Source organism: Streptomyces sp. NPDC049597, assembly GCF_040675505.1.
In the GTDB taxonomy this organism is placed as follows: Bacteria; Actinomycetota; Actinomycetes; order Streptomycetales; family Streptomycetaceae; genus Streptomyces.
Genome location: NZ_JBFAOY010000001.1, coordinates 474,965 through 532,635 on the forward strand (window position 1 = coordinate 474,965; position 57,671 = coordinate 532,635).

Below are 57,671 nucleotides of genomic sequence, written 5' to 3' on the forward strand. Positions count from 1 at the left end.
CGGATCGGGCGGAAGCCGGTCGAGCACCAGCCCGAAATGCTCCTCGTACGCGGCCAGCACCGCGGCGTCGCCGGACAGCTGCCGCTCGTGCCGCTCACCGTGGGCGGTGACCACCAGCTTGCGCCCGCTCAGGGTGACGCGGCCTTCGGGAGTCAGCCGCGAACAGACGAGGGAGCGGGTGAAGTGCGAGGCCGGCGAGGTGCGGTGGTACCAGGCCCCGGCCTCGAAGTCGGTGAGGTCACGCGGCCTGGTGTCGATCCGGAACTGCGGCTTGCCGTCCCGCAACAGGTCGAGGTCCCCGTACTGCGCCCCGGCCACGATCCGGAACACACCGGCCGGGTCCTGCTGGTCCTCCCTGTCGTCCAGCGCGAGCGGATGGTGGCTGTGGTCACCGAAGCCGACGTCCGCCAGCCACGGCCCGGTGCCGTCCACCGTCTCCACGCGCAGGGTGAGGTGGTCGTACGGAATGCCCAGCCTCCCGCCGTCCCCGAAGACACGGGCCTGGTAGAGCGTCACGGTGAAGCCGAGAGCGCGCAGCAACGCCGCGAACGCGCCGTTGAGTTCGTAGCAGAAACCGCCCCGCCTGGCCTCCACCACCTTGGCGACGAGCAGCTCGTCGCCAAGGACGATGTCCTCGCCCCGGTGGATCGACAGATTCTCGAACGGCACCGTGCGCAGATGACGCAGCTGGAGCTCGCGCAGGGCCGCCGCGTCGGCCCGCTCCGGTCGGTCGGCGCCGATCCGGCGCAGGTACGCGTCCACGGTCTGCGACGAGAGCGCGGGCGGCGGCTGCCGCTCCTGTCCTGGAGTTCCCATGTCGGGCAGTCTCGTCGTTCGCGCGCCGCCGCGCCATGCGCCGCGGGTGGCGGCCCGCGCGACGTACGCCCCCAGGCCGCCCGGCGGAACCCTTGGGGCTCCGGGCCCCGGGGCTTCCCGTACCCGCGAGGCCGGTGCGTGTGGCCTTCGCTGCCTGCGGGGCGCCGGTGGCGGCCCCCGCGCCCGGAGCGGCTGCCGCGCCCGCCCGGATGGGACCCCGGCCTAGCGCCCACCGGGCCCGGCACGTGTCGTGACCCGCAGGCGTGGGCCCGCTCCCGCCACCGCGATCGCCCCGTCCCGGTCCGTACGCAGCACCATCGCCCCCTGGGTCCGCAGCAGCCCGAGCGTCCGCGGCGCCGGGTGGCCGTACGGGTTGTCGCGGCCACAGCTGATGAGCGCCAGCCTCGGCCGGATCCCGGCAAGCAGCGCGGGGTGCTGGTACGCCGAGCCGTGATGGGCCACCTTGAGCACGTCCACCCGCGGTATCACCGGATGCGCCCGCAGCAGCGCCTGCTGGGCGGGCGGTTCGAGGTCGCCGAGGAGCAGCAGCGACAGACCGCCCGCCGCGCGGACCAGCAGGGCGACGCTGGCGTCGTTCGGGCCCTGCGGCCTCAGGCCCGCCCTGGCGTCCGGCCACAGCACCTGCCAGTCGATGCCGCCCGTGCGACGGCGCTCGCCCGGTGCGGCGCGCGCGACGGGGACTCCGGCCGTCGCGGCGACGCGCCGGACGAACTTCGCCTGCCCCACCGGCTCCTGAAGGGTCGTCGTCTGGATGACCCCGACGCTCCTTCCTCTGAGCGCGCCCGGCAGCCCGGCGACATGGTCGGCGTGGAAATGCGTGATCAGGAGCAACGGGATCCTTGTCACGCCGAGCTCCCGCAGGCAGCGGTCCGCCAGCTCCGGGTCGGGACCCGCGTCCACGACCACGGCCGTACCGCTCCCGGCCGCGAGGACGGTGGCGTCGCCCTGCCCCACGTCGCACATCACGTAGTCCCACTCCCGTGGCGGCCAGCCGCTGATGACCCCGGTGATCGGCGGCGGGCGCAGCACCACCAGGAGCAGCAGCAGTGCGCACAGCGCGCCTGCCAGCGGATGGCGTGGCAGCCGCCGGACCAGCAGCAGCACCACGGCCGTGACGGCCGCCAGCAGCAACCCGCCGGTCCAGCCGCGCGGCCAGCCGGCGTCCGCGCCGGGCAGTGCCGCGCCGGTCCGCGCCACGGAGGCGATCCAGCCGGTCGGCCACCCCGCGCAGCGAGCCAGCACCTGAGCGACCGGTGTCGCCACCGGTGCCGCCGCCAGCGCGGCGAAGCCGAGGACCGTGGCCGGCGCGACGGCGACTTCGGCGACGAGGTTGCAGGGGATCGCGACCAGGCTGACCCGGGCGGCGAAGACCGCCACCACCGGTCCGCAGACGGCCTGTGCCGCGGCCGCCGCGGCCAGGGCCTCGGCGAGCCGTGGCGGAACGCGCCGCCGCTGGAGAGCGGCGCTCCACCCGGGTGCGACGGTGAGCAGCGCCCCCGTCGCGAGCACGGACAGCAGAAAGCCGTAACTCCGGGCCAGCCACGGGTCGCACAGCACGAGCAGCAGCACGGCGGCGGCCAGCGCGGGGACGAGCGATCTGCGGCGGCCGGTCCCGATGGCGAGCAGGGTGACGAGCCCGCACGCAGCCGCCCGCAGCACGCTCGGCTCCGGTCTGCACACGACGACGAAGGCGAAGGTGAGCGCTCCGCCGAGCAGGGCCGTGCCGCGCAGGGTGATGCCCAACCGGGGTGCGAGGCCGCCTCGTTCCGCGAGCAGTGCCCTGCCGGGTGGACCGATCAGCAGGATGAGGACGATGGTGAGATTGCTGCCGGACACGGCCAGCAGATGCGTCAGGTCCGTCGCCTCGAACGCCTCGTGGAGGTCCTCGGGCACACGGGACGTGTCGCCCACGACCAGGCCGGGCAGCAGCGCCCGGGCGTCCGGCGCCAGGTCGTCGGTGGCCGCGCGCAGCCCGGCGCGCAGGTCCCCTGCCACGCGCTGCAGGACGGTCGGTGGTCCGGTGATCCGCGGTGGCCCGGAGCCTCGGGCGCGCAGCACGGCGGCGATGGGGTCGTCCGGCCGGAGGGGCGTTACGAGCCGGCCGGCGAGCCTCAGCCGGGTCGAGGGCAGGAGCCGCCGCCACTCCGCGACCGCTCCGCCCGCGGGCACCATCACCAGGACCGGCGTCCGTGTGCCGGTGGTGACGCCGCCCGGTCCCGTCACCCGCGTCGCCTCGGCGTTCAATACGGTCGCTCCCGGTGCCATCCGGTCGCCGACGACCCTGGGCCGCACGGGTCTCGGGTCCGACGTGACGGTCAACTCCAGTGTCACGTGAGCATGCTGTCTGGCCAGCTCGGGCAGCGGTCCCCGGCGCACGTCGGCGCTGTGCAGCCCGGCGGAGGCCGCCGCGGCGGCGGCGCACAGCAGCACACCGACGACGGCGGTGGCGTTGAGCCGCAGACGTGTGCCGTCCCCGTCGAGCGGCCCGCGCAAGACTTCCCGGTCACGCCTGGGGCGCGAGCCGTCTCCGTCAGGCCGCCCGCGCGAGCCGTCTCCGTCAGGCCGCCCGCGCGAGCCGTCCCGGTGGAGCCTCGGGCGCGCGCCCTCTCCCTCAAGCCGCCCGCGCGAAACCTCCCCGTCGAGCCGCCCGCCCGAGCCGTCCCGGTCACGCCTCGGGCGCGAGCCGTCCGCAGCCAACTGCCGCGGCGGCCCCTGCGCGTCGAGCAGCCGACGCGTGCCGTCCCGCCCTGAGCCGTAAAACGACGGTGCTCGGGCCCTCCACCGCCGGAGTGCGACCAGCACGAGCGGGATCGCGCCCGCCGTCACGACACATACGGCGACACCCGTCGCCGTCCACCGGCCAGGAGCTGTGACGGCGAGCGCCGCCGCTGCCCAGGCCGCCAGGGCGGGAGGGACGAGACGCAGATCGGCAGGTCCCTCCTGACGCGGTGCCGTCCCGCCCGGCCGGTCCTGCGACACGGCGTGAACGGCCGCCCGTGTCATGGCCGCACCCGGTTCTGCAGATCCGCGAACCGCCGGTCCCCGATCCCGTTGACCTCGCGCAGCTCGTCGACCGAGCGGAAGCCTCCGCTTCTGGTGCGGTGGTCGATGATGTGCTGGGCCAGGACGGGGCCCACGCCCGGCAGCGTCTCCAACTGCTCGGCGGTTGCCGTATTGAGGCTGAGCGGTCCGGTCGCCGCCCCGGCCGGCCCGGTCCCCGTCGGGCCGGGCGGCCGCGATCCGGCAACGGACGGCGGCGCGCCGACCACCACCTGTTCCCCGTCCGTCAGCACCCGCGCCCGGTTGAGGCCGGTCACGTCCGTCCCCGTCGTCACTCCCCCGGCCGCCTCCAGCGCGTCGGCCACCCGGGACCCGGCGGGCAGGCGCAGCACACCCGGCCTGCGAACCTTGCCGCTCACGTCCACCACGATCCGTGCGGAACGCCGGGCCTCTGCGGGCGCGGGGGCACCGGGCGACGGCGCGGGTTCCGCCAGGGGGTCCGGCGGCGGCTGCGCGGCACCCTGCTGGACAACGTCCGGAGCCCGTACGGCCTGCGGCCGTCCCGCCCAGAAGTGCTGGACCGCGAAGACGGCGGCGACCACGAGAACGACGGCCAGGGCGGCGAGCGTCCGTGGTTCGAGCCCACACCTGAGCTGCACCCATAAGGGCAGCCGCTCGCGCAGCGCGAACCACCGCGCCGCGCTGCGCGGTCCGGTGGCCGCGCGGCCGGCGTCGGTCCGGTCCCCCGCCCCCGTCGCCTGCACGTCCGCGCCAGGGCCGCGCCCTCCGCCGCCGTGGGACAGATCGCGCAGCTCCGCCGCGGCGGCTCGCGCCGCGCCGGGAAGCGGCCGGTACGCCGGAGCGTCGGGGCCGGGGGACGGGACACGCCTCGCCGCGGCGCCTGGACTGGCCGGGGGATCGGAAGCCGACGGGATGGTGCGCGTCCCGTGGATCCGGCCCATGCCGGGCCGGACTCCCGCGAACAGTGCGTCGGCCCTCCGGCGGACGGCGTCGGCGCCGGCGGTAGACGCCCGGCCGCCCCTCAGCCGCCCGGGCCGCAGGACACGGCGGTCCGCGTCGGCGGCGGTCGGCTCACCGGCCCTCGACGCGGCCCCGCCCACGGTGCCCAACCACCTGGTCGGCCCGGGATCCGGGCCGGAAGCGGGACGCACCAGCCCGCCCGGCGTGTCACCACCACCCGCGATCGCTCCCAACAGCGGACGCCTCGTCACCTGACGCGCTCCACCAGGCAGCCCCGCACCCGCCGCGGTCACCACACCCACCGCACCGCCGGGCGGCCTCACAGCAACTCCCGTGCTCACCCAGGGCAGCGGACCGGTCCCCGACGCCGGACGCCCCGTCACCCGACGCGCCCCGGCAGGCTGCTCCGCCCCCGCACTCGCACTCGCGCCCGCATCCGCGCCCGCGTCCGGAAACCGGGGCGCCGGCGGTCCGGCCCTGCTGGCCGGGTCGGCTCCAAAGGTGCGTGCGTCAGCGCGCCCCGCGGCGCGGTGACGGCCCCTTTGGCCGGGGCGCAGGCGGCCGTGGTGCCCGTGGCGCGTGCGCCCGTCGGAGGCCGGGGCACGGCCGGGTCCACTCGTTGCGGAACGTGCTCGAAGACTCATGCCACAGGACGGTAGGCACATGTGCCCGAATCCGCTGAACAGGCCCAATTCCTGTGGAGAGACCACCGGTTGTGGACATCTCGGCCACTCCCCCGAGTGACCACCGCTGCCGGCGGCGCGGCGACCACCACCGGCAACCGGCCCACGGCACCGCCCCGTCAGCCCCTACGGCGCCGCTCCCTCAACGAGCCGAGACCACAACTCCCAGCAGGCCCGGCCCGGTGTGGGCGCCGATCACCGCACCCACTTCGCTCACATGCAGGTCGGCCAGTCCCGGCACCCGGTCGCGCAGCCGCTCCGCGAGCGCCGTGGCCCGCTCGGGTGCCGCGAGATGATGGACCGCGATGTCCACCGGAGCCGTACCGGCCCGCTCGGCGACGATCTCCTCGAGCCGGGCGATGGCGCGCGAGGCGGTCCGCACCCGCTCCAGCGGTTCGATCCGGCCCCCTTCGAGCTGCAGGAGCGGCTTCACGGCGAGGGCGGAGCCCAGGAGGGCCTGCGCGGCGCCGATCCGGCCGCCGCGGCGGAGATAGTCGAGGGTGTCGACGTAGAAGTAGGCGGACGTGCCCTCGGCGCGCTTCTCGGCGGCCGCGACGGCCTCGTCCAGGGAACCGCCCGCCTCCGCCGCCTCTCCCGCGGCGAGTGCGCAGAAGCCGAGGGCCATGGCCACCATGCCCGTGTCGACGACCCGCACCGGCACGGGAGCGTCCTTCGCGGCCAGCACCGCGGCGTCGTGGGTCCCGGAGAGCTCGGACGACAGATGCAGCGACACGATCCCGGTCGCGCCGTTCTCGGCGATGGCCCGGTACGTCCGCGCAAACGTTTCTGGGCTGGGCCGGGACGTGGTCACCGGCCGGCGCTTCTGCAGCGCGAGGGCCAGCGAGCGCGCCGAGATCTCCGTGCCCTCCTCCAGCGCCTGATCGCCGAGCACGACGGTGAGGGGCACCGTGGTGATGCTGTGCCGCTCCATCATCGGTGGCGGCAGGTAGGCCGTTGAATCGGTGACGATAGCGACATGGCGGGACATGAGCGGGAGGTTACCCGCAGCAGGTGCCGGGCGGCAGCCCGGCCCTGCCCGGCTTTCCTCCGAGGCGCGCCGGAGAACGGCCCGAAGGGCGGCTCGGCCGGCCGGCCCAGATCAGTTGGAGGTCTCGGGGCGGGCGGACTTCTGCCACGGATAGGCGGTCTCCCGGCGAGGATCCCGCGCCGTGATGGCCTGCTGCTGTCCCGGAGCAGACTGCTCGGGTGCCTGGTCCGGCTCCGCCCAGAACTGCTCGGCCGGCGCACCGGCGGTCCGCTGTGCCGAGCCGGCGGCGTCCGCGACCGTGCCCGCCTCGTGGTCCGGACCGGCCCCCGGGGCATCGGCCGACCAGTGCCGCAGCGCACCGGCCTCCATGTCGATCTGCGCGCTGAGGATGTCCAGATCGTCCTCGGCGAACTTGTTGGCACGGTCCCTCGCCGCCCAGCGCAGCGATTCCGCGGAATGCGTGATCCGCTCCGTGCGGTCGCGCAGCCCCGGCAGGAGCGAGGCGACCGTCGCCCGGTCGGGCTCGCGCTCCAGCCGCTTGAGCTCGTCGTCGAGCTCCCGTCCGTGGGCGCTCAGCCGCCGGAAAAGCGCCAGCGACTCGGAGAGCGACGCGTCCTCGGCCGCGCCCGCCTGCAGCGCTTCCTGCGTCGCCCGCATCGATGTGCGCAGGGCGAGCCGGAGCTGCGCCAGCTCGCCGCCCACGCCGCCCTGCCCGTAGCTCTTCGCCCGCAGGGTGGTGTCCTCGACGGTGCGCCGTGCCTGGGTGACCGTGCGCTCGACGCCGCGCTTGGCCGCGCCCACCACCTTGGCGGTGACATACACCCCCAGTGCCACGAAGGCGAAGAAAAGCAGCGCCAGGATCGTGATTACGGCTCCGGCATCCATGAACGCCCTCCGGCATCGGTTCTGGTTCTTCCCACGGTAAACGGAAAGGGCAGGCCGAGGGTTCCGCCGGAACCCTCGGCCTGCCCCTAGGGGGAAACCCCGGTCCCGCTACGCGGGAACGATGTTGACCAGCTTCGGCGCCCGCACGATGACCTTGCGGATGCCCGCGCCGCCCAGCGCCGCGACCACCGCCTCGTCGCTCAGCGCCAGCGCCTCCAGGTCCGCGTCCGTGATCGAAGGGGAGACCTCCAGGCGCGCCTTGACCTTGCCCTTGATCTGCACGACGCAGGTCACGGCCTCGTCCACGACGTACGCGGGGTCGGCGACCGGGAAGCTCGCGTGCACGACGGAGCCGGTGTGACCCAGCTTGTGCCACAGCTCCTCGGCGATGTGCGGGGCCAGCGGCGCGACCAGCAGCACCAGGCGCTCGGCGACCGAGCGCGGCAGCGGGCCGGCGCTCTTGGTCAGGTGGTTGTTCAGCTCGGTGATCTTGGCGATCGCCGTGTTGAACCGCATGGCCGCCAGGTCCTGGCCGGCGCCGTCGATCGCCTTGTGCAGGGCACGCAGCGTGTCCACGTCGATGTCGGCGTCCTGGGTGTCGACGACGGTGACCTCACCGGTCGCCTCGTCGACGATGTTGCGCCACAGCCGCTGCAGCAGGCGGTACTGACCGACGACCGCGCGGGTGTCCCAGGGACGCGACACGTCCAGGGGACCCATCGCCATCTCGTACAGCCGCAGCGTGTCCGCACCGTACTCGGCGCAGATCTCGTCCGGAGTCACCGCGTTCTTCAGGGACTTGCCCATCTTGCCCAGCTCGCGCTTGACGGGCTCGCCCTCGAAGAAGAACTTCCCGTCCCGCTCCTCGACCTCGGCGGCCGTGACCGGGAAGCCGCGGCTGTCGCGGTAGACGTACGCCTGGATCATGCCCTGGTTGTACAGCTTGTGGAACGGCTCGGCCGACGAGACGTGTCCCAGGTCGAACAGCACCTTGGACCAGAACCGGGCGTACAGCAGGTGCAGTACGGCGTGCTCGGCGCCGCCCACGTACAGGTCGACACCGCCGTGCGGCTGCCCCTCGCGCGGGCCCATCCAGTACTGCTCGATGGCCGGGTCGACCAGCTTCTCGCCGTTGTGCGGGTCCAGGTAGCGCAGCTCGTACCAGCACGAACCCGCCCAGTTGGGCATGGTGTTGGTCTCGCGGCGGTACTTCTTCGGGCCGTCGCCCAGGTCCAGCGTCACATTGACCCAGTCGCCGTTGCGCGACAGCGGCGTCTCGGGCTCGGTGTCGGCGTCGTCCGGGTCGAAGGTGCGCGGCGAGTAGTCGTCGACCTCCGGCAGCTCCAGCGGCAGCATCGACTCCGGCAGGGCGTGCGCCACGCCGTCCTCGTCGTACACGATCGGGAACGGCTCGCCCCAGTAACGCTGGCGGCTGAACAGCCAGTCGCGCAGGCGGAAGTTGACGGTGCCCTCGCCGATGCCCTTGGCGACCAGCCACTCGATGATCCGGCTCTTGGCCTCGGCGACCGGCAGACCGTTCAGCGAGATCTCGTCGTTGGCGGAGTTGATCGCCGGCCCCTGGCCGGTGAACGCCTCGCCCTCCCAGCCCTCCGGCGGCTGGACGGTGCGGATGATCGGCAGCCCGAAGGCCTCGGCGAACTCCCAGTCGCGCTCGTCCTGGCCGGGCACGGCCATGATGGCGCCGGTGCCGTAGCCCATCAGCACGTAGTCGGCGACGAACACGGGGATGCGGTTGCCGGTGACGGGGTTCAGCGCGTAGGCGCCGGTGAAGACACCGGTCTTGTCCTTGTGCTCGGTCTGCCGCTCGACGTCGCTCTTCGTCTGGGCCTGCTTGCGGTACGCGGCGACGGCGTCGGCCGGAGTGGCCGCACCGCCGGTCCACGACTCCTTGACGCCCTCGGGCCACTCGGCGGGCAGGATCGAGTCGATCAGGCCGTGCTCGGGGGCCAGCACCATGTAGGTCGCGCCGAACAGGGTGTCCGGACGGGTGGTGAAGACGGTGATCTTCGCATCCGCGTGGCCGTCCACGGAGAAACCGACGCGGGCGCCCTCGGAGCGTCCGATCCAGTTGCGCTGCTGCAGCTTGATGGCCTCGGGCCAGTCCAGCGCGTCCAGGTCGTCCAGCAGCCGGTCGGCGTAGGCGGTGATGCGCATGTTCCACTGGCGCAGCTTGGCCTTGAAGACGGGGAAGTTGCCCCGCTCGGAGCGGCCGTCGGCCGTCACCTCCTCGTTGGCCAGCACCGTGCCCAGGCCGGGGCACCAGTTGACGGGCGCGTCGGAGGCGTACGCCAGGCGGTACTCACCCAGGACGTCGGCGCGCTCCTTGGCGCTCAGCTCGCTCCACGCGCGCGTGCCGGGCACGGACCGCTCACCGCTCTCGAACAGGGCGACCAGTTCGTCGATCGGACGGGCCTTCTTCGCCTCCTCGTCGTACCAGGAGTTGAAGATCTGCAGGAAGATCCACTGGGTCCACTTGTAGTAGTCCGGGTCGATCGTGGCGAACGAACGGCGCTTGTCGTGGCCCAGGCCCAGCCGGCGCAGCTGCGCCTTCATGTTGACGATGTTCGCCTCGGTCGACACGCGCGGGTGCGTGCCGGTCTGCACGGCGTACTGCTCCGCCGGCAGTCCGAAGGCGTCGAAGCCCAGGGTGTGCAGGACGTTGTGCCCGGTCATGCGCTGGTGGCGGGCGAAGACATCGGTGGCGATGTAGCCCAGGGGGTGACCGACGTGCAGGCCCGCACCCGAGGGGTACGGGAACATGTCCATGATGAACTTCTTGGGGCGGGCGGCCACGGCCGGGTCGCCGGCCAGGTCACCACTCGGGTTCGGCGCCTCGTAGGTCCCCTCGGCGTCCCAGAAGTCCTGCCAGCGTGCCTCGATGTCGGCCGCCATGGCAGCCGTATAACGATGCGGGGCTGCTGCCTCGGCAGCAGAAGTCATCTCGCTCATGATCCTTAAAAGCTCCATCGATCGTCTCTGCCAGCTGCCGCTGATTCATCCGGTGACGAAATGAAAAATCCCCTCGCACAGGAGGGGACGCCGCGCCGATTCCGACGGGTCTTTCATCCGTCGGGACTGATCAGCGCGGCTCGCTAAGCAGAAGGCGTACGGCACGCATGGCGTCAGGGTACCGCAGCGGCGGAAGTGGCCGCATGCGCCGTCCATGGCGCTCCGTGACCGGGCGTGACGGAAGCGGCAAGCGATCATGATTCCGCGTTACTCCGCGTATCGACCCTATCCAGGGCAACCCCCAGGTCAGTTGCCGCTGCTTCCCCGCGAATAACAGTGAAACCTCGTACCGGGCGGTATGGGTCGACCTAGAGTGCGTCAACGGGACAGCTTTCCCGCACCATTCGGAGTCGCCCCATGAACCGTCGTATCAAACAGCGTTTGTCGCCGGGCTCCGGGCCCGGACTCGGCCGCCCGGTGCAAGGCGGCCTCTACGCGGCCGCGTTGATCCTCATACCCGTGATCGCCGTCGGGGGCAGCGACAGCTTTCGCGCCGCGCTCGACTTCACCACCGGGGTTCTGTCCCTGGTGTCGCTGACCGCATCCGTCGCGTGGGGTCTGATCGCCACCGACCGAATCCTCCTCTCCCCGCGCCACCGTCTGCTCGCCCAGGGCATCCACCGGACCACCGCGGTCGCCTCGCTCGGCTTCCTGCTGCTGCACGCCACCGTGAAGGTCTCGCTCGGGCACGTGGCGGTGATCGGCGCGCTCATCCCGTTCGGCCTCGGGGTCACGGGCACCTCCGCCCTCATCGGCTTCGGCTCGCTGGCCGGCTTCCTCATGGTGGTCGCCGCCACGACCGGAGCGCTGCGCAGCGCGCTGGCGGGCAACGTCCGGGTCGCCGGCCGCTGGCGGCCGCTGCACATGCTGGCCTACCCCGCCTGGTGCTTCGCCCTCGTCCACGGGCTCTACGCGGGTCGCCCCGCGGCCACCTGGGTCGTCACCATGTACTGCCTGGCGCTGCTCGGAGTCGCGGCCGCGGTGTCGGTCCGGCTGCTGCCCCGGCCGGTGCAGCGGCGGGTCGCCGCCCGGATCATGTCCCTGACCGGCGTCGGCGACGGCGGACCGCCCGCCACCGACGAGCAGGCACTGCGTGATCCGGTCATGTCGCCGCTGCCCGGCGCGGGCGGGCTGAACGGGACGGGCCGCTCGCCCGTATCCGCCGACATGGACCGCATGGACAGGGCGAACGGCATCCCGTCGCAGCGCCCGTACGAGCAGGACTTCCAGCCGCCGCTCGGACAGGCGCGTGCGCAGCCGCCCCGGCTGGCCGCACCCTCGCCGCAGCTCTACGAGGCCCCTCCGCCGCCGGACCCCGAACCGACGGTGGTCCCCAGCGGTTCCGGCGCCGGCCGCGGCCCCGGCATGGCCGCGGCCTACCGGGCCGTGTCCCTGGCGGCCGACGCCGCCGCACCGCTCGCCGAGCGCGTGCCGATGACCGAGGAGATACCCGAGGTGTCCGAGACGGGTCCCCGTCCGGGCACCTGGCCCACCCCCTCACCGCCTCCCCCGGCCCAGGCCGTGCCGGAGCAGGCGCCCCCGCTGTACGACACCCCTCCCCCACCCCTGTTCGACTCGGCCCCCTCCTACGACACCCCGACCGCGTACGGCGCCACCGCGCCCTCCTACGGCTCCACAGCGGCCTACGACATCACCGGGGGCTACACCTCCCCGGCCGCCTCCTACGGCGCCGCGGGTGCGGACGAGGCCCCGCCGCCCTCCCCGTACGACGACCGCTCCGCGTACGGGACCGGTGGCCCCGCCGCGTACGACGACACAGCGCCGATGCCAGGGCCCCTCTTCCAGCCGCCGGCCGGAGAGCCCTGGAACGCACCTGCAGGAGAACGACCGTGAACACCCCGCTCCCCGACGTCCCCGAGGTCCGCGTCGTCGGGCTCCCCCAGCTGACGCAGGGTTTCGATCTGGTCGAACGCCTCGACCTGCAGATGCACCTGAAGGTCCACGGGCCGCTGGAGCCCGTCAGCGGCGAGCGGCTGGCCCAGCTCGCCGAGGAGATATCGCTGACCGGGCGCGGCGGCGCGGGGTTCCCGTTCGGCAAGAAGCTGCGCGCCGTCGCCAAGTCGGCGATCCGGCGCGGTGTGCGGCCCGTCGTGGTCGTCAACGGCAGCGAGGGGGAACCGGCCTGCCGCAAGGACACGGTGCTGCTCAACCGCGCGCCGCACCTCATCCTCGACGGTGCGCTGCTGGCCGCCGAGGCGCTCGGCGCACGCACCCTGGTCGTCGCGGTCACCCGCAACTCCACGGAGGTCTCGATGCGCGCCGCGCTCGCCGAACGCGGTCTGAGCGACCGGCGCGGCCAGCAGTTGCGCGCCAGAGTCGTCCGCACGCCGGAGCGGATGGTCTCCGGCGAGGCGTCCTCCGTCATCCGCGCGGTCAACGGCGGCCCCGCGCTGCCGCCCGGCCGCCGCGTGCGTGCCGCGGACTCCGGCGTCGGCGGCGCGCCGACGCTCCTGTCGAACGCGGAGACGTTCGCGCAGCTCGCCGTCGCTGCGCGCATCGGCTCGCGCCGCTACGCCCACACGGGCCTGGACTCGGAGCCCGGCACGGTCATGCTGACGATCTCCGGCGCGGTCTCGCGCCCCATGGTCGTCGAGGTGCCCACGGGCGTCCCCCTGCGGTACGTGCTCCAGCTGGCCGGTGCGCCGCCGCTGCCGCAGGGCGTGCTCACGGGCGGCTACCACGGCAACTGGATCGACTCGGTCGCCGTGCACGAGGCGGTCGTCTCCAAGGCGTCCCTGGCGTCCGTGGGGGGCGCCCTGGGCGCGGGGGCGATCCTGCCGATCGGCCCGGAGACCTGTCCCCTGGGCGAGTCGCTGCGGGTGGCCAACTGGCTCGCCGCGGAGACCGCAGGCCAGTGCGGGCCGTGCAAGCTCGGTTTGCCGGCCGCGGCCGGCGGGCTCGCCGACGTGATCAACGGCGGCGGTCCGGCGGCGCTGGAGGCGCTGCGCGAGGTGACCGGGGCGGTGAAGGGCCGCGGTGCGTGCAAGCACCCCGACGGTTCGGCCCGGTTCTTCGCCTCGACGCTGTCCGCGTTCACCGACGACCTCGCGGCCCATGTGCTGGACGGCGGCTGCGGCCGGCCGGTGACCGGTGTGCTGCCCCTTCCGCTGCCCGGCTACGAGGAGGCGGAGGAGTCCATTCCCAGCGGCGAGAAGGTCTTCATCGACTGGACGCTCTGCCAGGGGCACGGTCTGTGCGCCGACATCATCCCTGAACTGATCCGGCTCAACCCGGACGGCTACCCGTCGGTCGCCGACGCGGTCGTCCCGATGCACATGCGAGGGCGCGCGCAGCGGGCCGTGCGCCGCTGCCCTGCGCTCGCGATGCGGATCGAGCAGGTGGCCGCCCCCGCGCCGGAGCCGTCGCGGCCCGCACTGCCCAGCAGCAACCGCAAGGCCCTCGGCAGCGGCCGGAGTTGACCGGACACACCGGCACGAAGAAGCGGGCCACCCGATCCGGGTGGCCCGCTTCTTCTTCTGTGGAGCTAAGGAGAATTGAACTCCTGACCTCCTGCATGCCATGCAGGCGCTCTACCAACTGAGCTATAGCCCCTTGCTGTGTGCCGCCCCGTCCGGGTTTCCCCCGCGGCGACGTAGAGAACATTAACGCCCTCGTCGGCGCATCTCCAAATCGTTTACCTCAGGGACCGACACGTCCTGGATTGTCCACTTCGGGGCGGGTGGCGCGGGAGTGGTCAGGCGGTCGCGAACGAGTAGAAACGCTTGAGGGTGCAGTGCTCGTCCAGCAGCCGGCCGTAGATCGGCTCCCCCTCGAGCTCCCGGTACGTCTCGATGGGGTCGCCTTTTATGATCAGCGCCCGCGCGCACTCCTCGCACCAGTACTGGTACTCCGGATTGACCGGATCCATGTCCCTGACGATCGGCGTACCGCTGCCGCACCAGTCGCATTTCCGCCTGTGGGCACCCATCATTCAGCTCCAGCTGTGGCCGCAGGCCGTGCACACGTAGGAAACCCCTCCGTTGTCCCCGAGGACCTGGGCGACATGGGCGGAACCGCAGGAAGGACAGCTGAGGCGAGCACGTGCCTCCGCCGTGGCAAGCAGGTCATCGGCAGCCTCCCCGGCTTCCTCGCCGCTGGCGGACATCGCGCGCTCCCTCCCGTACCGCCGGTGTCCCCTCCGGCCGTCCGATTCTGCCATGGCCACGCAAGGAGGTCAGCGGCGTTTGCGAACGAGACCGGCCACGGCCCCACCCCCTAGGCGGAAGGCGGTCAACTGCCCGGTGCCGGCGGCGAGTCCGAAGGTGAGCGGGAAGGCGGTGAAGGAGCTGCCAGACCGCTGAGAACACACGGCGGTGGCCGAGCATCGCGCCGAGGCGTGCGCCGGTGACCAGCAGGGACGGCGCAGACGATGGTGCAACCGGCGACGACGAGCCGCAGGTCGGCGCCGCGGGGGGCTGCCGCGCCCGCCGCCGGCACCCTGCGAGAACCCCCGGCACCGACGCGAAGATCCCGCCCCCTGCCGGGGACGGGATCCTGATTGTGGAGCTAAGGAGAATTGAACTCCTGACCTCCTGCATGCCATGCAGGCGCTCTACCAACTGAGCTATAGCCCCGCGTGTTCTTCGCGCTCCGCGCTGCGAACAAGAAGAACTCTAGCCTGCGACCTGCCGGAAAGTGAAATCCGGGTCCGGGGCCGCCCCGGCGGTGACTGCCGGGGCGTGGCCGGTGCCGGGACCGGCGGCCTACGCGCGACGGCGCGGGACCTGCCGGGAGGGCGGTGCGGTCTCAGGTGTCGTCGCCGAGCACCGGCTCCGGCAGCGTCCCGGCATTGTGCTCCAGCAGCCGCCAGCCGCGTGCACCCTCGCCCAGCACCGACCAGCAGCAGTTCGACAGGCCGCCGAGGCTCTCCCAGTGGCGGGCCTCCAGGCCCAGGAGCCGGCCGATCGTCGTGCGGATGGTGCCGCCGTGGCTGACGACGACGAGCGTGCCGTCGTCGGGCAGCTTGTCCGCGTGGTGCAGGACCACGGGCGCGGCACGGTCCGCGACCTCGGTCTCCAGTTCGCCGCCGCCCCGGCGCACGGGCTCGCCGCGCTTCCAGGCGGCGTACTGGTCGCCGTACTGCGCGACGATCTCGTCGTGGGTCAGGCCCTGCCAGACGCCCGCGTACGTCTCGCGCAGCGCGGCGTCGTAGGAGATGTCGACGCCGGTGACGGCGGCCAGCTCACCCGCGGTCGCCGCGGCCCGCTTGAGGTCGGAGGCCACGATCGCGTCGGGCTTCAGCGACGCGAGCAGCCTGGCGGCGCGGCGCGCCTGGGCGACACCGTTCTCGGTCAGCTCGATGTCCGTGGAGCCCTGGAAGCGTCGCTCCAGATTCCAAGCGGTCTGGCCGTGGCGCCACAGGACCACACGGCGGCCCCGCTTCCTGCTCGTGCGGCCGTCGTCGGCCGCACCCCCGCCGTTGATGCCGTTCAGCTCAGCTCACCTTCCGCTTCCTTGCCGGCCAGGCGGGCGTGCTCCTCGGCCTTGCCGCGGGTCTTCATGGCGTCCTCGGGCAGCGGGAGCTCCGGGCAGTCCTTCCACAGGCGCTCCAGGGCGTAGAAGACGCGCTCCTCGCTGTGCTGGACGTGGACGACGATGTCGACGTAGTCCAGCAGGATCCAGCGGGCGTCGCGGTCGCCCTCGCGGCGCACCGGCTTGGCGCCGAGCTGCTTGTTCAGCCGCTCCTCGATCTCGTCGACGATCGACTTGACCTGGCGGTCGCTGGGGGCTGAGGCGAGCAGGAAGGCGTCCGTGATGGACAGCACGTCGCTGACGTCGTACGCGATGATGTCGTGCGCGAGCCGGTCGGCGGCCGCCTGGGCGGCGGTGCTGACGAGCTCGAGGGAACGGTCCGTAGCGGTCACAAGCAGGCTTTCGTCGGCGGTCAGGAACCCTTCAAGGGTCTCACGGACCGCCGACAGACCTCGCCGTGATGGCGGGGAGGCGTCAGCGCGGGCCCGGCGCGGTCGCCGGGCCCGCCGCTCAGTCCGCGGTGTCGCCCTCGAAGTCGGACCCCAGGACCACGGACACATCGGCGTTCGCGGCGGCCTTGCCCTTCTTCACCGCGTCCGCGGGCAGGCCGAGCGTCTTCGCGACCTCCTGGGCCTTCGCCTTCTGCGCCTCGTCGCCGTAGGTGACCTGCGAGGCGGCGGTCGGGTCGGCCCTGCCGCCGTCGATGACGGTGTAGCCGCCGTTGACGAGCGAGATCCGGGCCGTCTCCGTGGCCTTGTCGTCGCCGGAGCCGTTCTTGACCCCGACCCGCACGGCCGCACCCTGCTCCGGTGCGCTGACCGAACCGCCGAGCACGTCCTTGACCACGCTGTTCGCCGCCTGCTCGGTGAGCGTGCCGTCCTGCTGCACGGACAGCAGAGCGGTCTTGTAGTCGCCGCCCTTGGCGTGCTCGGCGAGCTTGGCGAGCGAGCTGCCGAGGTCCCTCTCGTTCAGGGAGGGGTCGAGGATCTGGGCGAGGGTCTCGACGACGACGGTCGCCGACTCGGCGTCGTCCGGGAGCTTCTTCAGCACGCCCTGCATGACCTGACCGAAGCGCTGCAGCTGCTTCTCCACGGCCTCGCCGGGACCGGTGTACGTCGCGTAGGCGACGGCGGCGCGTCCGTCGAGCGTCTGGTTCTCGCCCTTCTTCACCAGCGGCTCGTCACCCTTCTTCGCGCCGGGCACCTCGGTGTCGGTGGTCAGGTCGATCGTGCCGACCAGTTCGACGAGGTTCTCCAGGTACGGGGTGTCCAGACGCCAGGTGCCGGAGATCTTCGCGCCGAGCAGGGTCCCGATCGCCTCACGGGTCCCGGTGGACCCGTCGTCCTCGACCGACTTGGCGAGCGTGGTGGCGGTGCCGTCGTCGTTGGCGACGGAGAGGGTGTTCGGGAGCAGGACGGTCGTGCCCTGCTTCGTGGTCACGTTGTCGACGAGCAGCGCCGTCGAGGTCCGCTCGTTCTTCGTGTTGTGCAGGTGCACGACGATGACGTCGCGCTTCTGCGGGCCGGCCGCGGTGCCGCCGGCGCTCTCGGTGCCGGAAAGGCCCGGCAGCTTGCCCGCGTACCAGAGGTAGCCGACTCCGCCGACGAGGACGAGCGCGAGCGTGACGACGAGCGCGACGACGCGGTTGCGGCCGCGGCGTTTGGCCTCCTCACGGCGCTCGGAGCGGCTCTCGGTGAACTTGAGCCAGTCGATGACGTCCTCGGAGTCCTCGTCCGGCTCCTCGATGAAGGAGAACTGCTCGGTGCGGTAGTCCCGGTCGGCGCCGTCCGCGCCGCGCCGCTGTTCCGGCACTTCCGCCGGGGCGGGCCGGGCCTGGGCCCGGGGGTCGTGGCCGCGCTGCTCCGCGGGGGCCGGCTGCTGCTGCGGGATGTTCCACTGCTGCGTGGTGTCGACGGCCGCGGGCTGCGTGCCCGTGTCGTAGCCGTACCCGCCGTAGCCGTAGCCCTGCTGCTGTGCCGGCGGCGCGGCGTACTGCTGGGCGCCGTACGGGTCGTACTGCCCGTACTGGTCCGGCCCGCCCGCCGTCTGCGGGCCCTGCTGGGGGCGCGGGTCGTAGCCGTAGCCCTGACCGTCCGTCTGCGGGCCCTGGGACTGAGGGTGCCGGGGCTGCTGCTGTGCGTAAGGGTCGTACGGCTGGGGCTGCTGGTAGACCGGCTGTCCGTACGCGTCGTAGCCGACGATCTGCGGCTGCTGGTAGTACGGGTCGTAAGGATTCTGCTGGTCGTTCACCGGTGCCCCTCTCCGTGGCTCACTCGCCGCGGTACAGCTGGCGCTTGTCGATGTAGCGGACCACACCGTCCGGCACGAGGTACCAGACCGGGTCGCCCTGGGCGACCCTCTCACGGCAGTCGGTGGACGAGATGGCGAGCGCGGGGACCTCCACCAGGGAGACGCCGCCCTCGGGCAGCCCGTCGTCGGTCAGGTCGTGGCCCGGGCGGGTCACACCGATGAAATGGGCGAGCGAGAACAGTTCCTCGGCGTTCCGCCAGCTGAGGATCTGCGAGAGCGCGTCGGCGCCCGTGATGAAGAAGAGATCCGCGTCGTCGTTGAGGGAACGCAGCTCACGCAGCGTGTCTATCGTGTACGTCGGCCCGGCCCGGTCGATGTCGATGCGGCTCACCGAGAACTGGGGGTTGGAGGCCGTGGCGATGACCGTCATCAGATAGCGGTCCTCGGCCGGTGACACGTTCTTGTGGGTCTTCTGCCACGGCTGCCCCGTCGGCACGAACACCACCTCGTCGAGGTGGAACAGGGCGGCCACCTCGCTGGCGGCCACCAGGTGTCCGTGGTGGATCGGGTCGAATGTCCCGCCCATCACACCGAGCCGGCGCTTGCCGGTACCGGAACCCGTGGCCACGTTCTGCTCTCCCATGCGTGCAGAGCCTACTGGCACGGGCGGCCGGCCCGGACTCAGCGGTCGCGGTTGAAGCGGGTGGTGACCCACAGCAGCAGCATCAGGACGATGAAGGCGCCGCCGCCGGTGATGTACGGGTTGAGGCTTGCGTGGTTGCCACCGTGCTCGGCGCCCTCGGCGAGAGTGACCAGGTTGGCGGCGGCAGCGCTGGTGAGGCTCATCTTCAGCAGGACCTATCGATCGGAGTCGGAGCGGAGGGACTTCGCGCACATCGTATGCGGGCGGTTCGGGCACGCTCACGCCGACTCGGTCGTTGTGCTGTCCACAGCTCGGCACTGTGGTTGTCCACAGCCCCCGCCGCGTCGCAACCCCAGCACCTAGTCTGGGGGTCCTGAAGGGGGACGAGCACGGCACGCAACAAGACCAGGGGGCACCATGACCGAAAGCCAGGGGAACGCGCCGAGCAGGCGGCGCGAGCGGTTCCCGGAGATCTCCTCACGGGCCTACGAGCATCCCGCGGACCGCTCGGCGCTGGTGACGCTGCGCAAGCTCTCCGGGTTCGACACCGTGTTCAAGGCGCTCAGCGGCCTGCTGCCCGAACGCAGTCTGCGGCTGCTCTTCCTGTCCGACTCGGTGCGGGTGAGCGACGCCCAGTTCGCGCATCTGCACAGCATGCTCAGGGACGCCTGCTACATCCTGGACCTGGAGAAGGTCCCCGCGATGTACGTGACGCAGGACCCGCGTCCCAACGCGATGTGCATCGGCCTTGACGAGCCGATCATCGTCGTCACCACGGGGCTGGTGGAGCTGCTCGACGAGGAGGAGATGCGCGCGGTCGTCGGCCACGAGGTGGGCCACGCCCTCTCCGGCCATTCGGTGTACCGCACGATCCTGCTCTTCCTCACCAGCCTGGCCCTCAAGGTCGCCTGGATCCCCCTGGGCAACATGGCGATCATGGCGATCGTGACGGCGCTGCGGGAGTGGTTCCGCAAGTCGGAGCTCTCGGCGGACCGCGCGGGCCTGCTGGTCGGCCAGGACCTTCAGGCGTCGATGCGCGGTCTGATGAAGATCGCCGGCGGCAACCACCTGCACGAGATGAACGTGGACGCGTTCCTGGCGCAGGCCGAGGAGTACGAGGCCGGGGGCGACCTCCGCGACTCGGTGCTGAAGATCCTCAATGTGCTGCCGCGCTCTCACCCGTTCACCACCGTCCGGGCGGCAGAGCTGAAGAAGTGGGCGGAGAGCCGCGACTACCAGCGGATCATGGACGGCCACTACCCGCGCCGCACGGAGGACAAGGACACCTCGGTGAGCGACTCGTTCCGCGAGTCGGCGTCGCACTACGCGGAGTCGGTGCGGACGAGCAAGGACCCGCTGATGAAGCTGGTCGGCGATCTGGCCGGCGGCGCGGGCGACCTGGGCAGCAAGCTGCGCGAGAAGTTCACGGGCGGCGCGGGCACCGGCGGCGGGACGGGCGAGGGGTCACCCGGCGCCTGACCGGCGGCGGTCCCCGTGACGCCCCGCGGCGTCACGGGGACGGCTGGGCCGAGGGCGAAAGGGCGCCGCACAGGGCGGCGACCATGGGGCCGGGTGCGTACGGATCGGTGACCGCCGGACCGTCCGTGCCGGCCCGCCGGCCGGCGAGAAGGGGTTGCAGCGTGCCCGTCGCGTCGGACGCGCAGTCCTGCGGCCCGGCCTGGACGGTGCTGGACTGCACCTCCAGCCGGTGGTGGCGCAGATCGTCGCGGTCGACGCGGAAGCGCATCTCCCGCCGCACGGTGAACAGCGACGCCTTCTCGTTCGCCGGCTCCGCCGCGGCGGCGGACCGCAGCGCGTAGACGAAGGTGTGGTCGGACGTGACCTCCAGCGCGTCGGCCCCCGCCTCCGTGACGAGCAGCGTGCCCTCCACCCGCACGGTGAGATCGGCCAGCGCCACCTGCGTCGGGTCGAAGCGCACCAACCAGCCCGCGGCGACGTGCCGGCCGTCGGCCGCCGGCGCGGCCATGCTCCGGTCGAACTGGGCCAGTTGGCCGGGGTGGAGCAGCGCGCGCACCGGCCGCACCCCGCCTCCGGTGAGCACCTCGGGGTCGAGCGACGACTCCACCAGGTAGTCCTTGGCCGTGGCCAGTGCGATCAGCACCTGGCCTTCGGTGAAGTGGGCGGTGCGGCGGACCGCGGGCATGGTGATTCCCGCGGCCCCGCTGCGGTACTGGGCGGCAGGGCTCTGCGCGAAGAGCTCGGCGGGCGTGCCGCCGGGCACCGGGCCCCGCGGGGCGAGGGGGACGAGCGTGATGCGGACCTGTTCCGCCGGTCTGGCCGCCGCAGGCTGGTGGGGCTGGCGGATACCGAGGTAGACGGCGGTGCCGAAGGCCACGGCGACGACGAGGACGAGCAGCAGGATCTGATGCGAGGGGCGGCGCCCGCCGCCGGGGACGCTGCGCACGGCGGGTGCGTGCTCGCCCATGCGCTCTTCGGCGGAGAACTCCTGGACCCGGGCAGCCCGCACGAACGATTCGTCGAACACGACGGATCGGTACTCGTCCTCACCGCCTGGGAGCCCCTCGGGTGTCCCCTCAGGCGGGTCTCCGCGTCGAGCCATACTTCCAGGGTAGGTCTGACGCGGGCACGATAAACGCGCTGGTACACGACAAGTTCTGACGAGTCCTCACGCGCTCGGCCACATGGCCGAGCGCCACTGTCCGGCAGGTCCCGGGCAACGCGTCCGGGAGGGGCGCAGGCGTCGTCCAGGGGCGTGGGGGGCGTGGGGGGCGGGAGTTCTGACACTGCAGGGGCCGGAGTTCAGACGCTTCGGGGGCCGGAGTTCAGGCGGTGCGGAGCAGGCGTCCGGGGCATGCGCAGTGCGGCGTCGAGGCGGGTACGGGGCCGTGGCCAGGCCGGTCTGGGGGCAGGCCGGTCGTGGGGCAGGCCGGTCGTGGGGCAGGCCAGTCTGGGGGCAGGCCGGCGTTCCAGCGGAAGCGGCGCAGGAGGGGGCCTACGGCGTCCGCGGCTGCGCGGGGACCCGGGACGCCGGGCGGTCGGCGGCGGCCGTGGGGCCGCCTCCGCGGCCGCTGACCGTCGCGCCCGTCGGCGGTGCGTCCACCCCCGTCCGGGCGGGCTGCGGCACCTGGTCCTCACGGTTGCCGGAGGCTCCCCGGTAGACGGCGGTGAAGGCCAGGGCGATCATGCCGATGCCCATCACCACGGCCAGGATCCAGGCCACCGGCCGGTGCCAGCGAGCCGTGCCGCGGTAGGGCCGCAGGGCGCCGCCGTGGCGGCCGTACGGGCTCGCGGCGTCGAGGTCCTCGTCATCGTCCCCGTACTCCCGCCCGGTGCCGTAGCCGTCGGGACCGTGGAGCTCGTCGTAGAGGTCGTCCTCGGAGGGCACGGCGCGCGGTCCGGAGCGGGCGGCCTCGGCCTCCGCGCGTGCCTCGGCGGCGGCGAGCAGACGCTCGACCGCGCTCGGTTCATGGACCTCGGCGGCCCGGACGAAGTCCTCGTCGAACACCACGGAGGCGAAGTCCTCGTCCGCGCCCCCGCGGTCGACAGAGTCCTCGGGGTCCCCGCCGTCCTGGAACGGCGTGCCCCCCACGTCGTCCGGCACGTTCTCAGAGTAGACCGGGCCGGGATGTTTGGGCAGGGAGAGGGCGAACTCTCCCCGCCCGGGTGACGCCCCGGGGGACGCCGCTGACGGTCACCGGATGTGACCGTCGCCCGTGACGATGTACTTCGTGGAGGTCAGCTCCGGCAGGCCCATCGGCCCGCGCGCGTGCAGCTTCTGCGTGGAGATCCCGATCTCCGCGCCGAAACCGAACTGACCACCGTCGGTGAAACGGGTGGACGCGTTCACGGCGACCGTCGTCGAATCGACCAACTGGGTGAACTTGCGGGCCGCGGCCTGCGAGGTGGTGACGATCGCCTCGGTGTGGCCGGAGGACCAGAGCCGGATGTGGGCGACGGCCGCCTCCAGCGACTCCACGACGGCCGCGGCGATGTCGTAGGAGAGGTACTCGGTCTCCCAGTCCTCGGCGGTCGCCGGCACGATCGTGGCCTTCGTGGCGTCCGCGTACTCCACGACGCGCTCGTCGCCGTGCACCGTGACGCCCGCGTCGGCGAGCGCGTCCAGGGCACGGGGCAGGAAGGCGGCGGCGACGTCCTTGTGGACGAGGAGGGTCTCGGCGGCGTTGCAGACGCTGGGACGCTGCGCCTTGGAGTTGATCAGGATCTCGACCGCCGTGTCGATGTCGGTCTCGGCGTCGACGTAGACGTGGCAGTTGCCCGTGCCGGTCTCGATGACCGGGACCGTGGACTCCTCGACGACCGTGCGGATCAGGGAGGCGCCGCCGCGCGGGATGAGGACGTCGACCATGCCGCGGGCGCGCATCAGCTCCCGTACGGAGTCGCGGCTCTCGCCGGGCACCAGCTGCACCGCGTCGGCCGGCAGTCCCGAGCCGCCGACCGCGTCGCGGATGACCCGCACCAGGGCGGTGTTGGAGGAGTACGCGGAGGAGGAGCCCCGCAGCAGCACCGCGTTGCCGGACTTCAGGCAGAGCGCGGCGGCGTCCACGGTCACATTGGGCCGGGCCTCGTAGATGATGCCGACGACGCCGAGCGGGACACGCACCTGGCGCAGGTCGATCCCGTTGGGCAGGGTCGAGCCGCGCACCACCTCGCCCACCGGGTCGGGCAGCGCCGCCACGTCCCGCACGTCCGCGGCGATGGCGCGGACCCGCTCGGGGTTGAGCGTGAGCCGGTCGATGATCGCCTCGCTGGTGCCCGCCTCGCGTGCCCGCGCGATGTCCTCGGCATTGGCCTCGACGATCTCACTGGTGCGGACCTCCAGCGCGTCGGCGATCGCCAGCAGCGCGTCGTCCTTCGCCGACCGCGGCAGCGGCGCGAGGTCGGCGGCGGCGGCCCGGGCCCGGTAGGCGACCTGGGCGACCGGGGACATGTTGTCGTACGGCGAGACCGAAGAGAGCGACGTCATACCCGCAGGGTAGTGCGCCCGCCGCGGCGGTCCGGCACGTATCCCGCACTGCGAGACAGATGCCTCAGAAGGGGTGGACACCCACCGGGGAGGCGGGCGGGGGGCCGTAGCCCTCGGCGATCCGCTGGTGGTACGTCTGGCGGTCGATGACCTCCAGGCCGACGATCTCCCACGGCGGCAGTTTGGCGGTCGAGCGGTGCTCGCCCCACAGCCGCAGGGCCACGGCCGCCGCGTCGTGCAGGTCGCGGGCCTCCTCCCAGTAGCGGATCTCCGCGTGGTCGTTGGCGTAGCGGCTGGTCAGCAGGAACGGGTGGTCGTGAGCGAGCTGCTCCAGGCCGCGGCGGACCTCCTTCAGCGGGGCCTCCGGACCGGAGACGCTGAGGGTGATGTGCCAGAGCTTGGACAGCGTCTGCTCGTCCGGCCGGCCCGGCGCCTCGGCGACGCCTCGCACACGGGGTGCCGCACCGGCCGCCGGCCGCGCCGTGGCTCCGGATCCCGGGGGACCGTCGGTCCCGCCGAGTCCGTCACCGAATGCGTCGTCGAGATCCGCGGCCCCGCCGACACTGGTGAGGGCTCGTTCCTCGCCCACTGACCGGCGGGCAGGAGAGGTCGTCCTCTCCTTGCCTCGGGGCATGTCCCCAGGGCGCGCTCGATTCACCGGCGGCCTCCTGTTGCTGCGTCGTTGCCTTCCCCGCCAACCCCCGCAACAAAGTGGACCAGCCCGCGGCGGGGTGTGGGGCCGTTTTGATGAAGGTCTCTGCCAGATGCCGGGACTTTCCGCCCTTTCAGGGCCCGGTCACGGCTCCAGGACGACGAGATCGTCCCTGTGTACGACTTCCCGTTCGTACGCCGGGCCCAGCTCCCGCGCCAGCTCGCGTGTGGAGCGGCCGAGCAGCTGCGGGATCTCCTTGGCGTCGAAGTTGACGAGCCCGCGGGCGACGGCGCGGCCGCCGGTGTCACGCAGTTCGACGGGGTCACCGGCGCTGAACTCGCCGTCCACCGCGGCGATACCGGCGGGCAGCAGCGACTTGCGGCCCTTGACCACGGCGCGCACCGCGCCCTCGTCGAGGGTGAGCGAGCCCTGCGGGGTGGAGGCGTGCGCGAGCCACAGCAGGCGGTCGGCCGAGCGGCGTCCGGTGGCGTGGAAGAAGGTGCCGGTGGCGCGGCCCGCCAGGGCGTCGGCCGCGCGGGTGGCGGAGGTGAGCACGACGGGCACGCCGGCGGCGGCCGCGATCCGGGCGGCCTCGACCTTGGTGACCATGCCTCCGGTCCCGACCCCCGCCTTGCCGGCACTGCCGATCTGCACGTGCGCGATGTCCTCGGGACCCCGCACCTCGTCGATGCGCGAGGTGCCCGGCCGCGAGGGGTCCCCGTCGTAGAGACCGTCGACGTCGGAGAGCAGGACCAGCAGGTCGGCACGTACGAGGTGGGCGACGAGGGCGGCGAGCCGGTCGTTGTCGCCGAAGCGGATCTCGTCGGTGGCGACCGTGTCGTTCTCGTTGACGACCGGGACGGCGCCCATGGCGAGCAGCTGGTCGAGGGTGCGGTAGGCGTTGCGGTAGTGGGCGCGGCGGCTTGTGTCGTCGCTGGTCAACAGCACCTGGCCGACGCGGACGCCGTACCGGGCGAAAGAGGCGGTGTAGCGGGCGACGAGCAGTCCCTGGCCGACGCTCGCGGCGGCCTGCTGGCGGGCCAGGTCCTTGGGGCGCCGGGTCAGGCCGAGCGGGGCGAGTCCTGCGGCGATGGCTCCGGAGGAGACGAGGACTATCTCCTTCTCGCCGCCGCTGCGGATCTTGGCGAGGACGTCGACGAGGGCGTCCACCCGGTCGGCGTCGAGGCCGCCCGCGGCGGTCGTCAACGACGACGAACCGACCTTGACGACGATCCTTCTGGCCTGGGTCACCTGCTGTCTTGCCACTGTCACACGCCCGAATCTATGCCAGGGCGCCTGCCGGGTGCGCGCGCATTCCGTCCGCTGGACAGCCGGGCCCGGCTCCACGGGCCGTTTCCGGCCGCCCGGGCCGGAAACGGCCGGGCCGCCTGCCACGTCATGGCGCGCCGTAAGCGCTTTCCCATAACACGAGCCGGTCCAGTTGCTGATACAGAATCCGGACAACCGCTAGGGTGCTGCTGGGCGGTGGCGCGCGCCCGCACCGCCCCGCCTCCGGCCCCCACCTTCGACTCGGGTTCCCACAAGAGACGGGGCACATAGTGTCGGTCAAAGTGAGTGTCGTCATCCCGGTGTACAACCCCGGCAAGTACATCGATCCGTGTATCGAATCGCTGCTCGGGCAGACCCTGCCCGCCGAGGAGTTCGAGGTCCTGTTCGTCGACGACGGGTCGACCGACGACACTCCCGCGCGCCTGGACGACCTGGCGGCCGAGCACCCCCATTTCCGGGTGATCCACATCCCGAACTCCGGCTGGCCCGGCAAGCCGCGCAACATCGGCGTCGCGGAGGCGAAGGGCGAGTACGTCCAGTTCCTCGACCAGGACGACCACCTCGGCACCGACGCCCTGCGCCGGCTGTACGACATGGGACACCGCAACGGCTCGGACATCGTCATCGGCAAGGTCGCCAGCAACTTCCGGGGCGTCCCGCAGGGCGTGTTCCGCAACAACCGCGAGAAGTGCACCCTGCGCAACGCACCGCTGTACGACAGCCTCACGCCGCACAAGATGTTCCGTACGCAGTTCCTGCGCGAGCACGGCATCGCCTACCCGGAGGGCAAGCGCCGCCTCGAGGACCAGCTGTACATGATGAAGGCGTACATCCCCGCCAAGGTCGTCTCGATCCTCGGCACGTACACCTGCTACCACTACTCGAAGCGCGACGACGGCAAGAACGCCGGGTCGGCGAAGCTCGTGCCGGCCGGCTACTACGGCAATCTGCGCGAGGTACTCGACGTGGTCGTGGCGGGCACCGAGCCGGGCCCGCTGCGGGACCGGGTGCTGCGCCGCTTCTACCGGGTCGAGATGCTGGGCAGGCTCAGCGAGCCCGCCGTCCTGAAGTACGACGAGACGTACCTGCGCGAGATGACCGAGGCGGTGCGCCCCCTCGCTCTCGACTTCATGACCGACTCCGTGCACGACGGCCTCGGCCCGCTGCTGCGCCTGCGCTCGACCCTGCTGCGCGACGACGACGCGGAGGGGCTTGTCCGGCTGGCCCGGTTCGCGTCCACCGTCAAGGGCACGGTGCGCCTGGAGGACCTCGCCTGGGAGGACGACGGCCGCATCGCGGTCGGCATCGCCGCGCGCCTGGTGCACGGCGACGACCGGGAGCCCCTGAGACTGCTGCGCCGTGACGGCCGGCTGTATCTGCACCCGGACGTCACCGGCCGCTTCCTGCCCGCCGACGAGCTCGTCGACGTCACCGGCGACCTGGGCGGCTTCAGCGCCGAGCTCGCGCTGCGCGACCGCGAGACGGCCGTCGAATGGCTGTGCCCCGGCACGTTCACGGCACAGGTCGAGGACCGCGAGGACGGAAGCTGCGAGGTCGTGCTGCGCGGCACGGGCCGGCTGGCGCCCGAGGGCGGCAGGAAAGGCCGGGGCGGTCTCCCGCGCGGCTTCTGGGACGCCTGGGTGACCGTGCGCGGTCTGGGGCTGGTCCGCAAGGCGCGTCTGGGCGCCGACCGGGACCCGAAGGTCGACGACCGCTGTCTGCCCGCGCTGCTGTCGTCCCCGCCCCGTTCGGTGATCCCGTACTTCACCGACCCGCACAGCAACCTCACGCTCGATGTGGCCCGGCGCGGCAAGAAGGTGGCCCCCTACCTCGCGGGCCGCACGGTGCTGCGCATGCCGGGGGCCGGGATCCAGCTGCGGCTGGACCTGTTCACGACGGACGGCACGGGCCCGGGAACGGGCGTGGGCACGGGTGCGCCGGAGCTCGTGCTCACCAAGCCCACGGAGTCCGACGAGACGCCCGACCCCGTGCACAGCTTCTCGGGGTCGCTGCGGCCCGAGCTGGGGCGGGCCCACCTGGATGTTCCCCGGCGCGTCCCCGGTGCCCCGGAGGGTGACTGGCAGCTCTGGGTACGGCTGGACGGGGAGAAGGGGCCGTTGCTGCCGCTGTGCGGGGTGGGCGTGGACGGCACCGGACGGCTGCGGCCTGACGACGGCCTCCCGGTGGCCGACCCCGTGCTGCTGCGGAAGCTGGCCGTCCACCGCAGGCGGGCGGCGCTGCGGCGGGCGGCCCGGGCCGTGGCCGGTCCGGTGGTACGCCGGCTGCCGCCGGAGGTCCGCAAGAAGGTGCGCCGGCTGGCGGCCCGGGCGCTGGGCTGACGGACGGCCCGGCGGGCACACGGCTCAGGAAGCGATCACGACAGCGAGGAGTGGAACAGATGCGTCAGCTCTCGATCGGCGGGGCCTGGGTGCACGAGCCGAAGGTCTTCCCCGACACCCGCGGGAGCTTCCACGAGTGGTTCAGGGCACCGGACCTCGCCGAGGCGGCAGGGCACCGGCTCCGCCTGGAGCAGGCCAACTGCTCGGTCTCGGCCCGGGGCACCCTGCGCGGCATCCACTTCGCCGACGTGCCCCCGAGCCAGGCCAAGTACGTGACGTGCGTGCGCGGCGCGGTCCTCGACGTGATCGTGGACATCCGCGTCGGCTCGCCGACGTACCGCCGCTGGGAGGCCGTGCGCCTCGACGACGCCGACCACCACGCCGTCTACCTCGCCGAGGGCCTCGGCCACGCCTTCATGGCCCTCACCGACGACGCGACCGTGGTCTACCTGTGCTCGGAGGGGTACGCCCCGGAGCGCGAGCACGGCATCCACCCGCTCGACCCGGACCTCGGCATCGAGTGGCCCGAAGGTGTCACTCCGCTGCTGTCCGAGAAGGACGCCGCCGCGCCGACGCTGGCCCAGGCGGAGCGGCAGGGGCTGCTGCCGTCGTACGAGGAGTGCGAGGCGTACTACCTGCGGCTGAGGGCCGCGGAGGCGCCCGTCGGCTGAGCGCACGGACGAAAGGCCCCGGGCGGGGACCCGGGGCCTTTTCGCGTCGGCTGGGGCAGCCTCAGCCGGTGATCTTCTCGATGCTGCGGCGCACCGGCGCGAACGAGGCGCGCGACCTGCGCAGCGTCCGGGCCCGGATCAGCCCCGGCCAGAAGTCGGCGCCGAGCAGCGCCTCGGGCTGCACGGCGTTCTTCCGTACCAGCACCTCCTCCGGGACGTCCTGGGGGTCGGGCACGACGTACTGCTCGATGATCTTGTCGTACGCGTCCTTGAGGACCGTGCTCCCCGGATCGGCGCCGAAGACGGCGACGACACCCGTGGGCGCGGTGTCCACCTCCACGACGACCAGGTCCGGGCGGTACGTGCGCAGCACCTGGACGACCTTGTACACGTCGCCCGCCCAGAACTTGGTGTGCCGGTCGCGGGCGGCCTCGTCCACGCTCCTCGGGAGCATGTCGTCGAGAACGATCACGCTGGACCAGCGCGAATGCCGTTCCACGTTCATGAAATCGCGCAGCGCGTACTCGAACAGGTGCATTCCGTCGATGAACGACAACTCGAGCCGGGGTTCGCCGCCGAGGACGTTCATCGGGTCCTTGCGGGCGAGCGCGCGAAACGGATTGCGCCCGGTGCGCAGATGGACCAAGGGGTCCTTTCGGGCGAAGAAATCGTCACTCGTGGCTCTGACCAGGTGTACATCGCAGCTGATGCTCGTCACGACGCGGAATGCCGGGTCGACCGCGACGGAGGGAACCCGGGAAAGCGCCAGGCTGCGCCCGTCGTTGACCCCGATCTCGAGATAGTTCCGAGGTTTGTAGATACGGTGCAGCTGGCGCAGGAAGCCATGGCGGTCCACTGATGGAGCCCTTCACTGGGAATCAAATGGATTGATTCCCAGCGAAGTTAGCGTGTACGCGGCCTTGAGGTAAACGTCTACCCGCCGGTAGCACCCATTCCGCGCTCTGCCGCGACAATGTCGGGGAACGCTTCTGCGAGCGCCTCCCGCCAGTCGCGAATCGGTTCGACACCGCTGCGCCGCAGCCCCTGATGCCCCAGCACGCTGTACGCGGGGCGGGGCGCCGGCCGCACGAAGGCGGCGCTGGTCGTCGGGCGTACGCGCTGCGGGTCGGCGCCCAGCAGCCGGAAGATCTCGCGGGTGAATCCGTACCAGCTCGTCTCCCCCGCGCTCGTGCCGTGGTGGATCCCGGCGGGCACGGTGCCGGCCAGGGCGCCGCGTCCGAGCCGCACCAGCAGGTCGGCGAGGTCGGCGCTCCAGGTGGGCTGGCCGCGCTGGTCGTCGACGACGTCCACGGTGTCCCGGGCCGCCTCCAGCCGGATCATGGTGCGCACGAAGTTCGGACCGCCCGCGCCGTAGAGCCAGGCCGTGCGCACGACGTGGCCGGTCTCCGGCAGCAGGTCCAGCACGGCGCGCTCCCCGGCCAGCTTGGTGCGCCCGTAGGCGCTGCGCGGGCCGGTGGGGGCGTCCTCGGCGTACGGCTCGTGGGCGTCACCGGCGAAGACGTAGTCGGTGGAGACGTGCAGCAGGACGGCGCCGCTCTCCTTGCACGCCTCGGCGAGCACCCTGGGGCCGGCGCCGTTGACGGCGAGTGCGGCCTCCTCGTGCTCCTCGGCGCCGTCGACGTCCGTCCAGGCGGCGCAGTTGACCACCACGTCCGGCCGGTGCGTCTCCAGGGCGGCGCGCACCGTGTCGGGGCCGGTGATGTCCAGGTCGCCGCGGGCCGCCCCCACGGCGGGGACGCCGGCCGTCGCGAGCCGGCCGAGGACGTCGCGGCCCAGCATGCCGCCTGCGCCGGTGACGAGCCAGGTGCTCACAGGGCCGCACGCTCCTTCAGCGGCTCCCACCAGGCGCGGTTGTCGCGGTACCACCGCACGGTCTCGGCCAGGCCGGTGGCGAAGTCCTTGCGCGGCGCGTAGCCGAGCTCCTCGCGGATCTTGGTGCAGTCGACCGAGTAGCGGCGGTCGTGGCCCTTGCGGTCGGTGACGTACTCGACGCTGGTGTCCCAGTCGGCGCCGCAGGCGTCGAGCAGCAGGCGGGTCAGCTCCTTGTTGGACAGCTCGGTGCCGCCGCCGATGTTGTAGACCTCGCCGGGGCGGCCCTTCGTGCGGACCAGTTCGATGCCCTGGACGTGGTCGTCGATGTGGAGCCAGTCGCGGACGTTGCCCCCGTCGCCGTAGAGCGGGACCTTCCGGCCGTCCAGCAGGTTCGTGATGAACAGAGGGATGACCTTCTCGGGGAAGTGGTGGTGCCCGTAGTTGTTGGAGCAGCGGGTCACCCGCACGTCCAGGCCGTGGGTGCGGTGGTAGGACAGGGCGATCAGGTCGCTGGACGCCTTGGCCGACGAGTAGGGCGAGTTGGGCTCCAGCGGGTGCGTCTCGGGCCAGGAGCCCTCGGCGATGGAACCGTAGACCTCATCGGTGGAGATGTGCACGAACGTCCCGACACCGGCCCGGTGTGCGGCGTCCACGAGCGTGTGCGTGCCGACGACGTTCGTACGGACGAACTCGGCGCCGCCGTCGATGGAACGGTCCACGTGCGACTCGGCGGCGAAGTGCACGACCTGGTCGTGTTCGGCCATCAGCTTGGCGACGAGTCCGGCGTCACAGATGTCGCCGTGCACGAAGTCGAAGCCGGGACTGTCGCGCACCTCGTCGAGGTTCGCGGGGTTGCCCGCGTAGGTGAGTTTGTCGAGGACGGTGACGGCGACGCCGCCGGGCCCGCCGGGGCCGAGCAGCGTGCGCACGTAGTGGGAGCCGATGAAGCCGGCGCCGCCGGTCACCAGGATCTTGGTGGTCATGAGGAGATCTGCACCTTGCTGTGGTCGCCGAGCACGAGTCGGTGGGAGGAGGGGGTACGGGGCGCGGGGGTGACCTCGACGTCGCGGCCGATCAGTGACGCCTCCACGCGCCGCACACCGGTGATGGAGGCGCCGCGCAGGACGATGGAGTACTCGATCTCGCTGTCCTCGATCCGGCAGCGCTCGGCGACCGAGGTGAACGGGCCGACGTACGAGCCGCTGATCACCGTGTCGGCGCCGATCACCGCGGGGCCGACGATGCGGCTGTCGGTGATCCGGGCGCCCTCCTCGACGCGGACCCGGCCGATGATCTCGCTGTCGCCGTCCACCACGCCCTCCACCAGGGGCTCCACGGTCTCCAGCACCGAGCGGTTGACCTCCAGCATGTCGGTGACGTTCCCGGTGTCCTTCCAGTAACCGGCGATCGTCGTCGACCGCACGTCCCGGCGCTGGTCGATCAGCCACTGGATGGCGTGCGTGATCTCCAACTCGCCGCGCCAGGACGGCTCGATGGCGCGCACGGCCTCGTGCACGGCGGGGGTGAAGAGGTAGACGCCGACGAGCGCGAGATCGCTCTTGGGCTGCTCAGGCTTCTCCTCCAGGCCCACGACACGGCCCTGCCCGTCGAGTTCGGCGACGCCGAAGGAGGTCGGGTCCTGGACCCTGGTGAGCAGGATCTGCGCGTCCGGGCGCTCGGCGCGGAATTCGTCGACGAGTCCGCTGATGCCGCCGACGATGAAGTTGTCACCGAGATACATGACAAAATCGTCTTCTCCCAGAAACTCCCGGGAAATGACCACCGCATGCGCGAGTCCGAGCGGCCGCTCCTGTGGAATGTAGGTCACCTTGACGCCGAACCGGGATCCGTCGCCGACCGCTTCCTCGATCTCCGGCGCCGTTTCCCCGACGATGACGCCGACCTCGGTGATCCCGGCTTCCGCAATCGCCTCCAGGCCGTAGAAGAGCACCGGTTTGTTGGCGACCGGCACCAATTGTTTGGCGGATGTGTGGGTAATGGGCCGGAGTCGTGTCCCGGCTCCTCCGGCGAGTACGAGTGCCTTCACTATCCCTGCCCTAAGACGTCGAAAGAGCGTTCCCCCAGGGGATGCCGCTCCGGCACTTCGATGTTACCTATGTCTCACCCTTTGCTTTCCCGCCTCGCAGAACGCGTGCACGGCGGGCGCGCACCGCACTCCTGCGAATCCTGCCGAGAACTCTGCGCGGAAGGCTGTGCACCGTGGACGGAAGGACACGCCGGCTGCCCGACCAGTCGGGCACGGTCACCTCGTAGAGAGACCGTGGCAGGCCGCTGCGACGGTCGCCGAAGTGGGGGTACGCGAGGTAGGTCCGGCCCGCGCGGCCCCGGCGGACGACCTCCGGCGCCTTCTTGGCCGCCGTGAACTCCAGTACGTCCTTGAGCAGATCGAGCCGCCCCCGGGCCACGCACTCCAGCACCAGCCGCTCACCCACCTTGACCTGACGGGCGACGCCCCTCGTCCAGTACGGATCCGTCATCGCCGCCGCCAGCCGCAGCCGGTCCCACTGCTCGGACTCGGGCGCGCGCAGCAGGGCCGGCCCGAACTGCTGCAGCAGCCCGACGGTGAAAGGCCGGACCATCAGCAGGTCCCGCCCGTGGCCGGGCGGCTCGAGCCGGGCGATCAGGCGGGCCAGGGCGGTCAGCGCCTCGAAGCGGGGCTGGTAACCGCCGCGCCTCGTCGCGTGTTTGCCGTCCTCCCGCCCGACCAGGTAGTAGCAGTCGTAGTCCGCGACGACGGACACGCCGTTGCCGCTGAGATACGCCTCCATGGTGAACAGCGAGTCCTCCCCGGTCAGGAGGGTCTCGTCGAACCGGAGGCCGAGCCGGCACAGCAGCTCGCGGCGGAACAGCTTCTGCGCGCTGAGCGCGTAGATGACGCGCGAGGTGTAGACGTCGGCGTGCTCCAGCGTCCTCACGAACATCGACCGCGGCACGCCCCGTCCGCACCCCGCCATCCGTCCGAGCACGACGTCCGTGCCCGCCCGGTCGGCCATGGCGACCATCCGCTCCAGCGCCTCGTCCCCGAAGAAGTCGTCGGCGTCGAGGAAGAAGACGTAGCGGCCACGGGCGTGGGAGAGACCGACGTTCCTCGGGCCGCTCGGGCCGCCGGAGTTGGGCTGCCTGATCACCGTGGTGCGGACCTTGGAACGGGCGGCGAACTCCTCCAGGTACTCCCCCGTGCCGTCGGTCGACCCGTCGTCCACCGCGACGAGCTCGATGCGGTCGGCGCCCAGCGTCTGGGACTCCACCGACTCCAGGCAGCGGACGAGGTAGGGCATGGCTTCGTAGGCACCGACGACAACCGTGACGTCGGGCACGAGATCGTCATTCATGCACACAAGACAACCGGAAACACCCATGGGTTGCCCTTCATGACCCACCGGGCAAAAAGGTGCACCTCGACGCCACGGCGCGGGAACGGGAACGGCCCGGTGGCGCCCCCTCGCGGGGATGCCACCGGGCCGCTCGCGCGGGCGGGTCAGCCGACGGGCGTGTCGTCCAGGCCGGGCGACTGCTCCGGCTCCGACAGACGCTGCAGCACACCGGCGTTGCGCGCCTCGGCCTTGGCCGCCAGGGCCTGCACCGCCGCGTCGAACTGCTCGATGGAGGTCGGCTCGTCCGGGCCGAGCAGGTACTCCTTGAGCTCCTGCCGCGCCGCGGCACGCGGGTCGGCGTCCCGGTCGGTGACGGCGGTGAGCAGCTCGTCGAGCTCGACCGCGCTGTTGGAGAGGATCACCGCGGCGCGCACCGCGGTGTTCTGCCGCTTGAACTCGGCCTCGCCCAGCCCGGCGGAGTCCGTGACCGCGTACGGCTTGCCGCTCGCGATGAAGTCCGAGACCACGCTGGAGATGTCCGAGACCATGCCGTCCGACTGGTTGAAGCAGTCGTACAGGCGCGGCTGGGGACCGGTGACGACCTTGTGCTCCCACCAGCCGAAGGAGCGCCAGTACGCGACGTTCCACTCCTCGCACAGCTTCGCGGTCTCCGCCTCGCGCACCGGGTCCGCCAGGGAGTCGCGCGACTCCTCGGCCTCGTCCCGGCCGACGCGGTTCAGGCCCGACAGCTCGGCGAGCCGTGCCTCGACGCGCTGGAGTTCGGCACGGGCGGCGGCCTGGTCCGCGGCGTGCGCCGCGGCCTCCTCGACCCACCGCGGCTCGCTCGCGCGGGCCTCGGCGGCCTGCTCGACCATGGCGGTGATCCGCAGGTGCACGGCCTTGGCCCTGGGGTCGCGGGTGCCGGTGAACGGGTGCGGCTTGTAGATCAGCCGGACCGGCTTCTCGGACGCCAGCAGCCGCTTGACGATGTTCTCGCCGGCCAGCAGCAGGGAGGTGTTGCCGGGGTTGTCCTCCCAGCCCTCCCAGGTGGGGGCGTAGAGGACGGTGGGGATCGGGTGGAGCGGCTTGCCCGTCCAGGGCTCGATGGGGGCGAGCTGCGGACGGCCCACCTCGACGATGTCCTCGCTGAGCACGCCGACGTCGGCCAGCACGTACCGGTCGCGGCCCGCGCGGCCCGCGGTCCACACCTCGTCGTAGGCCTTGCTGAACGGGTTGACGCTGGCGAGCTTGTCGCTGTCGCCGTGACCGATGAAGACGTGCTTCATGGTCGGCACCCGGAGCATGTGGATGTTCTTGCCGACATTGGCCGCGTACAGCGCGACGCGCACGGACGACAGGTCCAGGTTCATCAGGTGCACGCCGCCCGGCACGCAGAGCACCGGGACCGAGGTGTTGCCGAGCTGCGGCACGATGTTGCGCTCGCGCAGGAGGATCAGCGGCCGGCCGCCGAGCTGCGCCATCGTCTCCAGCCACATGTTGACCTGGTACGCCGAGTCCTTGGAGCCGGAGAAGTACAGCATCACGGTCGGTCTGTACTCGCGCAGCCAGGCGTCGATGCCCTCGAGCACCTGGTCCGGCGAGGCCGGCAGCCGGGCGGCCCGGAGATTGGGCAGCAGCACGGCGAGATAACCGACGGCGAGCAGCACCGTCAGCCCCAGACCCGCGTACGCGAAGGCATTGGTGCCGGTCTCGATCGCGACGATCACGCCGACGAAGGAGAAGACGTCGAGGTGCAGCATCTTCTCGGCGGAACGGTTGATCAGGCCGCGCCTCGGGGCGTCCGGGATGCGCACGTGCCTCAGGTCGATGTTGCGGGTGACCACCGGCAGCTTCCGGCGCAGCCGGATCAGCGTGACGATCGCGCCGTGCGGCGCCTGGAGACCGTAGAAGCCCAGAAGGCAGGCGACCGTCACGTAGAAGAGGGCCTCCTCCGCGTACCCCATGCGGGCCAGCAGCAGCACGAGCAGCAGCTGGCGCACGAGGAAGCGGATCGACAGGCCCGCACGGACCTTGGCCAGCCGGTTGACCAGATAGCTGGACCGCTGGTGCAGGTACTGGTCGGCGAGGTAGGTCACGGCGACGGCAGCCACGAAGAACCAGAGACTGGCAATTATCGCCGCGAGCATGATGCACGGGAATCCGAGCACCAGGAGAATCGCGGCGGCCAGCTCCGATCCGCTGCCCACGCGAGCCATGCGAATGGCTTTCGAAATCACGAAGAACCTGCTCCAGAGGGTGCCGACTGTTTGCGTTCTGAAACCGTAGCGCGAAGGAAATGTGAAGGCCCGGCTTCACGGACACGGACCCCCGCAGCGCGCGTCGCGGCGGCTGCCGAGGCCTTGCCGTCCGTCATCACGCGTCTCCGTGACGGTCGAGGAGAGCCGCGAGCGCCTGCTCGAAACCCGACGCCTCGCAGGCGCCATGGGTCGGGTCCTGCTGCCGTACGTCGATCACATGACCGGTCAGCGCGGACAGCAGCACGTCGAGCGAGGTACGGGCCACGGCTTCGGACGACAGCAGCGACCCGGCCGGCTCGGTGCCGAACGCCTTGGTGCGCATCGGGGTGGCGGTGCGCTCCGGGTTCACGCAGTTGACGCGGATGCCGTCGGCGGCCCACTCGTCGGCCAGGGCCTGGGTGAGATTCACCATGGCGGCCTTGGTGGAGGAGTAGAGGCTGTACTCGGCGCGGCCGCGGGTGTAGCTGCTGGAGGTGTACAGCAGCAACTGGCCCTTGGTCTCCGCGAGGTACTTGTGCGAGGCGCGGGCGATCTGCACCGGAGCCAGGTAGTTGACGTTCAGCGCTTCCTGGATGGTCGTGTGGTCCGTCTCGGCCAGCTTGCCGATGCGCAGCACGCCCGCGGTGTTGATGACGTAGTCGATGCGACCGGTTTCGGCGTAGGCCGTGGAGAGCGCGTCGTCGACGTGCTCCGGGTTCTCGACGTGGGTGCCGGTGGTCGAGCGGCCGAGCGCGTAGACCTTGGCGCCGTAGGACTCCGCCAGCCTGGCGATGTCCGCGCCGATGCCGTAGGAGCCGCCGAAGACGACCAGCGTCCTGCCCGCCAACTGCTCGCGGTAGGCGGCCTCGTGCGTCTGTGCCGGAGCGGCGGTGGAGGCCAGCTGGAACAGCTTGTCGGCGATGAAGACGTCGACCGGCTGGGTGACCTTCATGTTGTACTCGTCGCCCGCGACGACGTGGATCGGTACGTCCGGCAGGTACTTCAGCACGACCGAACAGTCGTCGGTCGCCTGGAAGTTCGGGTCACCGGCCGCGATCTCGTACGCCCTGCGGATGGTCGACAGCTTGAAGGCCTGCGGGGTCTGGCCGCGGCGCAGCCGGGAGCGGTCCGGGACGTCGGTGATGAACTCGCCGTCCTCGCCGTGCGTGCGGGTCACGATGATCGTGTCCGCGGAAGGGATGGCGACGTCGACGGCCTGGTAGCGGCCCAGGGCGTCGACGCAGTCCTTGATGACGCGCTCGGAGAGCAGGGGGCGGACGGCGTCGTGGAACAGGACGTTGCGGTCCTCGCCCTCGGCCAGGCCCTCGCTGAGGGCCGCGATGGCGCGCTCGGTGGTCTCATTGCGCGTGGCGCCGCCCTCGATGACCTTGACGACCTTGGTCAGCCCGGCCTTTGCAATGATTTTTTCGACATCCGGAACATAGCCGGGGGCCATCAGCACGATGACGTCGTCGACGACGTCCACCTGTTCGAAGATCGCAAGTGTGTGCTCGATGACGGGCTTGCCGGCAATCTTCAGCAGTTGCTTGGGAATCGACAGACCCACGCGCTGGCCGGTCCCGCCGGCGAGCAGGACAGCAGTGGTTCGGGCTTTGACCATGGGCTGCACAGGAAAAGAGAACCAATCGTGCGAGGGCAGGGGGATAAACCGATGCTTGCATTCTCATTTACCTTCTCGCAAGACAGGTGACGCCGCGCACACAACTGGGTAAACCCCCGGCGCACGGGCGATCGAAGCCCTCAACCCCCCTGCGGGGCAACACGATCGAGTGACCGACGCCACACACGTGAGCGGAATGAACCACCCCAGATGGGTACAAACGAGCGGTCACAGATCCACCACATTGAGCGCGAGGTCGTTGGAGAGCGTGTAGAAGACGCGCACGCGGATCTTTTTACGCGGTCTGCCCAGTACTCGCTTGGCAATGACGTGGGCAACACTTCCCTCACGTTTCTTGCCCATCACGGTGCGGGGAAAGACAAAGATCCCCTGTTTCGTCACCACATCGTCGAGAATCCGCCCGATCCTGACCGGCACGGCGTTCGGCGCGCAGCGGATGAAGGCGTCCCACACGTCGTGGGAGGTGATCTGCGAGGCGGCGGGCACCGTGGAGGGGAAGGAGAAGCGAAAGCCGTCCTCGCCGACGCGCTTGCCGGGGAACAGGAGTTCGTCCGTGGGCCTGCCGCGGCGGCGCAGCACCAGCGCCGGATCGCCGGCCACCTTCGCCGTGCCGAGCATGCTGCCTTCCAGAGTCACGCGGGAGCCGTCGACCCGGACGTCCGCGGCCTCGGCGTGGACCGGCCGGTGCCAGGCGCGCAGCATCAGCGCACCGCCCCTGGCCTTGTCCTCGTACGGGACGAGGTTGCGCACCGGGCCGCCCGGGGTCAGCCGCTCGGCCGCGTGCAGGGCGCCGCGCTGGTCGACCACGCGGGCCATGACCCGGCCCCGGGCGCCGGCCCCCGGCAGCTCCACGAACACGTTCCACACACCCTCGGGGAACACCTCGCCGGCCGGGACGGTCGCGCAGCCGCGCTCGTCGAAGTCGTAGGTCCGCACCTCGGTACGGGCTCCGGTGCGGGTGCACACCAGCCGGGCGCCGTTCTCGACGCCCTCCGGCAGCGGCGGGACCAGGCTCACGTCCACCGAGCCGTCGACGGCGACCGCACAGTCCGCGACCGGCGTCGTCCCGGGGACGTGCGAGCGCTGCGCCGCCTCGGCGGCGAGCTCCTCGAAGAGGGCCTCGTACTGCTTGGCGACCACACCGGGGTCGAAGCGGCGCGCGTTGCGCACGGCGGCGGCCGCCATGCGGCGGCGCAGGTCCTCGTCGTCGATCAGCCGCAGGAGCGCCCGGGCGACGGCGTGCGCGTCGCCCACGGGGACAAGCAGGCCGTCGACACCGTCCTCGATGATCTCGCGCGGCCCGTAGTCGCAGTCGGTGCTCACCATCGGCACGCCGCAGCGCATCGCCTCCACGAGGGTCATGCCGAACGACTCGTGACGGGACGTCGACGCGGCGATGGCCCCCTTGGCCCACTCGGGCTCGATGGGCGAGTGAGGGCCCATGAGGTGGATCGCGTTGTACAGGCCGAGTTCGTCGATGCGGGCGCGCAGCCTGTCGCGCTGGTCGCCGGAGCCGTAGATGCGCAGGGACCAGTCGGGCCGCTGCCCGACCACCTCGGCGAAGGCGTCGACGAGGACGTGGTACTGCTTCTCGGCGGCGAGCCGCCCGGCCGCGACGACGGTCCTGCCGGTGCCGTCGGAGGGCGGGACGGACGGCTCGGGGACGCTGTTGGGGATCGACAGGACGCGGGTCGTGGGGAGCGGCATCTTCTCGCGCCACACCTGGGCGTCCCCCTCGGAGACGGTGACGAACGCGTCGAGGGTGCAGAGGTGTTCGTACATCTCCTCGCGCAGCGCGGCCCTGTGGTGGTCGTGCGTCATGTGCTCCTGGCCGATGCGTACGGCGGTGGCCGGGGCGAACTGGGCGACGTAGGCGACGAGGCCGGGGCGGGTACCGATGACGACGTCGGCGTCGGACGCGGTGCAGTGGGCGCGCACACGCTCGTCGACGAGGCGGTTGTACTCCTTGTAGCGGGCCTCGGCACGCGGGAAGGCGACGGCGGGCTCGGCGAACAGCGGCTCCTGCCGGTCGGCGCTGCCCTGACGGGTGTCGACGAGGGGCACGACGGTGATGCGCGGATCCAGGGCGAACGCGGAGTCGTCGCGGTGCCGGAAGACCGAGACGATCTCGACCTCATGGCGATCGGCCAGTTCCTCCGCCAGATTCAGCGTCGTGCGGATGGTTCCGCCGATGCCGTAAATGGTGTGGATGAGAAAGGAGATCTTCATCGGCACTCCGTTCGCTTCCGCTCACGGTATGCCCGATATCCACCTGTCAGCCATGATTCGACCCGTTCCGGGTGAATGTCTGTCAGTCATCCGGAACGGGCCGTTGCCCTCGTGAGGGCTGCCGGCCTGCCCGTCTCAGCGGTGCTGAGCGGGATGCCGCAGGCGCCAGCCCTCCCATGCGGAGACGATCATCTCCCGGGCGTCGTAGCGGGCGCTCCAGTTCAGCTCCTTGTGGATCAGATCGGCCGCGGCCACCACCCTGGCCGGATCCCCGGCACGGCGGGGCGCGATCTCGGCCTCGACGTCCGGGTAACCGCTGACCTCGCAGATGAGACTCACCATTTCGGCGACGGACACGCCCTCACCCCGGCCGATGTTCAGGACGAGTTCGGCGGAGGGGTCCTCGACCAGCCGGCGCGCGGCCGCCACATGCGCGGACGCGATGTCCTCGACGTGGATGTAGTCCCGTACGCAGGTGCCGTCCGGCGTCGCGTAGTCGTTCCCGAAGATCCGAGGCGGCAGGCCCTGGTCGAGACGCTCGAACACCATGGGCACCAGGTTGAAGATGCCTGGGTCGCCGAGCTCGGCGGACGCGGCACCGGCCACGTTGAAGTACCGGAGCGAGGCGGTGGCCATGCCGTGCGCGCGGCCGGCCGCGCGCACCAGCCACTCACCCGCGAGCTTGGTCTCCCCGTACGGACTCATCGGCGCGCACTCGGTCTGCTCCGTGACCAGGTCGACGTCGGGCATCCCGTAGACCGCGGCCGAGGAGGAGAACAGGAAACGGCGGACACCGGCCTCAGCGGCGGCCTCCAGCAGGGTCTGGAGTCCCGTGACGTTCTCGCGGTAGTAGTGGAGCGGACGCTCGACGGATTCGCCGACCTGCTTCTTCGCCGCCACGTGGACGATGCCCTCGACCGCGTGGTCGCGCAGCACACGGTCGACCAGGTCCCGGTCCAGTACCGAACCGCGCTCCAGTGGTACGCCGGCCGGCAGCCTGGCCGGGTCGCCGGTGCTGAGGTCGTCGAGGACGACCACCCGCTCACCGCCCTCGGTGAGGGCCTTCACCACATGAGACCCGATGTAGCCGGCACCGCCTGTGATCATCCACGTCATCCGGTCATTCTAGAAGCCTCCTGGGCCGCGCTTCACCGAGGCCTCTCAGGCCCGGCCCGGAACGTCCCGCAGCTGTGTGACCACGGGCCTGCCGTCCATCCCGAGGGTGACCACCGCCGCCGAGCCGCCGCCCGCGGCACCGATGACTGCCGGGTTTCCCACCGAGAAGGTGAGCACCTGGGCTCCCGCCCTGGTCACCATGCCCTCGCGACCGTCGTGCACCAGGCCCTCGGCAGTGCCGGTGGAGACGGCCATGCGGAGGTCGTCCGCCCCCGGCTGCCGGCCGCCGACGAGACTGACGCGCCCGTAACCGGGCACCGGCACGTCCGCCACGGTCGACCAGCGGCGCGTCCGCCCCGCGGCCAGTCGCTCGACCATCACGCGTTCGCTGGCGACCCGCCGGTAGCCGACGAGCACGGAACCGTCCGAGGCGGTGACGGCGTCGGGGACATCCCCCGGCTGCGCCACGAAACTCCGTGCCCCCTTGCGCAGTCGGGCCGACGGCGTGCGCTGGGTCCAGTGCTCCACCCATCCCGAGGAGGCGGCGAACAGATGGATGCGCCCCTCGCCGTCCACCGCGGCGGCAAGGCCGTCCTGTATGTACCCGCCGGGCAGCCGCCGCCAGGGCGACCAGGTGCCCTGCCGGTCGAGCACGCGGGTGCTCACCCCCTTGTCCCCGTTGCGCACAAAGACATGGACACGGCCGTCGGCCCCGGTCACAGCGGTCGGCGGACCGGTCAGCCGGCTGCGCCGGGGCTCGGCCTCCGGGTTGCCGAGACTGCGCCAACCGGGCTCGAAATCGCCTCCCGGCGTCCGCTGCCGGAGCATGACGATCTCGCGGACGTTGTGCAAGGCGCTCGCGTCCAGCCGCGAGAAGCGCAGGGCGAAGATCAGCAGGCGTCCGTCCGCATCCGCTGTCACGGCTATCGCCGGCGCCAGCGGTCCGCCGCCGAGATCCTCCAGCGCGCCAAAGCCCCCCGCAGGCGTACCGGTCCAGCGCGCAAGCCGGGTCCCGAGCACCGCGTACACCGACAGGGCTCCGTCTGCACCGGTCACGGCCTTGGGGCCGGCGGTCGGATACCGCCGGTGCGTGCTGCGGACCCAGCCACGTTTCGAGACCAGGACCCGGTCGCCGCCGATCGAGTAGTCGCCGCAGCCGGATGCGTTGCCGCACTCCCAGGACGGGTCACCGCCGTAGGCGTTGAGGTGACGGGTCTTGAGGGCGACCGTCTCCGGGGACAGATTGTGCGGCCAGCGCTGGTTGTAGTAGCCACGGTACGACTCGGTCTGGAACGCGGGGGCCTTGGCGTTGCCTCCGTCTCCCTCGGCCCACTTGGCCATTGCGCGCCAGGCGAAGAGCGCCGCGGCGGTGTGGTCGGGGTGATCCGAGTAGCCGGGCTGATCGCTGCCGCGCGGATGCCGCTGATCGTGCACCTGGGCGTCCGGGTCCGGGTCGAGCGTCCGTATCAGGGTGGGCCGGTGACGCCGGAGCAGGAAGACGAGGGTGTCGACCAGGTCCTCACGGCTGTAGGAGAACGTCCCCCGGACCGGGGACTCGGGAGCGGCCTGTGTCGGGAGGCGGACACCCGGCCTGCTCCACAGGTGCGTCATGTTGACGGCCCTGCCTCGGTCCTTCGCATGCATCCGGAGGTTGAGGAAGATCAGCTCCACACGCCTTCCGTGGTGCTCGAGCCGGTTGAGTTCGGCCTCGCGCCCTCCCGGCAGCCGGACAGCCGTGCGCTCCCATGCCGTGAACAGCGGTGCACCGGCCATCTGCGCGTACGCCTGCCGCAGTCCCTGCTGGCGCGCGGAGACGTACGCCGGAACGTCCGCCGCCGGCTTCGGTCGGCCCGGGACCGCGTTCACCCCGAAGGAGCCGCCGTCCGTGACATAGACGGAGATCACCGGCACTCCGCCGGCCAGCGTGTGGGCAACGTCGGGATTCATGAAGAACAGGTCGTCGTCCGGATGGGCCACGATCTGCATGACCCGCGCCTCACCGGGTTCCGTGAATCCGTTCCGGGGCTCCGCGCCCAGTTGTCGCACCGGCACACCGGAACCGCCCACGCCGGCCGCTGCGTCGGAACCGGCAGAGGGGCGGCTCAGGACGCGGCTGCCTGCCAGGCTCACCGCGGCGGCCCCGGCCAGGGAGGTCAGTACGGCACGCCGGGGCGGCGCAGGATAATGAGCTTCGGACCGGCGACCCATGTCTCCCCCTTGACATCTGCGGCGACCGAGCAAGATCGCCACACGTAAAGAGGGAACCCGTGAGAGCAGGTTTCACGAGATCAAGTGATCGTCATCACATAAGGGTCGATTTGTGAGTCAACTTGCCGATGCATCTCATTCTTGGCACCATGCGACGCTGACCATCAGCCTTGAGTGGAAGCCGGGATCGCCGTGAGTGACTCACTGCTGCCCTATGCGGTGGGCGCTGCGAAGCGTGCTCGCCGGGCCGCTGTACGAATGCGCCGTCGCGTCGAGCAGTTGCACACGGTACCGACGATCGGTGGCGGAATCCGGCCGCGCGCACAGCTCCGGCCCGTCCACTACTCGGTGTCGGGCGGCCGGACCCTCAACTTCGCGGTCGCCGTTCCGGGCCGGGAAGTCGCCTCCGCCGTTCTGATGCTCTCCCACGGCACGACCCGCGAGCGTGTGCCCCTGGAGCTGGAACCACAGGCCGACGGAACCCTGCTGCTCACCGCGACCGTGCCCCTGCGCCACCGGGACCTGCCGGAGCCCGCCGGGCGCGGGCCGGCCCTGAGCAGCGGCATCTGGAGGCTCGCCGTGCTGATCACGGACCTCGGCGGGCGGACGCACCGTACGAAGGTCAGCGCTGCCGCCGCCCGGGAGTTCTCGGACGGGCCGACCCTGCCGTCCTCGCCGTCGCCGACAAGCGGCGCGATCTTCCGTCCCGTCCGCTCTGTCGACGGGTTCGCGCTGCTGAAGGTCCGGGCCCCTCGCCCCCACGCCGAACTCACCGCGTTCGACCTGCGCTGGGACCGGATCACTGTCCACGGCCGGCTCATCGGCTGCGCCCCCACCGAGGCGTCCGGAACGGCCGAGGCCGTGGTGCGCCGCGGCAATCACAAGGCCGTCGCGGCGAGGCCCGAGTGGCAGGGCGACCGCTTCAGCTTCGACGTGCCGCTCGACAAGATGGGCGGCGATCGCGGAACGGCCCGCACCTGGGACCTGTACCTGCGGCTCGGCGGCACCCGGCTCAAGATCGCCCGACAGCTGACCGACGTGCGTCACCCCCGGCAGGTCTACCGCACTCCCTTCCGTATCGTCGCCCTCGACAACGGCTCCCTCATGCGGGTGCACGCCCATGTCACCGCGGCCGGAGCGCTTGCCGTCAACTGCGCGGAAGTCATAGCCCCGCCCCAGAGCACAGAGGAAATCGCATGAAGATCACGTTTCTGCTCACCTGGGGCGATGAGATGGGCGGCACGGAGATGGCCGCCTACACGCAGGCCATTCATCTGGCACCCCGCCACGACGTCGAAGTCCTCAGTGTCTTCAGGACGCGGCAGGAGCCGTTCTTCGCCGCCGCCCGAAAGGTCAAGCGGCGGTACCTGATCGACCGGACCGGCGCATACGAGCGGCCCGTCAGGGACTCCTCCTTGAACGCCGAGGCGTGCCGCACGCTGGCCTCCCTGCCCAGCGAGATCGTCAAGCCGGCCTGGGAGAGCACCTTCAACCGGCTCTCCGACATCGAGATGACCAGGGCACTGGGCTCCCTGGACACCGATGTCCTCGTCACCACGACGCCGGCACTCATGGCCGCCGTCGCGGAGCTCGCCCCGGCCCGGGTCATCACCGTGCACCAGGAGCACCGCGCCTCTCAGCTGCGCGGCGTCTCCGGTGAGCCCCTCCTCGTGTACGCACCCCGGATCGACGCCCTCGTCTCGCTCACCGAGCGCACGAACGACTGGTTCAAGGACTCGCTCCAGGACGCCGCACCCGAGCTGGTGGCCATCCCGAACGCAGTCCCCGACGGCTACCGCCCGCGGGCCGATCTGGAGAGCAGGACCATAGTCCTGGCCGCCCGGATGACCCCGGAAAAGCAGCTGGACCACGCCATCCACGCCTTCCACCGGGTCTCCGCCGACTTCCCCGACTGGACGCTGCGCATCTTCGGCGACGGCCCGCAGCAGGTGCGCCTGCGTCACCTGGTCGAGGGACTCGGCCTGCACTCGCAGGTCGAACTCATGGGCCGCTCCGACCAGATGGAGCAGGAGTGGGCCAAGGCTTCCCTGTGCCTCCTGCCGTCACGCAACGAGGCGTTCCCTCTGGTGCTGCTCGAGGTGTTCGCAGCCGGTGTACCGGTGATCGCGTACGACATCGTCACCGGGCCCGCCGAGATCATCCGGCACGACGTGGACGGACTGCTGGTCCCGCCGCGCGACATCGACTCCCTCGCCGACGCCATGTCCCGTCTGATGAAGGACGACGACACGCGGCACGCCTTCGGCAAGGCGGCGAGATCCGGCGTCAACGAGCGCTTCTCCGGCGAGAAGATCACCGCACAGTGGGAGGAGCTGTTCGAGCGCCTCGTCGCCCGTCGTGACACTCCCGAGCGCCTCGCCGCCCGCGCCGACCGCACCGCCATGCGCATCGCACAGGGCGGCACCAAGAGTTTCAGCGTCGCCGCGCCCGTGTCCCTCCTGGCCAACTCCTCCGACGAGCAGAAGGCGCGCGAGGTTCTCATCCAGGCACAGAACCGGTCCCTCATCCGCTCCGCCGGCCGCCTCGCCGAGGAGCGGGACGACGTCGACGGCCCGACGATGGCCAACCTCAACCTGGAGATCACCACCAAGGCGTTCGAGGACTCCGGCGTTCCCTTCGTGCTCGTACGCAACGACGGAATCGCGCACCTCCTGGCCGTACCGGTCGAGCAGCGCGCCCGCGCCCTCCAGGCGCTGGCGACCGAGTTGCAGGGCAAGCCCGTGTACGGCGAGCTGATCACTCCCCGGGGCGCCGCTCCCGGCGCCGTACTGGCCGAGCGGCTCGACGGGGTCGGCGAGGTCGCCGGCGTGCGGGTCTTCAAGCCGGTGACGAGCGCGAGCCGGACGCTGCGCTACGGGCCGGCGTACGGATGCACCGTCGAGTTCTGGGAGGAGGACGAGGACGGTTGGCGCAACAGCCCGCGATCGACCACACTCCTCGGCCGCCGTCTGCCCTCGCTGGAGCCCACCGCCAAGCTCCAGGTCGGCGGACACGCCTATCCGACGCTGAGCCAGTTCACCAAGCAGCTGATGTGGGACGTCGACTTCCCCATCGACGTCGTCTACACCTGGGTCGACGACACCGACCCGGCATGGCGCAAGCGGCGTGACGACGTCCGCCGAAGCCTGGACATGCCGGTCGACGACGCCGACAGCGGCGACGTCCGGTTCCGCAACCGGGACGAACTGCGGTACTCGCTGCGGTCCCTGGCGATGTTCGCGCCCTGGGTGCGCAACATCTACCTGGTGACGGACGACCAGACGCCGGAGTGGCTGGACACCGACCAGCCGGGCATCGAGGTGGTCGCCCACCGGGACATCTTCCCGGACCAGTCCTGGCTGCCCACGTTCAACTCGCACGCGATCGAGAGCCAGCTGCACCGTATCGAGGGGCTGTCCGAGCACTTCCTCTACTTCAACGACGACGTGTTCATCGGCCGCCCGCTCTCCCCGGGCTCGTTCTTCCTGAGCAACGGCGTCGCCAAGCTCTTCCGTTCGCCGACGTCCGTCCCGCCGAGCGAGCCGTCGCCGGACGACGAAGGCTACTTCGCGGCGGCCAAGAACAACCGGGCCCTTCTGGAAGGGGCGTTCGGCCGGGTCGCCACACACGGCTTCCTGCACGCCCCGCATCCGCTGCGCCGCAGCGTGCTCAACGAGATCGCCGAGCGGTTCCCGGAGGAGGTCTCGGCAACGGCCCGCAATCCGTTCCGGGCGAACTCGGACCTGTCGATCACCTCCTCGCTGCACCACCACTACGGCTACCTCACCGGCCGTTCGGTGCCGTCCGCCATCTCCTGCAGCTACATCAACGTCGGCAACTACGAGCACCACTCGGTGCTCAGCAGGCTTCTGGCCTCGCGCAACCACGACGTCTTCTGCATCGGGGAGTCCGCTGACGCCGAGGTCCCGGTCGACGAGCAGGACCGCGTGCTGCGGGCCTTCCTGAACGCCTACTTCCCGGTCCGTTCGCGCTTCGAGCGCGACTGACGGCAGGCGGCGCATGAAGAGAGGCCTTCCTCGTCCGGCCGGACGAGGAAGGCCTCTCTTCATTGCCTCCGTGTACTACTGCTTCTTCTCGAACGGGCTCGGCACCGGGAAGTACGCCTCGAGGAACGGCGTGATCAGGTCCTTCTGCTCCGTCACGTCCTGCTCCGTCGAGACCGTGTCGTTGACGCAGAAGACCGTCTTGTCGCGGTTGGCGAGCAGCCGTCCGAGCCTGGTCTCCGTCCACGGGTGCGTCAGGTCGAGGTAGGCGTAGGGCAGTTGGGACGGCACCGCGCGCTGCGTGTGGAACGCATAGTAGTGGTGCAGAGACGACGCGATGGATATGTCGTCGATGCTGCGGAACCTGCTCGCCTCGGTGTGCCGGTAGTCGGCGTCGAACTCGGACTCGATCTCCGTCAGCACACTGCGGCGCAGCGGATGCGGCATGTGCTTCATCTTCTGCACGAGCACGGCGCCGTAACGCTCCTCGATCAGGCGCCGATTGTTCTTGCCGGCCGCCGCGACCGGCGGGTCGTCGACGGTCCGCTCACCGAGCGGCACCAGGGCGGAGGACGGGAAGAACTTGGTGAGGCCGCTGGAGAAGAAGAAGTCCTGCGGTGTCACCTCGCTGCCGAGCATCACGTCGTCGTTGAAGTAGAGGAAGTGCTCGGACAGCCCCTCGATGTGGTGCAGCTGGCTCTCGATGGCGTGCGAATTGAAGGTGGGCAGCAGGTGCGGGGACCGGAAGATGTCCTTGTGGCTCACCACCTTCAGGCCCGGAACCTCGGTGTCCAGCCAGTCGGGCGTCTGGTCGTCGGTCACGAGGTAGACGGTGCGCACCCACGGCGCGTACATGTGCAGGGAGCGCAGCGAGTAGCGCAGCTCGTCGCGGCTGAGGTAGCGGGCGGCGTTGGCCGCCTCGGCGTGGTACCCCTCGCCGGAGAATTCGGCGCGGCGCCGCAGCCAGGCGGGGTCGGCGCCGTCCACCCAGGTGTAGACGACATCGATGGGGAAGGTGACCTCGTCGGTGTGGACGACGGCCATCTCCGGGCGGGTGGGCACCTGTGCGGCGTCGGCCGACTCCCGCGGCGCGAGACTCGTGAAGTACGACTCCGGCGCGGTGACGCTCTTGCCCCGGACCGGCAGAGCTGCGGCGATCTTGCCGGGCCTCGGCGGGACCAGCTCGCCCTTCTCCTCCTGCCAGAACTCGATGTCGCAGCCGTACGGGTTCCCGAGGGTCAGCAGGCGCGTGGGGTCGGTGCGGTACCAGGTGACGCGCACGATGCCGGCGTCACGCAGCCGCTGCCAGGTGGACGTCTCGAAACCGGGATGAGAGATCGCCGAGGCGGGACCGTTCCCCTTGACGAGCGTGACGTAGCCGGGCAGCCGGTGGCAGGCCTCGGCGAGCGCAGCGAGGACGGCGGCGCGATCCTGCTCGTGCACGGCCACGGCGGCGGCGGTGTCCGACTTGCCCCGTACGCAGAAGTGGTCGATCTGCGCCTCGGCCAGTGCGCTCAGGACGGCGTCCAGGTTCGCGCGCCGGGCCTCGAGCGGGGTCACCCCCGGAGTGACCAGGGCGACCTTCGCCTCGCGGCCGACGCTGACCACGGCACGGTCCGGACCGGAGGCGAGCGCCTCGTAGCGCTTGGCGATCCGGCCGCTGCGGAGCCGCTCGGCGATGGCCGTGCCATGGGCGATACGCATCTTCAGCCGGCGGCGCACATCGGCGTCGACCTGCGAAACGATGGCCCGCCGCACACGCTCGGGGACGGCTCGGCGGTAGACCCCAAGCAACCGGGGTGCCTCGGGATTTCGCACTTCGGTCGACTCCTTGAACCTGATCCGTACGAATGGTGAACGTATCCAGTATGACGTGTGACCGGGGCACCTCCTGCCGGGATCCGGCCACTGCCGAGGCGGGTACGGGCGGGGTGGCCGCTGCGCTCGCGGCGGCGGAGAGACGACGCGTGCGGGAGCCGGGTACCGGGGTGCGTGTCGCCGGCTCCAGGAGGGGGCCACGCACTCGATCCGGGCGTCGGACGCGCCGTGCGCGCCCGCCCGCGGCACGACGTGGACGCCGCCCCTTCTCGCGGTGCGCCTCGGCCGGCTCCTCACCGGGGACGCCGATGGCGAGCAGCGCATTGCAGCCGGAACGAGTGCTGCTCGGCGCGGTGTTGACGCCCGCGAGGCGCTGACCGAAGACGTCGCCCGCCTCCTCGGCGCCGTTCGGACACCACACGCAAAGGTGACGATGCCGACGGCGACGTGCGGGGGGGGGTGGCCGCGAGCACGTCGCCCCGCCAAGATCCTTGGCGGGGCGACGTGTGTGGACGTGCTGGGTCCGGGTCCGATGCCGGCCGGCCGGCGCACGCCGGTACGGGTGGGCGACGCGGCGTCCTACGTGGACGCTCCCCGGCCGGCGCGCACGGACCGTGCGAGGCTGCACCGGCGCGGGCCCAGGGGGCGGCGTGGCGCCCTTTAGAACGGGTCGAAGCCCTCGAACTCCTGCAGCGCCTCGTCGCGCTCCGCCTCGCGGTCGCGGCGGCGCTGCGCCGCCGGGCGCGGGGCCTCGAAGCGGTGGTCCTCACCGCGGCGGCCGAGCATCTCGGCGCCCGCCATCACCGTCGGCTCCCAGTCGAAGACGACCGCGTCGTCCTCGGGGCCGATCGCCACACCGTCCCCCGCGCGGGCGCCGGCCTTCATCAGCTCTTCCTCGACACCCAGGCGGTTGAGGCGGTCGGCCAAGTAGCCCACGGCCTCGTCGTTGTTGAAGTCGGTCTGGCGCACCCAGCGCTCCGGCTTCTCGCCGCGCACGCGGAACAGGCCGTCCTCCTCCTGCGTGACCGTGAAGCCCGCGTCGTCGACCGCCTTGGGGCGGATGACGATCCGGGTCGCCTCCTCCACCGGCTTGGCGGCCCGCGCCGCGGCCACGATCTCGGCCAGCGCGTACGACAGCTCCTTGAGGCCCTTGTGCGCGACCGCCGACACCTCGAAGACGCGATAGCCGCGCTCCTCCAGGTCCGGGCGGATCATGTCGGCCAGGTCCTGGCCGTCGGGGATGTCGACCTTGTTGAGGACGACGACGCGCGGCCGGTCGTCCAGGCCGCCGTACTGCGCCAGCTCCTCCTCGATGACGTCGAGATCGGAGACCGGGTCGCGGTCGGACTCCAGCGTCGCGGTGTCCAGCACGTGCACCAGCACCGAGCAGCGCTCGACGTGGCGCAGGAACTCCAGGCCCAGGCCGCGGCCCTGGCTCGCGCCCGGGATCAGGCCGGGAACGTCCGCGATCGTGTACACGGTCGAGCCGGCGGTCACGACGCCCAGGTTCGGGACGAGCGTGGTGAAGGGATAGTCCGCGATCTTCGGTTTGGCGGCGCTGAGCACCGAGATCAGCGAGGACTTGCCCGCGCTCGGGTACCCGACGAGCGCGACGTCGGCGACGGTCTTCAGCTCCAGGACGACATCACCCGAGCGGCCGGGCTCGCCGAGCAGTGCGAAGCCGGGGGCCTTGCGGCGCGCGGAGGCCAGTGCCGCGTTGCCGAGACCGCCCCGGCCGCCCTCGGCGGCGACGTACGTGGTGCCCTGGCCGACCAGGTCGGCGAGCACGTTGCCCTTCTTGTCGAGGACGACGGTGCCGTCGGGCACGGGCAGGACCAGGTCCTGGCCGTCCTTGCCGGAGCGGTTGCCGCCCTCGCCGGGCTTGCCGTTGGTGGCCTTGCGGTGCGGGCTGTGGTGGTAGTCGAGCAGCGTGGTCACCGACTGGTCGACGACCAGGATGACGTCGCCGCCGCGGCCGCCGTTGCCGCCGTCGGGTCCGCCGAGCGGCTTGAACTTCTCCCGGTGCACGGAGGCGCAGCCGTGGCCTCCGTTACCCGCGGCGACGTGCAGCTCGACGCGGTCCACGAAGGTGGTCATGGAAGTGCCTCCAGTGATGACGGGATGCCGCCGGCGGTGACGCCGGTGACGTACGTACGGAATGTCTGTCTCTCAACACACGAAAGGCGGACCCGCTTCCCGGCCCGGGAAGTGAGGTCCGCCCCTCGGAAGAGAACCGATCAGGCGACCGGAACGATGTTCACGACCTTGCGGCCACGGTGAGTGCCGAACTCCACGGCGCCCGGCAGCAGCGCGAACAGGGTGTCGTCGCCGCCGCGTCCGACGCCCGCTCCCGGGTGGAAGTGGGTGCCGCGCTGGCGGACGAGGATCTCACCCGCGTTGACGACCTGGCCGCCGAAGCGCTTCACGCCGAGCCGCTGAGCGTTGGAGTCGCGACCGTTCCGGGTGGACGATGCGCCCTTCTTGTGTGCCATCTCTCCTCAGTCCCTTACTTCGCAGCCGTGGGGATGCCGGTGACCTTGATCGCCGTGTACTGCTGACGGTGACCCTGGCGGCGGCGGTAGCCGGTCTTGTTCTTGTAGCGAAGGATGTCGATCTTCGCGCCCTTGTGGTGGTCCACGACCTCGGCCGTGACCTTGATACCGGCCAGCACCCACGGGTCGCTGGTCACGGCGTCGCCGTCGACAACGAGCAGGGTCGAGAGCTCGACCGTGTCGCCAACCTTGGCGGTGGAAATCTTGTCAACCTCAACGATGTCGCCGACAGCAACCTTGTGCTGGCGACCACCGCTGCGCACGATGGCGTACACGCGGATCTCTCTCTCGCTCGGAACGGACCCCTGATGCCAGCCGCTCACACGGGCACGGGGCCCGAGACGATCCGGAATGGACGAGCGGCCTCTCCCGGCGGACCGGGAGGGAGGTGCTCAGGGGTGGGCGCATAAGGAAACACGCCGAAGGACAAGGTTACGGACCTGTCCGCGGAGGGTCAAACCGGCCCCGTTCGCACCTGGCACTCACCTGTCACCGAACCGGCGGTCACAGTGCCTCCCCCGCACGTAAGCGCTTGTAGGATTGGTGCCGACTTTCCTCTGAACGCCTCATTCAACGGCCTTCGAGTCGACCGGGGGGGCTGCGCGTGCAGCGACCAGCGCTCGGGCTGCACGCGGAACGGACGACGAGCTTTGACCACCACGCCTGACATCTCGGTGATCATCGGCGCCTACAACGCCATGCCGTACCTCACCAAGACCCTGACCTCCGTGGTCGAGCAGTCGATCGGGCGCGACCGACTGGAGATCATCACCGTCGACGACGGCTCCACCGACGGTACCGGCAAGGAACTGGAACGCTTCGCCGAGAAGTACCCCGGCCTGTTCCGGGTGTTCCACCAGGAGAACTCCGGCGGCCCCTCGGCCCCCCGCAACAAGGGCCTGGACCACGCGCGCGGCAGGTTCGTGTTCTTCCTGGACGCCGACGACTACCTCGGCGAGGAGGCCCTCGAGCGCATGCTCGCGATGGCCGAGAAGAACAAGACCGACGTGGTGCTCGGCAAGATGAAGGGCGTCAACGGACGGGGGGCGCCGGCCTCGATGTTCGTACGCAACCAGCCCCGCACGGACGTCTTCAACTCCCGTGTCTACTGGGCCCTCAACCCGCTGAAGCTGATCCGGCGCGAGCTGATCGAGAAGCACGAGCTGCGCTTCCCCCTCGGGTACAAGACCTGTGAGGATCAGCTCTTCACCGGCATGCTCTACCTCAAGGCCGACGGCATCTCGGTCGTGGCCGACTACGACTGCCTGTACATCGTCAAGCGAGACGACGGCGGCAACATCACCACCTCCACACGCGGCGCCGACAGCCGCATCAAGGTGCTGGAGCTGATGGTCGACCTGGTCGAGAAGCACGTCCCGGCCGGACCCGACCGCGACGGCCTGATGAACCGGCACCTGTCGATCGACATGTTCCACGCCTTGATCCACCTGGCCAGGGAGCCGGACCCGGAACTGCAGAAGAAGAACTACGAGCAGCTGCGCGCCCTGCTGAAGCGCTCCTACCCGGACTCGCTCAAGGCCAGGGTGAACGCGATCACACGACTGCGGTGCGAGCTCATCCAGCGCGGGATGCTCCAGGAGTCCATCGAGCTGGAGAAGGTCGACCGGCGGCACCGCTCGAGCGGCGAGCAGCCGGGGATCCTCGTCGAGGGCGACCGCGCCTACACCCTGCTGCCGTTCTTCCGCGACGCCGAGCGCGGCATCCCGGACGAGATCTACGACGTCACGACGGCGCTCCAGGACCGCCACCGGCTGGACTCGGTCGTCATCGAGGACGGCGTGCTGCGGATGACGGGCCATGCCTACCTGCGGCGCGTCCCGCAGGACGTGGCCACCCGCACGGAGCTGGTGCTGCGTGAGCGCGACACCAAGGCCGAGCACCGTTTCCCGACGACGGTCGTCGCCACGCCGGAGCTCGGCGCCGGCAAGGAGGACGCCGGGAAGTACCGCTACCCCGAGGCCGGCTTCGCCGCCGAGATCGACCTGACGAAGGCGGTCGACGGCGGCCGCTTCCCCAAGGGCCTGTGGGACGTCTTCGTCGCCGTGCGGGTCGGGGACGTCGTCAAGGAGATCCGTTTCGGCCACAGGCGCCTGCCCGAGGTGGTCGCCACGCCACAGACGTACGTCGTCGCCGACGGCGAGGAGAACTTCGCGGCCGCGCTGTACTACACGCAGCCGTACAGCAACCTGACGCTCGACGTCGGCGAGAACAAGCACAAGGTCGCCGACAAGCTCCGCACAGAGGGCACCCGCTGGTCGACCACGATCCCCTCGCAACTGGAGGTCAACGGCAGCTGGAAGCTCGCCGGGCTGCCGGCGGGCGCGCTGGGCGTACGACTGGAGGGCGACGACGGCAGGACCGTGACGGTGCCCGTCACCCCGACGGGCGACAGCGCTTTCACCGCCAGCGTCCCCTTGGAGGGACTCGCCCCCGGCTCCTGGACGGTGTCGCTGTGGGTGCCGTCGCAGCGCGGCACGGGCTGGTCCAAGCCGGTGGGGCCGCAGTCGGCCCTGACCAACACGCGCTGGATCAGCCGCGGCGTCCCGCGCTACGCGGCCGTGTCGAAGAAGCGGAACAAGCTGGTGCTGCGCGTGGGCCGGGTGGCGATCGTGAAGGCGGTGCTGAAGCGCGTCAAGGCGCTGACGTCCGGCAAGCGCTGACCCGACGACGGCGCGCCCGTCGTACGCGGAGGAGCCCGTGCACCGGGAGACCGGGCGGCACGGGCTCTTCTGCGTCAGCGGGTCGCGACCGGCCGAGCGCCACCGGCCACCGCGGTGTCGCCTCGCTTGCCGAGCAACAGTCCACGCTTACCTGAATTCACGCATCCGTGTACTCTCCTTGGCGTGCTGACTGTTGCCTCCGAGATCGAGGTGCTGGCCCGGTTCGGCCGCGCGCTCTCCGACCCGATCCGATGCCGGCTCCTGCTCGCCCTGCGCGAAGCCCCGGCCTATCCCTCCGACCTCGCCGACGCGCTGGGGATCTCCCGCACGCGGCTGTCGAACCACCTGGCGTGTCTGCGCGACTGCGGCCTGGTGGTCACGGTGCCCGACGGGCGCCGCACCCGCTACGAGCTGGCCGACGAACGCCTCGGCCACGCGCTGGACGACCTGCGCACCGCGGTGGTCGCCGTCGAGAGCGACCGCACCTGTGCCGACGCCGCCGAGGAGGGCTGTTGCTGATGGCCGCGGAGACATCCCTCTCCCTCAGCCCCTCCCGGGACCGCCGCGACGCGCTCACGCGCCGGATACGCCTGCTGGTCGCGGCGACCATGGCCTACAACGCGATCGAGGCGATCGTCGCGATCACCGCCGGGACGATCGCCTCCTCCACGGCTCTGATCGGCTTCGGCCTGGACTCCGTCATCGAGGTCTCCTCCGCCGCCGCGGTCGCCTGGCAGTTCTCCGCCCGCGACCACGCGCTGCGCGAGGCGCGGGAGAAGACCACCCTGCGGATCATCTCCGTCTCCTTCTTCGCGCTCGCCGCCTACGTCACCTTCGATGCCGTCCGCACCCTGAACGGCTCGGGCGAGGCCGAAGGCTCCGTCCCCGGCATCGTCGTCGCCGCCCTGTCGCTGGCCGTGATGCCCTTCCTGTCCGCCGCCCAGCGCAGGGCCGGGCGTGAACTCGGCTCCGCCAGTGCGGTCGCGGACTCCAAGCAGACCCTGTTGTGCACCTACCTGTCCGCCGTGCTCCTGGTGGGCCTGGTCCTCAACGCCACCCTCGGCTGGTCCTGGGCCGACCCGATCGCCGCCCTCGTCATCGCCGCCGTCGCCGTCAAGGAAGGCCGTGACGCCTGGCAGGGCAAGGGCTGCTGCGCCCCCTCCTCCCCCGCCGCGGCGGGCCCCGATCCGGCGACGGCCGAGGCGTGCGGCTGCCGTGCCGGATGCGACTGCTGCGGCTGACCTCCACCAACGGCAGCGCGGGGACCCGGTCGACCGAGTCTCTGCCGCTGCCGTACGAGAGGGGGCCCGCGGACGGGCGTGCATTGCCCCCGCACCAACGCCGACGCGGCCCGCCCCGGTCGTACCGGGCCGGGCCGCGTCGGGAGGTGGCTAGTCCTCGGACGTGGTCGCGGAGACCGACGGGGGCGTCTGTTCGGCCGCCACCGTCTTCTTCGTGGCCTTCTTCGCCGTGGCCTTCTTGGCCGTCGTCTTCTTCGCGGCCGTCTTCTTGGTCGCGGCCTTCTTCGCCGTGGCCTTCTTGGCCGTCTTGCGGACCGCCTTCTTGGCCACCGGCGCGGCCTCCGGCTCCTCCGCCTCGGGCTCGGCGCCCTCGGGCTCGGCGGCCTCGGGCTCGGCGGCCTTGGGCTCCGCGGCGACCACGACGATCGCTGCCTCGTCGGCACCCGTCGGCGAACCGGCCGGAGCGGTGACCTTGCGGGTCACCCGGCGGCGGGCACGCGGCGGAGCCGCGACCGGCGCCTCCTCGGCCACCGCGGCCGCAACCTCGGGCTCGGGCTCGGGCTCCGGCTTCACCGCCGGGGCCACCGTCACCTCGGCCGACGCGGGGGAGCCGACCGGGGCCGACACCTGACGCGTGACGCGGCGGCGCGTACGGCCCGTGGGGGCCGGCTCGGGCGCCGCCACAGGCACGGCCTCGGGCTCGGGCGCCGCCACAGGGGCGGGCTCGGGCTCGGGCGCCGCCGCCGTCACCGGCTCCGCCGCCTTCGGCGCACCCGCCGGGGCCGACACCTTGCGGGTCGCCCGGCGGCGGCCACGGCCGCGCGACGCGGCGGCCTCGGCCTCCGCGACGCTGCTGTACAGCTCCTCGTCCGGCGCGAACGCCGGCTCCTCGAGCGCGACCGGGGCGGCCGCCTCCGCGGCGACCTCCGCCTCCGTCTCGATCTCCGGCTCCGCGACCTCCACGGCCTGCGGCTCGACGTGCTCGTGCTCCACGGCCGCACCACCGCGGCCGCGCTTCTTGGAGCGCTTGCCGCCACCGCCACCGGCGGCGGACGGCTGCTCCATGTGCACGATCACACCGCGCCCGTTGCAGTGGACACAGGTCTCCGAGAACGACTCCAGCAGCCCCTGGCCGACCCGCTTGCGGGTCATCTGCACCAGACCCAGCGACGTCACCTCGGCCACCTGGTGCTTGGTGCGGTCGCGGCCCAGGCACTCCAGGAGCCGGCGCATGACCAGGTCCCGGTTGGACTCCAGCACCATGTCGATGAAGTCGACGACGACGATGCCGCCCAGGTCGCGCAGCCGCAGCTGGCGCACGATCTCCTCGGCCGCCTCCAGGTTGTTCCTGGTGACGGTCTCCTCGAGGTTGCCGCCCTGGCCCGTGAACTTGCCGGTGTTGACATCGATGACGACCATGGCCTCGGTCTTGTCGATCACCAGCGAGCCGCCGCTCGGCAGCCAGACCTTGCGGTCCAGCGCCTTCATCAGCTGCTCGTCGATCCGGTTGACCGCGAAGACGTCGACCTCGCTGGTCCACCGCTGCAGGCGGTCGACCAGGTCGGGCGCCACGTGCGACACGTAGCCGTGGATCGTCTCCCACGCCTCGTCACCGCTGACGACGACCTTGGAGAAGTCCTCGTTGAAGATGTCGCGGACGACCCGGACGGTCATGTCCGGCTCGCCGTAGAGCAGCGTGGGGGCGTTGCCGCTCTTCGCCTTCTTCTGGATCTCCTCCCACTGCGCCTGCAGACGCTCGACGTCACGGCGCAGCTCGTCCTCGCTCGCCCCCTCGGCGGCGGTGCGCACGATGACGCCCGCGTCCTCGGGAACGATCTTCTTGAGGATCGTCTTCAGCCGGGCGCGCTCGGTGTCGGGCAGCTTGCGGCTGATGCCGGTCATCGAGCCCTCGGGCACGTAGACCAGGTAGCGGCCGGGCAGCGAGACCTGGCTGGTCAGGCGGGCGCCCTTGTGACCGATCGGATCCTTGGTCACCTGGACCAGCACCGACTGGCCGGACTTCAGGGCGGCCTCGATGCGGCGCGGGCCGTTGGCCATGCCCAGCGC

42 protein-coding genes and 2 tRNA genes (2 of these 44 running past the window's edge) are annotated in these 57,671 nt (G+C 71.4%); 10 read left to right on the top strand and 34 right to left on the bottom strand.

From position 1 onward, the window contains the following. From AB0K02_RS02190 to leuS, 6 genes are all read right to left on the bottom strand, one after another. Positions 1-816 carry the 5' portion of an arylamine N-acetyltransferase gene (locus tag AB0K02_RS02190; protein WP_365990416.1) on the bottom strand. Its footprint begins 12 nt before the window's first position, so the window shows 816 of its 828 coding nt (coding positions 1-816); its start codon is at positions 814-816; its stop codon lies off the left edge, out of view. 222 nt (positions 817-1,038) lie between these two features. Beyond that, the gene (locus AB0K02_RS02195; protein WP_365990734.1) at positions 1,039-3,297 is read right to left on the bottom strand and encodes a ComEC/Rec2 family competence protein; all 2,259 of its coding nucleotides are present in this window, start codon (positions 3,295-3,297) and stop codon (positions 1,039-1,041) included. Between the two features lie 539 nt (positions 3,298-3,836). Beyond that, a complete protein-coding gene (locus AB0K02_RS02200; RefSeq protein ID WP_365990417.1) occupies positions 3,837-4,799 on the bottom strand; it encodes a ComEA family DNA-binding protein in 963 nt (320 codons plus the stop codon). 844 nt (positions 4,800-5,643) lie between these two features. Continuing rightward, positions 5,644-6,489, bottom strand: coding sequence for a DegV family protein (locus AB0K02_RS02205; RefSeq protein ID WP_365990418.1), 846 nt, complete (start codon positions 6,487-6,489; stop codon positions 5,644-5,646). 111 nt (positions 6,490-6,600) lie between these two features. Beyond that, complete coding sequence (locus AB0K02_RS02210) at positions 6,601-7,374, bottom strand: hypothetical protein (RefSeq protein ID WP_365990419.1); 774 nt, start codon at positions 7,372-7,374, stop codon at positions 6,601-6,603. A 108-nt stretch (positions 7,375-7,482) separates the two neighbouring features. Continuing rightward, complete coding sequence (leuS, locus tag AB0K02_RS02215) at positions 7,483-10,344, bottom strand: leucine--tRNA ligase (protein WP_365990420.1); 2,862 nt, start codon at positions 10,342-10,344, stop codon at positions 7,483-7,485. Positions 10,345-10,761: 417 nt separating this feature from the next. Between leuS and AB0K02_RS02220 the strand changes: the two genes are divergently transcribed. Beyond that, positions 10,762-12,258: a ferric reductase-like transmembrane domain-containing protein gene (locus AB0K02_RS02220; protein ID WP_365990421.1), complete on the top strand. Its 1,497-nt coding sequence runs from the start codon at positions 10,762-10,764 to the stop codon at positions 12,256-12,258. After that, the gene (locus AB0K02_RS02225; RefSeq protein ID WP_365990422.1) at positions 12,255-13,844 is read left to right on the top strand and encodes a ferredoxin; all 1,590 of its coding nucleotides are present in this window, start codon (positions 12,255-12,257) and stop codon (positions 13,842-13,844) included. Before AB0K02_RS02220 ends, AB0K02_RS02225 begins: the two co-directional genes overlap by 4 nt. A 60-nt stretch (positions 13,845-13,904) precedes the next feature. Here the strand turns inward: AB0K02_RS02225 and AB0K02_RS02230 are convergent. The 8 genes from AB0K02_RS02230 to AB0K02_RS02265 form a co-directional block, all read right to left on the bottom strand. Further along, a tRNA-Ala gene (locus AB0K02_RS02230) sits at positions 13,905-13,977 on the bottom strand. A 142-nt stretch (positions 13,978-14,119) separates the two neighbouring features. Next, a complete protein-coding gene (locus AB0K02_RS02235) occupies positions 14,120-14,293 on the bottom strand; it encodes a hypothetical protein (RefSeq protein WP_018846673.1) in 174 nt (57 codons plus the stop codon). Positions 14,294-14,926: 633 nt separating this feature from the next. Beyond that, a tRNA-Ala gene (locus AB0K02_RS02240) sits at positions 14,927-14,999 on the bottom strand. Between the two features lie 172 nt (positions 15,000-15,171). Next, on the bottom strand, positions 15,172-15,858 hold the full coding sequence (locus AB0K02_RS02245; protein WP_365990735.1) for a histidine phosphatase family protein: 687 nt from the start codon (positions 15,856-15,858) through the stop codon (positions 15,172-15,174). Then, on the bottom strand, positions 15,855-16,289 hold the full coding sequence (rsfS, locus tag AB0K02_RS02250; protein ID WP_365990423.1) for a ribosome silencing factor: 435 nt from the start codon (positions 16,287-16,289) through the stop codon (positions 15,855-15,857). Before rsfS ends, AB0K02_RS02245 begins: the two co-directional genes overlap by 4 nt. Before the next feature lie 118 nt (positions 16,290-16,407). Further along, complete coding sequence (locus tag AB0K02_RS02255; RefSeq protein WP_365990424.1) at positions 16,408-18,147, bottom strand: LytR C-terminal domain-containing protein; 1,740 nt, start codon at positions 18,145-18,147, stop codon at positions 16,408-16,410. 19 nt (positions 18,148-18,166) lie between these two features. Beyond that, positions 18,167-18,790, bottom strand: coding sequence for a nicotinate-nucleotide adenylyltransferase (gene nadD, locus AB0K02_RS02260; protein ID WP_365990425.1), 624 nt, complete (start codon positions 18,788-18,790; stop codon positions 18,167-18,169). 38 nt (positions 18,791-18,828) lie between these two features. After that, positions 18,829-18,993 carry a hypothetical protein gene (locus AB0K02_RS02265; RefSeq protein WP_365990426.1) on the bottom strand — a complete coding sequence of 55 codons (165 nt, stop codon included), beginning with the start codon at positions 18,991-18,993 and terminating at the stop codon, positions 18,829-18,831. A gap of 214 nt (positions 18,994-19,207) precedes the next feature. On the opposite strand from AB0K02_RS02265, the gene AB0K02_RS02270 reads away from it, so the two are divergent. Beyond that, entirely contained in the window at positions 19,208-20,269 is a 1,062-nt protein-coding gene (locus AB0K02_RS02270) for a M48 family metallopeptidase (protein WP_365990427.1), read from the top strand. Between the two features lie 31 nt (positions 20,270-20,300). On the opposite strand, the gene AB0K02_RS02275 is transcribed toward AB0K02_RS02270, so the two are convergent. The 5 genes from AB0K02_RS02275 to proB form a co-directional block, all read right to left on the bottom strand. Then, positions 20,301-21,371, bottom strand: a complete 1,071-nt coding sequence (locus AB0K02_RS02275) for a hypothetical protein (protein WP_365990428.1) — start codon at positions 21,369-21,371, stop codon at positions 20,301-20,303. 393 nt (positions 21,372-21,764) lie between these two features. Continuing rightward, positions 21,765-22,373, bottom strand: coding sequence for a hypothetical protein (locus tag AB0K02_RS02280; protein ID WP_365990429.1), 609 nt, complete (start codon positions 22,371-22,373; stop codon positions 21,765-21,767). Between the two features lie 90 nt (positions 22,374-22,463). Then, a complete protein-coding gene (locus AB0K02_RS02285) occupies positions 22,464-23,756 on the bottom strand; it encodes a glutamate-5-semialdehyde dehydrogenase (protein ID WP_365990430.1) in 1,293 nt (430 codons plus the stop codon). Between the two features lie 64 nt (positions 23,757-23,820). Then, positions 23,821-24,390 (bottom strand): hypothetical protein, encoded by a 570-nt coding sequence (locus tag AB0K02_RS02290; RefSeq protein ID WP_365990431.1) that lies wholly within the window; start codon positions 24,388-24,390, stop codon positions 23,821-23,823. Between the two features lie 162 nt (positions 24,391-24,552). Further along, complete coding sequence (proB, locus tag AB0K02_RS02295) at positions 24,553-25,680, bottom strand: glutamate 5-kinase (RefSeq protein WP_365990432.1); 1,128 nt, start codon at positions 25,678-25,680, stop codon at positions 24,553-24,555. Positions 25,681-25,979: 299 nt separating this feature from the next. Between proB and AB0K02_RS02300 the strand changes: the two genes are divergently transcribed. After that, positions 25,980-28,037, top strand: coding sequence for a glycosyltransferase family 2 protein (locus AB0K02_RS02300; RefSeq protein ID WP_365990434.1), 2,058 nt, complete (start codon positions 25,980-25,982; stop codon positions 28,035-28,037). Positions 28,038-28,096: 59 nt separating this feature from the next. Continuing rightward, positions 28,097-28,708: a dTDP-4-dehydrorhamnose 3,5-epimerase gene (gene rfbC / locus AB0K02_RS02305; RefSeq protein ID WP_365990435.1), complete on the top strand. Its 612-nt coding sequence runs from the start codon at positions 28,097-28,099 to the stop codon at positions 28,706-28,708. Positions 28,709-28,769: 61 nt separating this feature from the next. On the opposite strand, the gene AB0K02_RS02310 is transcribed toward rfbC, so the two are convergent. The 10 genes from AB0K02_RS02310 to AB0K02_RS02355 all read right to left on the bottom strand — a co-directional run bounded on the left by AB0K02_RS02310 (position 28,770) and on the right by AB0K02_RS02355 (position 43,086). Next, a complete protein-coding gene (locus tag AB0K02_RS02310) occupies positions 28,770-29,564 on the bottom strand; it encodes a class I SAM-dependent methyltransferase (RefSeq protein WP_365990436.1) in 795 nt (264 codons plus the stop codon). A 77-nt stretch (positions 29,565-29,641) separates the two neighbouring features. Next, positions 29,642-30,541 (bottom strand): dTDP-4-dehydrorhamnose reductase, encoded by a 900-nt coding sequence (gene rfbD / locus AB0K02_RS02315; protein WP_365990437.1) that lies wholly within the window; start codon positions 30,539-30,541, stop codon positions 29,642-29,644. Beyond that, the gene (gene rfbB, locus AB0K02_RS02320; RefSeq protein WP_365990438.1) at positions 30,538-31,524 is read right to left on the bottom strand and encodes a dTDP-glucose 4,6-dehydratase; all 987 of its coding nucleotides are present in this window, start codon (positions 31,522-31,524) and stop codon (positions 30,538-30,540) included. Before rfbB ends, rfbD begins: the two co-directional genes overlap by 4 nt. Beyond that, the gene (locus AB0K02_RS02325; protein WP_365990439.1) at positions 31,521-32,588 is read right to left on the bottom strand and encodes a glucose-1-phosphate thymidylyltransferase; all 1,068 of its coding nucleotides are present in this window, start codon (positions 32,586-32,588) and stop codon (positions 31,521-31,523) included. Before AB0K02_RS02325 ends, rfbB begins: the two co-directional genes overlap by 4 nt. 67 nt (positions 32,589-32,655) lie before the next feature. After that, positions 32,656-33,894: a glycosyltransferase family 2 protein gene (locus AB0K02_RS02330; protein ID WP_365990440.1), complete on the bottom strand. Its 1,239-nt coding sequence runs from the start codon at positions 33,892-33,894 to the stop codon at positions 32,656-32,658. Positions 33,895-34,040: 146 nt separating this feature from the next. Beyond that, a complete protein-coding gene (locus AB0K02_RS02335; protein WP_365990441.1) occupies positions 34,041-36,092 on the bottom strand; it encodes a hypothetical protein in 2,052 nt (683 codons plus the stop codon). 157 nt (positions 36,093-36,249) lie between these two features. Next, positions 36,250-37,734: a bifunctional cytidylyltransferase/SDR family oxidoreductase gene (locus AB0K02_RS02340; RefSeq protein WP_365990442.1), complete on the bottom strand. Its 1,485-nt coding sequence runs from the start codon at positions 37,732-37,734 to the stop codon at positions 36,250-36,252. Between the two features lie 228 nt (positions 37,735-37,962). Beyond that, a complete protein-coding gene (locus AB0K02_RS02345; protein WP_365990443.1) occupies positions 37,963-39,984 on the bottom strand; it encodes a glycosyltransferase family 4 protein in 2,022 nt (673 codons plus the stop codon). Positions 39,985-40,119: 135 nt separating this feature from the next. Continuing rightward, the gene (gene galE / locus AB0K02_RS02350; protein ID WP_365990444.1) at positions 40,120-41,100 is read right to left on the bottom strand and encodes a UDP-glucose 4-epimerase GalE; all 981 of its coding nucleotides are present in this window, start codon (positions 41,098-41,100) and stop codon (positions 40,120-40,122) included. A 45-nt stretch (positions 41,101-41,145) separates the two neighbouring features. Next, entirely contained in the window at positions 41,146-43,086 is a 1,941-nt protein-coding gene (locus AB0K02_RS02355) for a PIG-L family deacetylase (RefSeq protein ID WP_365990445.1), read from the bottom strand. A 480-nt stretch (positions 43,087-43,566) separates the two neighbouring features. Between AB0K02_RS02355 and AB0K02_RS02360 the strand changes: the two genes are divergently transcribed. Both AB0K02_RS02360 and AB0K02_RS02365 read left to right on the top strand, forming a co-directional pair. Then, on the top strand, positions 43,567-44,508 hold the full coding sequence (locus AB0K02_RS02360) for a hypothetical protein (RefSeq protein ID WP_365990446.1): 942 nt from the start codon (positions 43,567-43,569) through the stop codon (positions 44,506-44,508). Beyond that, the gene (locus AB0K02_RS02365) at positions 44,505-47,315 is read left to right on the top strand and encodes a stealth conserved region 3 domain-containing protein (protein WP_365990447.1); all 2,811 of its coding nucleotides are present in this window, start codon (positions 44,505-44,507) and stop codon (positions 47,313-47,315) included. The genes AB0K02_RS02360 and AB0K02_RS02365 overlap by 4 nt, the downstream gene beginning before the upstream one ends. A 75-nt stretch (positions 47,316-47,390) precedes the next feature. Here AB0K02_RS02365 and AB0K02_RS02370 read toward each other — a convergent pair whose 3' ends face one another. The 4 genes from AB0K02_RS02370 to rplU all read right to left on the bottom strand — a co-directional run bounded on the left by AB0K02_RS02370 (position 47,391) and on the right by rplU (position 51,957). Beyond that, positions 47,391-49,130 carry a stealth family protein gene (locus AB0K02_RS02370; RefSeq protein ID WP_365990448.1) on the bottom strand — a complete coding sequence of 580 codons (1,740 nt, stop codon included), beginning with the start codon at positions 49,128-49,130 and terminating at the stop codon, positions 47,391-47,393. Between the two features lie 660 nt (positions 49,131-49,790). Next, entirely contained in the window at positions 49,791-51,227 is a 1,437-nt protein-coding gene (gene obgE / locus AB0K02_RS02375) for a GTPase ObgE (RefSeq protein ID WP_365990449.1), read from the bottom strand. A gap of 140 nt (positions 51,228-51,367) precedes the next feature. Continuing rightward, a complete protein-coding gene (gene rpmA / locus AB0K02_RS02380) occupies positions 51,368-51,622 on the bottom strand; it encodes a 50S ribosomal protein L27 (protein WP_030779398.1) in 255 nt (84 codons plus the stop codon). A gap of 14 nt (positions 51,623-51,636) precedes the next feature. Then, a complete protein-coding gene (rplU, locus tag AB0K02_RS02385) occupies positions 51,637-51,957 on the bottom strand; it encodes a 50S ribosomal protein L21 (RefSeq protein ID WP_114036861.1) in 321 nt (106 codons plus the stop codon). A gap of 375 nt (positions 51,958-52,332) precedes the next feature. On the opposite strand from rplU, the gene AB0K02_RS02390 reads away from it, so the two are divergent. From AB0K02_RS02390 to AB0K02_RS02400, 3 genes are all read left to right on the top strand, one after another. Beyond that, entirely contained in the window at positions 52,333-54,363 is a 2,031-nt protein-coding gene (locus AB0K02_RS02390) for a glycosyltransferase (protein WP_365990450.1), read from the top strand. A 183-nt stretch (positions 54,364-54,546) separates the two neighbouring features. Next, entirely contained in the window at positions 54,547-54,882 is a 336-nt protein-coding gene (locus AB0K02_RS02395; RefSeq protein WP_365990451.1) for a metalloregulator ArsR/SmtB family transcription factor, read from the top strand. Further along, on the top strand, positions 54,882-55,604 hold the full coding sequence (locus AB0K02_RS02400; protein ID WP_365990452.1) for a cation transporter: 723 nt from the start codon (positions 54,882-54,884) through the stop codon (positions 55,602-55,604). The genes AB0K02_RS02395 and AB0K02_RS02400 overlap by 1 nt, the downstream gene beginning before the upstream one ends. Positions 55,605-55,754: 150 nt before the next feature. Here the strand turns inward: AB0K02_RS02400 and AB0K02_RS02405 are convergent, their stop codons facing one another. Then, positions 55,755-57,671 carry the 3' portion of an Rne/Rng family ribonuclease gene (locus tag AB0K02_RS02405; RefSeq protein ID WP_365990453.1) on the bottom strand. The gene runs 2,322 nt beyond the window's last position, so only the last 1,917 of its 4,239 coding nucleotides appear in the window; its start codon lies off the right edge, out of view — the gene reads right to left on this strand; the stop codon is at positions 55,755-55,757.

What these genes read in the sequence shown, in the direction of transcription:
- AB0K02_RS02360 (WP_365990446.1), top strand. Translation starts at nt 43,567, where the DNA reads ATGCGCCGTCGCGTCGAGCAGTTGCACACGGTACCGACGATCGGTGGC.
- nadD (WP_365990425.1), bottom strand. Translation starts at nt 18,790, where the DNA reads ATGGGAGAGCAGAACGTGGCCACGGGTTCCGGTACCGGCAAGCGCCGG.
- AB0K02_RS02290 (WP_365990431.1), bottom strand. Translation starts at nt 24,390, where the DNA reads ATGCCCCGAGGCAAGGAGAGGACGACCTCTCCTGCCCGCCGGTCAGTG.
- leuS (WP_365990420.1), bottom strand. Translation starts at nt 10,344, where the DNA reads ATGAGCGAGATGACTTCTGCTGCCGAGGCAGCAGCCCCGCATCGTTAT.
- AB0K02_RS02400 (WP_365990452.1), top strand. Translation starts at nt 54,882, where the DNA reads ATGGCCGCGGAGACATCCCTCTCCCTCAGCCCCTCCCGGGACCGCCGC.
- AB0K02_RS02345 (WP_365990443.1), bottom strand. Translation starts at nt 39,984, where the DNA reads ATGAAGATCTCCTTTCTCATCCACACCATTTACGGCATCGGCGGAACC.
- AB0K02_RS02365 (WP_365990447.1), top strand. Translation starts at nt 44,505, where the DNA reads ATGAAGATCACGTTTCTGCTCACCTGGGGCGATGAGATGGGCGGCACG.
- AB0K02_RS02340 (WP_365990442.1), bottom strand. Translation starts at nt 37,734, where the DNA reads ATGGTCAAAGCCCGAACCACTGCTGTCCTGCTCGCCGGCGGGACCGGC.
- rpmA (WP_030779398.1), bottom strand. Translation starts at nt 51,622, where the DNA reads ATGGCACACAAGAAGGGCGCATCGTCCACCCGGAACGGTCGCGACTCC.
- AB0K02_RS02200 (WP_365990417.1), bottom strand. Translation starts at nt 4,799, where the DNA reads ATGGGCCGGATCCACGGGACGCGCACCATCCCGTCGGCTTCCGATCCC.
- rfbC (WP_365990435.1), top strand. Translation starts at nt 28,097, where the DNA reads ATGCGTCAGCTCTCGATCGGCGGGGCCTGGGTGCACGAGCCGAAGGTC.
- AB0K02_RS02210 (WP_365990419.1), bottom strand. Translation starts at nt 7,374, where the DNA reads ATGGATGCCGGAGCCGTAATCACGATCCTGGCGCTGCTTTTCTTCGCC.
- galE (WP_365990444.1), bottom strand. Translation starts at nt 41,100, where the DNA reads ATGACGTGGATGATCACAGGCGGTGCCGGCTACATCGGGTCTCATGTG.
- AB0K02_RS02265 (WP_365990426.1), bottom strand. Translation starts at nt 18,993, where the DNA reads ATGAGCCTCACCAGCGCTGCCGCCGCCAACCTGGTCACTCTCGCCGAG.
- AB0K02_RS02330 (WP_365990440.1), bottom strand. Translation starts at nt 33,894, where the DNA reads ATGAATGACGATCTCGTGCCCGACGTCACGGTTGTCGTCGGTGCCTAC.
- AB0K02_RS02335 (WP_365990441.1), bottom strand. Translation starts at nt 36,092, where the DNA reads ATGGCTCGCGTGGGCAGCGGATCGGAGCTGGCCGCCGCGATTCTCCTG.
- AB0K02_RS02270 (WP_365990427.1), top strand. Translation starts at nt 19,208, where the DNA reads ATGACCGAAAGCCAGGGGAACGCGCCGAGCAGGCGGCGCGAGCGGTTC.
- AB0K02_RS02285 (WP_365990430.1), bottom strand. Translation starts at nt 23,756, where the DNA reads ATGACGTCGCTCTCTTCGGTCTCGCCGTACGACAACATGTCCCCGGTC.
- AB0K02_RS02355 (WP_365990445.1), bottom strand. Translation starts at nt 43,086, where the DNA reads ATGCAGATCGTGGCCCATCCGGACGACGACCTGTTCTTCATGAATCCC.
- obgE (WP_365990449.1), bottom strand. Translation starts at nt 51,227, where the DNA reads ATGACCACCTTCGTGGACCGCGTCGAGCTGCACGTCGCCGCGGGTAAC.
- rfbB (WP_365990438.1), bottom strand. Translation starts at nt 31,524, where the DNA reads ATGACCACCAAGATCCTGGTGACCGGCGGCGCCGGCTTCATCGGCTCC.
- AB0K02_RS02235 (WP_018846673.1), bottom strand. Translation starts at nt 14,293, where the DNA reads ATGGATCCGGTCAATCCGGAGTACCAGTACTGGTGCGAGGAGTGCGCG.
- AB0K02_RS02220 (WP_365990421.1), top strand. Translation starts at nt 10,762, where the DNA reads ATGAACCGTCGTATCAAACAGCGTTTGTCGCCGGGCTCCGGGCCCGGA.
- AB0K02_RS02275 (WP_365990428.1), bottom strand. Translation starts at nt 21,371, where the DNA reads ATGGCTCGACGCGGAGACCCGCCTGAGGGGACACCCGAGGGGCTCCCA.
- AB0K02_RS02205 (WP_365990418.1), bottom strand. Translation starts at nt 6,489, where the DNA reads ATGTCCCGCCATGTCGCTATCGTCACCGATTCAACGGCCTACCTGCCG.